The sequence below is a fragment of the Ruegeria sp. CG4 genome, assembly GCF_056537185.1.
This window is the reverse complement of sequence record NZ_JBQFRB010000001.1, coordinates 679,036-733,880: the sequence shown is the minus strand read 5'-3', so window position 1 is coordinate 733,880 and position 54,845 is coordinate 679,036. Positions and strand designations below refer to the sequence as shown.

General features: G+C 60.1%; 59 protein-coding genes (1 of these 59 running past the window's edge). 28 read left to right on the top strand and 31 right to left on the bottom strand.

All coding sequences use genetic code 11. From position 1 onward, the window contains the following. From ACR0J2_RS03610 to ACR0J2_RS03595, 4 genes are all read left to right on the top strand, one after another. Positions 1 to 465 carry the 3' portion of a M20 aminoacylase family protein gene (locus ACR0J2_RS03610; protein WP_480811690.1) on the top strand. It extends 699 nt beyond the left edge of the window, so the window shows 465 of its 1,164 coding nt (coding positions 700-1,164); its start codon lies beyond the left edge, outside the window; it ends in the stop codon at positions 463 to 465. Positions 466 to 477: 12 nt separating this feature from the next. Next, positions 478 to 1,446, top strand: a complete 969-nt coding sequence (speB, locus tag ACR0J2_RS03605; RefSeq protein ID WP_170610578.1) for an agmatinase — start codon at positions 478 to 480, stop codon at positions 1,444 to 1,446. A gap of 64 nt (positions 1,447 to 1,510) precedes the next feature. After that, a complete protein-coding gene (speB, locus tag ACR0J2_RS03600; RefSeq protein WP_480811689.1) occupies positions 1,511 to 2,458 on the top strand; it encodes an agmatinase in 948 nt (315 codons plus the stop codon). Between the two features lie 63 nt (positions 2,459 to 2,521). Next, positions 2,522 to 2,929, top strand: a complete 408-nt coding sequence (locus ACR0J2_RS03595) for a DUF1499 domain-containing protein (protein ID WP_480811688.1) — start codon at positions 2,522 to 2,524, stop codon at positions 2,927 to 2,929. On the opposite strand, the gene ACR0J2_RS03590 is transcribed toward ACR0J2_RS03595, so the two are convergent. Then, the gene (locus ACR0J2_RS03590; RefSeq protein ID WP_321252546.1) at positions 2,870 to 3,157 is read right to left on the bottom strand and encodes a hypothetical protein; all 288 of its coding nucleotides are present in this window, start codon (positions 3,155 to 3,157) and stop codon (positions 2,870 to 2,872) included. The genes ACR0J2_RS03595 and ACR0J2_RS03590 overlap by 60 nt on opposite strands. A gap of 63 nt (positions 3,158 to 3,220) precedes the next feature. Between ACR0J2_RS03590 and prfA the strand changes: the two genes are divergently transcribed. The 3 genes from prfA (at position 3,221) to ACR0J2_RS03575 (ending at position 5,945) form a co-directional block, all read left to right on the top strand. After that, positions 3,221 to 4,276: a peptide chain release factor 1 gene (prfA, locus tag ACR0J2_RS03585; protein WP_480812024.1), complete on the top strand. Its 1,056-nt coding sequence runs from the start codon at positions 3,221 to 3,223 to the stop codon at positions 4,274 to 4,276. Then, positions 4,273 to 5,118 carry a peptide chain release factor N(5)-glutamine methyltransferase gene (prmC, locus tag ACR0J2_RS03580; RefSeq protein ID WP_480811687.1) on the top strand — a complete coding sequence of 282 codons (846 nt, stop codon included), beginning with the start codon at positions 4,273 to 4,275 and terminating at the stop codon, positions 5,116 to 5,118. Before prfA ends, prmC begins: the two co-directional genes overlap by 4 nt. Positions 5,119 to 5,357: 239 nt before the next feature. Then, positions 5,358 to 5,945 (top strand): DUF4167 domain-containing protein, encoded by a 588-nt coding sequence (locus ACR0J2_RS03575; RefSeq protein ID WP_480811686.1) that lies wholly within the window; start codon positions 5,358 to 5,360, stop codon positions 5,943 to 5,945. A 52-nt stretch (positions 5,946 to 5,997) separates the two neighbouring features. On the opposite strand, the gene rsmA is transcribed toward ACR0J2_RS03575, so the two are convergent. The 5 genes from rsmA to lptG form a co-directional block, all read right to left on the bottom strand. Next, positions 5,998 to 6,840: a 16S rRNA (adenine(1518)-N(6)/adenine(1519)-N(6))-dimethyltransferase RsmA gene (rsmA, locus tag ACR0J2_RS03570; RefSeq protein ID WP_480811685.1), complete on the bottom strand. Its 843-nt coding sequence runs from the start codon at positions 6,838 to 6,840 to the stop codon at positions 5,998 to 6,000. Between the two features lie 84 nt (positions 6,841 to 6,924). Next, the gene (gene pdxA / locus ACR0J2_RS03565; protein ID WP_480811684.1) at positions 6,925 to 7,890 is read right to left on the bottom strand and encodes a 4-hydroxythreonine-4-phosphate dehydrogenase PdxA; all 966 of its coding nucleotides are present in this window, start codon (positions 7,888 to 7,890) and stop codon (positions 6,925 to 6,927) included. Then, positions 7,887 to 9,140 (bottom strand): peptidylprolyl isomerase, encoded by a 1,254-nt coding sequence (locus ACR0J2_RS03560; RefSeq protein WP_480811683.1) that lies wholly within the window; start codon positions 9,138 to 9,140, stop codon positions 7,887 to 7,889. Before ACR0J2_RS03560 ends, pdxA begins: the two co-directional genes overlap by 4 nt. Next, complete coding sequence (locus tag ACR0J2_RS03555) at positions 9,131 to 11,293, bottom strand: LPS-assembly protein LptD (RefSeq protein WP_480811682.1); 2,163 nt, start codon at positions 11,291 to 11,293, stop codon at positions 9,131 to 9,133. The genes ACR0J2_RS03560 and ACR0J2_RS03555 overlap by 10 nt, the downstream gene beginning before the upstream one ends. Beyond that, positions 11,293 to 12,393 carry an LPS export ABC transporter permease LptG gene (gene lptG, locus ACR0J2_RS03550; RefSeq protein WP_170677721.1) on the bottom strand — a complete coding sequence of 367 codons (1,101 nt, stop codon included), beginning with the start codon at positions 12,391 to 12,393 and terminating at the stop codon, positions 11,293 to 11,295. The genes ACR0J2_RS03555 and lptG overlap by 1 nt, the downstream gene beginning before the upstream one ends. 229 nt (positions 12,394 to 12,622) lie before the next feature. Here lptG and ACR0J2_RS03545 point away from each other — a divergent pair, with 229 nt between their 5' ends. From ACR0J2_RS03545 to ACR0J2_RS03535, 3 genes are read left to right on the top strand one after another with little or no spacing between them, the layout of a single operon-like run. After that, the gene (locus ACR0J2_RS03545) at positions 12,623 to 14,089 is read left to right on the top strand and encodes a leucyl aminopeptidase (protein WP_480811681.1); all 1,467 of its coding nucleotides are present in this window, start codon (positions 12,623 to 12,625) and stop codon (positions 14,087 to 14,089) included. 4 nt (positions 14,090 to 14,093) lie between these two features. Continuing rightward, positions 14,094 to 14,552 (top strand): DNA polymerase III subunit chi, encoded by a 459-nt coding sequence (locus ACR0J2_RS03540; protein ID WP_480811680.1) that lies wholly within the window; start codon positions 14,094 to 14,096, stop codon positions 14,550 to 14,552. Positions 14,553 to 14,581: 29 nt separating this feature from the next. Beyond that, complete coding sequence (locus ACR0J2_RS03535; RefSeq protein WP_480811679.1) at positions 14,582 to 15,628, top strand: aldo/keto reductase; 1,047 nt, start codon at positions 14,582 to 14,584, stop codon at positions 15,626 to 15,628. Between the two features lie 64 nt (positions 15,629 to 15,692). Here ACR0J2_RS03535 and ACR0J2_RS03530 read toward each other — a convergent pair whose 3' ends face one another. After that, positions 15,693 to 16,679: a GlxA family transcriptional regulator gene (locus ACR0J2_RS03530; RefSeq protein ID WP_480811678.1), complete on the bottom strand. Its 987-nt coding sequence runs from the start codon at positions 16,677 to 16,679 to the stop codon at positions 15,693 to 15,695. A gap of 131 nt (positions 16,680 to 16,810) precedes the next feature. On the opposite strand from ACR0J2_RS03530, the gene bcoG reads away from it, so the two are divergent. The 3 genes from bcoG to ACR0J2_RS03515 all read left to right on the top strand — a co-directional run bounded on the left by bcoG (position 16,811) and on the right by ACR0J2_RS03515 (position 20,035). After that, the gene (gene bcoG, locus ACR0J2_RS03525) at positions 16,811 to 17,728 is read left to right on the top strand and encodes a 3-dehydrocarnitine:acetyl-CoA trimethylamine transferase BcoG (RefSeq protein ID WP_170619157.1); all 918 of its coding nucleotides are present in this window, start codon (positions 16,811 to 16,813) and stop codon (positions 17,726 to 17,728) included. 88 nt (positions 17,729 to 17,816) lie between these two features. Next, on the top strand, positions 17,817 to 19,280 hold the full coding sequence (locus ACR0J2_RS03520) for a carnitine 3-dehydrogenase (RefSeq protein ID WP_170610626.1): 1,464 nt from the start codon (positions 17,817 to 17,819) through the stop codon (positions 19,278 to 19,280). After that, positions 19,277 to 20,035, top strand: a complete 759-nt coding sequence (locus tag ACR0J2_RS03515; RefSeq protein WP_170610629.1) for an SDR family oxidoreductase — start codon at positions 19,277 to 19,279, stop codon at positions 20,033 to 20,035. The genes ACR0J2_RS03520 and ACR0J2_RS03515 overlap by 4 nt, the downstream gene beginning before the upstream one ends. Before the next feature lie 3 nt (positions 20,036 to 20,038). Here ACR0J2_RS03515 and ACR0J2_RS03510 read toward each other — a convergent pair whose 3' ends face one another. Together ACR0J2_RS03510 and ACR0J2_RS03505 are read right to left on the bottom strand one after the other, a co-directional pair. Next, positions 20,039 to 20,221, bottom strand: a complete 183-nt coding sequence (locus ACR0J2_RS03510) for a hypothetical protein (protein ID WP_170610632.1) — start codon at positions 20,219 to 20,221, stop codon at positions 20,039 to 20,041. An 80-nt stretch (positions 20,222 to 20,301) separates the two neighbouring features. Then, positions 20,302 to 21,180 (bottom strand): helix-turn-helix domain-containing protein, encoded by an 879-nt coding sequence (locus ACR0J2_RS03505; protein WP_480811677.1) that lies wholly within the window; start codon positions 21,178 to 21,180, stop codon positions 20,302 to 20,304. Positions 21,181 to 21,287: 107 nt separating this feature from the next. Here ACR0J2_RS03505 and ACR0J2_RS03500 point away from each other — a divergent pair, with 107 nt between their 5' ends. Genes ACR0J2_RS03500 through ACR0J2_RS03490 form a run of 3 tightly spaced genes read left to right on the top strand, consistent with a single transcriptional unit; the run spans position 21,288 to position 23,301 of the window. After that, complete coding sequence (locus ACR0J2_RS03500) at positions 21,288 to 21,491, top strand: DUF2061 domain-containing protein (RefSeq protein WP_170610965.1); 204 nt, start codon at positions 21,288 to 21,290, stop codon at positions 21,489 to 21,491. Continuing rightward, positions 21,484 to 22,377: a fatty acid desaturase gene (locus ACR0J2_RS03495; protein ID WP_480811676.1), complete on the top strand. Its 894-nt coding sequence runs from the start codon at positions 21,484 to 21,486 to the stop codon at positions 22,375 to 22,377. Before ACR0J2_RS03500 ends, ACR0J2_RS03495 begins: the two co-directional genes overlap by 8 nt. A 21-nt stretch (positions 22,378 to 22,398) precedes the next feature. Further along, positions 22,399 to 23,301, top strand: coding sequence for an EamA family transporter (locus ACR0J2_RS03490; protein ID WP_480811675.1), 903 nt, complete (start codon positions 22,399 to 22,401; stop codon positions 23,299 to 23,301). Here ACR0J2_RS03490 and ACR0J2_RS03485 read toward each other — a convergent pair. The 3 genes from ACR0J2_RS03485 to ACR0J2_RS03475 form a co-directional block, all read right to left on the bottom strand. Continuing rightward, entirely contained in the window at positions 23,298 to 24,647 is a 1,350-nt protein-coding gene (locus ACR0J2_RS03485; protein ID WP_480811674.1) for a DEAD/DEAH box helicase, read from the bottom strand. The two genes, ACR0J2_RS03490 and ACR0J2_RS03485, sit on opposite strands and share 4 nt — an antisense overlap. A gap of 184 nt (positions 24,648 to 24,831) precedes the next feature. Next, positions 24,832 to 25,770: a glycosyltransferase family 2 protein gene (locus ACR0J2_RS03480; protein ID WP_480811673.1), complete on the bottom strand. Its 939-nt coding sequence runs from the start codon at positions 25,768 to 25,770 to the stop codon at positions 24,832 to 24,834. 49 nt (positions 25,771 to 25,819) lie between these two features. Then, positions 25,820 to 27,427 (bottom strand): peptide chain release factor 3, encoded by a 1,608-nt coding sequence (locus ACR0J2_RS03475; RefSeq protein WP_480811672.1) that lies wholly within the window; start codon positions 27,425 to 27,427, stop codon positions 25,820 to 25,822. 109 nt (positions 27,428 to 27,536) lie between these two features. Here ACR0J2_RS03475 and ACR0J2_RS03470 point away from each other — a divergent pair, with 109 nt between their 5' ends. The 8 genes from ACR0J2_RS03470 (at position 27,537) to ACR0J2_RS03435 (ending at position 34,967) form a co-directional block, all read left to right on the top strand. Next, complete coding sequence (locus ACR0J2_RS03470) at positions 27,537 to 27,899, top strand: SnoaL-like domain-containing protein (RefSeq protein WP_480811671.1); 363 nt, start codon at positions 27,537 to 27,539, stop codon at positions 27,897 to 27,899. A 73-nt stretch (positions 27,900 to 27,972) separates the two neighbouring features. Beyond that, positions 27,973 to 28,752, top strand: coding sequence for an SDR family oxidoreductase (locus ACR0J2_RS03465; RefSeq protein ID WP_480812023.1), 780 nt, complete (start codon positions 27,973 to 27,975; stop codon positions 28,750 to 28,752). A gap of 2 nt (positions 28,753 to 28,754) precedes the next feature. Further along, positions 28,755 to 29,867: a hypothetical protein gene (locus ACR0J2_RS03460; RefSeq protein WP_480811670.1), complete on the top strand. Its 1,113-nt coding sequence runs from the start codon at positions 28,755 to 28,757 to the stop codon at positions 29,865 to 29,867. 106 nt (positions 29,868 to 29,973) lie between these two features. Further along, positions 29,974 to 31,020 carry a methyltransferase domain-containing protein gene (locus ACR0J2_RS03455; RefSeq protein ID WP_480812022.1) on the top strand — a complete coding sequence of 349 codons (1,047 nt, stop codon included), beginning with the start codon at positions 29,974 to 29,976 and terminating at the stop codon, positions 31,018 to 31,020. Positions 31,021 to 31,100: 80 nt separating this feature from the next. Next, on the top strand, positions 31,101 to 32,189 hold the full coding sequence (locus tag ACR0J2_RS03450; RefSeq protein ID WP_480811669.1) for an ABC transporter ATP-binding protein: 1,089 nt from the start codon (positions 31,101 to 31,103) through the stop codon (positions 32,187 to 32,189). 121 nt (positions 32,190 to 32,310) lie between these two features. Beyond that, complete coding sequence (gene surE, locus ACR0J2_RS03445; RefSeq protein WP_480811668.1) at positions 32,311 to 33,093, top strand: 5'/3'-nucleotidase SurE; 783 nt, start codon at positions 32,311 to 32,313, stop codon at positions 33,091 to 33,093. Further along, positions 33,090 to 33,740, top strand: a complete 651-nt coding sequence (locus ACR0J2_RS03440) for a protein-L-isoaspartate(D-aspartate) O-methyltransferase (RefSeq protein ID WP_170610670.1) — start codon at positions 33,090 to 33,092, stop codon at positions 33,738 to 33,740. Before surE ends, ACR0J2_RS03440 begins: the two co-directional genes overlap by 4 nt. 63 nt (positions 33,741 to 33,803) lie before the next feature. Continuing rightward, positions 33,804 to 34,967, top strand: a complete 1,164-nt coding sequence (locus ACR0J2_RS03435; protein ID WP_480811667.1) for a peptidoglycan DD-metalloendopeptidase family protein — start codon at positions 33,804 to 33,806, stop codon at positions 34,965 to 34,967. 61 nt (positions 34,968 to 35,028) lie between these two features. Here the strand turns inward: ACR0J2_RS03435 and ACR0J2_RS03430 are convergent, their stop codons facing one another. Together ACR0J2_RS03430 and ACR0J2_RS03425 are read right to left on the bottom strand one after the other, a co-directional pair. Continuing rightward, positions 35,029 to 35,700 (bottom strand): helix-turn-helix transcriptional regulator, encoded by a 672-nt coding sequence (locus tag ACR0J2_RS03430; RefSeq protein ID WP_480811666.1) that lies wholly within the window; start codon positions 35,698 to 35,700, stop codon positions 35,029 to 35,031. A 21-nt stretch (positions 35,701 to 35,721) separates the two neighbouring features. Further along, a complete protein-coding gene (locus tag ACR0J2_RS03425; protein WP_170610676.1) occupies positions 35,722 to 36,027 on the bottom strand; it encodes a hypothetical protein in 306 nt (101 codons plus the stop codon). Positions 36,028 to 36,246: 219 nt separating this feature from the next. Here ACR0J2_RS03425 and ACR0J2_RS03420 point away from each other — a divergent pair, with 219 nt between their 5' ends. The 4 genes from ACR0J2_RS03420 to ACR0J2_RS03405 all read left to right on the top strand — a co-directional run bounded on the left by ACR0J2_RS03420 (position 36,247) and on the right by ACR0J2_RS03405 (position 38,759). Then, complete coding sequence (locus tag ACR0J2_RS03420) at positions 36,247 to 36,462, top strand: twin-arginine translocase TatA/TatE family subunit (protein ID WP_170610679.1); 216 nt, start codon at positions 36,247 to 36,249, stop codon at positions 36,460 to 36,462. 6 nt (positions 36,463 to 36,468) lie between these two features. Further along, entirely contained in the window at positions 36,469 to 36,927 is a 459-nt protein-coding gene (gene tatB, locus ACR0J2_RS03415; RefSeq protein ID WP_170610681.1) for a Sec-independent protein translocase protein TatB, read from the top strand. Next, a complete protein-coding gene (tatC, locus tag ACR0J2_RS03410) occupies positions 36,924 to 37,799 on the top strand; it encodes a twin-arginine translocase subunit TatC (protein ID WP_170677401.1) in 876 nt (291 codons plus the stop codon). Before tatB ends, tatC begins: the two co-directional genes overlap by 4 nt. A gap of 117 nt (positions 37,800 to 37,916) precedes the next feature. Next, positions 37,917 to 38,759, top strand: a complete 843-nt coding sequence (locus ACR0J2_RS03405; RefSeq protein WP_480811665.1) for an ATP-binding protein — start codon at positions 37,917 to 37,919, stop codon at positions 38,757 to 38,759. 61 nt (positions 38,760 to 38,820) lie between these two features. Here ACR0J2_RS03405 and ACR0J2_RS03400 read toward each other — a convergent pair whose 3' ends face one another. From ACR0J2_RS03400 to ACR0J2_RS03320, 17 genes are all read right to left on the bottom strand, one after another. Then, complete coding sequence (locus tag ACR0J2_RS03400; RefSeq protein WP_480811664.1) at positions 38,821 to 39,465, bottom strand: SDR family NAD(P)-dependent oxidoreductase; 645 nt, start codon at positions 39,463 to 39,465, stop codon at positions 38,821 to 38,823. Positions 39,466 to 39,507: 42 nt separating this feature from the next. Further along, a complete protein-coding gene (locus ACR0J2_RS03395; protein ID WP_170610692.1) occupies positions 39,508 to 39,756 on the bottom strand; it encodes a hypothetical protein in 249 nt (82 codons plus the stop codon). A gap of 245 nt (positions 39,757 to 40,001) precedes the next feature. Then, positions 40,002 to 41,525: an amidophosphoribosyltransferase gene (purF, locus tag ACR0J2_RS03390; protein WP_170610695.1), complete on the bottom strand. Its 1,524-nt coding sequence runs from the start codon at positions 41,523 to 41,525 to the stop codon at positions 40,002 to 40,004. A 649-nt stretch (positions 41,526 to 42,174) separates the two neighbouring features. Continuing rightward, entirely contained in the window at positions 42,175 to 42,744 is a 570-nt protein-coding gene (locus tag ACR0J2_RS03385; RefSeq protein WP_170610697.1) for a CvpA family protein, read from the bottom strand. 40 nt (positions 42,745 to 42,784) lie between these two features. Further along, a complete protein-coding gene (gene radA, locus ACR0J2_RS03380) occupies positions 42,785 to 44,149 on the bottom strand; it encodes a DNA repair protein RadA (protein ID WP_170677391.1) in 1,365 nt (454 codons plus the stop codon). Between the two features lie 133 nt (positions 44,150 to 44,282). Next, complete coding sequence (locus tag ACR0J2_RS03375; protein ID WP_480811663.1) at positions 44,283 to 45,065, bottom strand: DNA repair protein; 783 nt, start codon at positions 45,063 to 45,065, stop codon at positions 44,283 to 44,285. Between the two features lie 153 nt (positions 45,066 to 45,218). Then, positions 45,219 to 45,671, bottom strand: a complete 453-nt coding sequence (locus ACR0J2_RS03370; protein ID WP_480811662.1) for a paraquat-inducible protein A — start codon at positions 45,669 to 45,671, stop codon at positions 45,219 to 45,221. Positions 45,672 to 45,675: 4 nt separating this feature from the next. Next, positions 45,676 to 46,185 carry a HEPN domain-containing protein gene (locus ACR0J2_RS03365; RefSeq protein WP_480811661.1) on the bottom strand — a complete coding sequence of 170 codons (510 nt, stop codon included), beginning with the start codon at positions 46,183 to 46,185 and terminating at the stop codon, positions 45,676 to 45,678. A gap of 38 nt (positions 46,186 to 46,223) precedes the next feature. Next, complete coding sequence (locus tag ACR0J2_RS03360) at positions 46,224 to 46,970, bottom strand: ABC transporter ATP-binding protein (RefSeq protein ID WP_170610710.1); 747 nt, start codon at positions 46,968 to 46,970, stop codon at positions 46,224 to 46,226. Beyond that, entirely contained in the window at positions 46,967 to 47,749 is a 783-nt protein-coding gene (locus tag ACR0J2_RS03355) for an MlaE family ABC transporter permease (protein WP_170610714.1), read from the bottom strand. The genes ACR0J2_RS03360 and ACR0J2_RS03355 overlap by 4 nt, the downstream gene beginning before the upstream one ends. Beyond that, positions 47,746 to 48,780 carry an alanine racemase gene (alr, locus tag ACR0J2_RS03350; RefSeq protein WP_480811660.1) on the bottom strand — a complete coding sequence of 345 codons (1,035 nt, stop codon included), beginning with the start codon at positions 48,778 to 48,780 and terminating at the stop codon, positions 47,746 to 47,748. Before alr ends, ACR0J2_RS03355 begins: the two co-directional genes overlap by 4 nt. Before the next feature lie 46 nt (positions 48,781 to 48,826). After that, entirely contained in the window at positions 48,827 to 49,765 is a 939-nt protein-coding gene (locus tag ACR0J2_RS03345; RefSeq protein WP_480811659.1) for an isopenicillin N synthase family dioxygenase, read from the bottom strand. 174 nt (positions 49,766 to 49,939) lie between these two features. Beyond that, on the bottom strand, positions 49,940 to 51,430 hold the full coding sequence (locus ACR0J2_RS03340) for a replicative DNA helicase (protein WP_170610722.1): 1,491 nt from the start codon (positions 51,428 to 51,430) through the stop codon (positions 49,940 to 49,942). Between the two features lie 200 nt (positions 51,431 to 51,630). Then, positions 51,631 to 52,308, bottom strand: a complete 678-nt coding sequence (locus tag ACR0J2_RS03335; RefSeq protein WP_170610725.1) for an orotate phosphoribosyltransferase — start codon at positions 52,306 to 52,308, stop codon at positions 51,631 to 51,633. Between the two features lie 401 nt (positions 52,309 to 52,709). Next, complete coding sequence (locus tag ACR0J2_RS03330) at positions 52,710 to 53,201, bottom strand: CinA family protein (protein ID WP_480811658.1); 492 nt, start codon at positions 53,199 to 53,201, stop codon at positions 52,710 to 52,712. Continuing rightward, positions 53,198 to 53,695: a phosphatidylglycerophosphatase A family protein gene (locus tag ACR0J2_RS03325; protein WP_480811657.1), complete on the bottom strand. Its 498-nt coding sequence runs from the start codon at positions 53,693 to 53,695 to the stop codon at positions 53,198 to 53,200. Before ACR0J2_RS03325 ends, ACR0J2_RS03330 begins: the two co-directional genes overlap by 4 nt. Further along, complete coding sequence (locus ACR0J2_RS03320) at positions 53,692 to 54,822, bottom strand: bifunctional 2-C-methyl-D-erythritol 4-phosphate cytidylyltransferase/2-C-methyl-D-erythritol 2,4-cyclodiphosphate synthase (RefSeq protein WP_480811656.1); 1,131 nt, start codon at positions 54,820 to 54,822, stop codon at positions 53,692 to 53,694. The genes ACR0J2_RS03325 and ACR0J2_RS03320 overlap by 4 nt, the downstream gene beginning before the upstream one ends. Positions 54,823 to 54,845: the final 23 nt, after the last annotated feature.

The following is a 54,845-nucleotide window of genomic DNA, read 5'->3' as shown; positions in this document are numbered from 1 at the left end:
GTTTCGGTCACGCAGATTCATACCGGAACCGTGAACAACGTGATTCCCGACACGGCCTATATAAACGGCACCGTGCGCACCTTTGATCCCAATGTGCAGAAGATGGTGATGGAGCGGATGGAGCAGATCGTGCAGGGGCAGGCGGTATCCTACGGTGTCGAAGCGCGGCTGGACTATGACGTCAGTTACCCAGCCACGGTTAACGATGACGCCAAGGCGGTATTTGCGGCTGAAGTCGCCCGCGAGGTTTCCGGCGATGACCGGGTCACGGCCAATAGCGGGCGCGAGATGGGGGCCGAGGATTTTTCCTATATGCTGCAGGCACGCCCCGGCGCATATCTGTTTCTGGGACAGGGTGAAGGTGCAGGACTGCATCACCCGAAATACAACTTCAACGACGACATCGCACCGGTCGGGGCCTCATTCTTTGCCCGGATCGTGGAAAAGGCGCAGCCGCTGGGCTGACAGGGAGAAGATATGGCACTGGAAGACGCAAAAAACCAGGTGGATGAGGCGTTCACCAATCCCGACCTCAAGGGGTTGTCCTACGAGAACACGTTCGGGGGCGCGACCTCGTTCCTGCGGCGGCTGTATACCAAGGACCTGAGCGGAGTTGATATCGCCGTGACAGGCGTACCTTTTGATCAGGCCGTCACCAACCGCCCCGGCACCCGTCTGGGCCCCCGCGCGATCCGCGAAGCCAGCGCCCTGCAATCGCCCGATGCGCCTTATGGCTGGCCCTTTGATGCGCTCAGCGAACTGGCCATCGTCGACTATGGCGACATGGCCTATGACTATGCCAACATCCCGGCCTTTCCCGACACGTTGACCGATCATATCCGCACCATTCTGGAGGCGAATGTCGCCTCGGTCACGCTGGGCGGGGACCATTACATCAGTTTTCCAATTCTGAAGGCCTATGCCGAGAAATACGGGCCGATATCGCTGCTGCAATTCGATGCGCACACGGACACCTGGGCCGACGACGACATGTCCCGCGTGGACCACGGCACGATGTTCTACAAGGCGGTGAAGTCCGGGATCGTGGACCCGAAACGCTCGGTTCAGGTGGGGATTCGCACACACAACGAGGATACGCTGGGCGTCAACATCATCGACGCGCGCGAAGTGTATGAGTCCGGCCCTGCCGCCGTGGCGCAGAAGATCAAGGGTATTCTGGGCGACAGTCCCGTTTACCTGAGCTTTGACATTGATGGGCTGGACCCTGCCTTTGCCCCCGGCACCGGGACGCCTGTCTGGGGCGGGCTGACCTCGATCCAGACGCAGATCATTCTGCGCGACATCGCCGGGATCAACATCAAGGGCGGCGATGTGGTCGAGGTTTCGCCTCCGTTCGACACCTCCGGCGCCACCGCGATTGCCGGTGCGCATGTGGCGACGCAGATCATTTGTCTGCTGGGCTGGAACAAGCTGGCTCCGGTTTAACATTTGGTTAGGCATACTTCCGGTATTTGCTTGATTGAATGACCGGGCAGAAGGGACAACAGGCATGGCAGATTTCAACCAACCGATCAGCGGCAATGATCTGGCCCGGTTTTCCGGGCCGAACACGTTCATGCGCCTGCCGCAGGCGGCCTCGCTTGAAGGGCTGGATGTGGCGGTTTTGGGTATTCCGATGGATATCGGCACCTCGTGGCGGTCCGGTACGCGGTTCGGGCCGAAACAGATCCGAAGTGAAAGCGCGATGATCCGGCCCTATAACATGGCGACATTCGCCGCGCCGTTTTACAGTTTGCAGATTGCCGACATCGGCGATCTGGCGATCAATACGTTTTCGCTGGCTGACAGTCTGACGATCATCAAGGACAGCTATGACGGCATTCTGGCGCAGAACGTGACCCCGGTGGCGATGGGGGGCGATCATTCGATCACCCTGCCGATCCTGCGCGCGATTGCGGCAAAGCACGGTTCGGTCGCCCTGGTGCATGTGGATGCCCATGCGGACGTGAATGACGAAATGTTTGGCGAGCGTGAGACCCATGGCACCGTCTTCCGCCGCGCCTACGAAGAGGGGCTGATCATTCCCGACAAGACCTTTCAGATCGGAATTCGCGGGTCCGGCTACGCCGCCAGCGATTTCACTGAAGCGAAGGGATGGGGTTTCCGCCAATATCCGGCCTGGGAATTGTGGCAGCAGAACCTGACCGAGATCGGCTCGCTTATCCGCAAGTCTGTAGGGGATCATCCGGTTTACATCACCTACGACATTGACAGTCTGGACCCGGCCTATGCGCCCGGCACCGGGACACCCGAGATTGCGGGGCTAACCACACCGCAGGCGCTTCAACTGATCCATGCGCTTGGCGGCATGAATGTCGTGGGCTGCGATCTGGTCGAGGTTTCGCCGCCCTACGATCCGTCCGGCAACACGGCGCTGACAGCGGCGAACCTGTTGTTTGAATTGATCTGCATCCTGCCCGGTGTGACGTCACGATAACCGGGGGCGCATATTGCCCCGCATCGCGATCCGGCTAGGGTTTGTCAAAGGGTTGGGTTCGGGATGACAAAGATGGTGCTGTGGCTTTGTGTTGCGCTGTTGGTTGGACTGGCGGCTTTCATTCGGCTGGCTCCGTCCGATCCCATGACATGGCATGTCGCCCCGGTTGGTAACACGGACCGGGACATGAAAGGCGGCGTGTTGCGTGTGGTTGAAACCGGTCCGGACGGGTTGGCGCGTTTCGATACTATTGCAAGGGCCGCTCCACGGACAACGGTTTTGGCCGGGTCGGTTGGTGATGGAATGGTGACATATGTCACCCGAACACCGACATTAGGGTTTCCCGATTACACAACGGCACAGCAAGACGGAGACATCCTGCGCATTCACGGCAGATTGCGGTTCGGGCGTTCAGATTTTGGGGTAAACCGGGTTCGTGTCGACCGGTGGTTGGCTTTGTTGCAGCCCTGAGGACAGGCACCCCTCCTGCACCTCGCGCCACATGGGGACGTTCAGTGACATCTGGCATTGGGCCATGAACATGCGGCCATCGACCTGCAGGCAGATCATCTCTCCCAGTTCGACGCGGGTGCCGGATTTATCGGTGCAATAACAATCCTGAACCTTGCCGCCGGGGCCGACCACATCGGCCATGGCAGGTGCCGCGCAGAGGGCAAGAACAAGCACGATCCGTTTCATGAATAACAGCTTAGCACAAGGCTTGCCCTTGACCAAAGCCCCCGGATGATAGACACCCCGCGCATGATCCCCGAAGAACGCCTTGAACAGATAACTCAGCGATTCCAGTACCTCGAAGCGGCCATGGCAGATGGCGCGTCGGGCGGTGATATTGCGGCATTGGCCAAGGAATATTCTGACCTCAAGCCGGTGGTTGATCAGATCATGACCTGGCGACAGCTCGTGGCCGATCTGGCCGAGGCAAAGGTGATGCTGGCCGACCCCGACATGAAGGAACTGGCCGAGGAGGAAATCCCGGCGTTGCAGGCACGTATTCCCGACGCAGAGCACGCGTTACAACTGGCGTTGTTGCCGCGGGACGCAGCGGATGCGCGCCCGGCGATGTTGGAAATCCGCCCCGGTACAGGCGGGGATGAGGCCGCTTTGTTCGCCGGAGACCTGCTGCGCATGTATCAGCGCTATGCCGAAGCGCGGGGCTGGCAGTTCGAAATCATCGAGGAGCAAGCCTCCGATCTGGGCGGGATCAAGGAAGTGGTGGCCCATATCAAGGGTGACAACGTCTTTGCGCGCATGAAATACGAATCCGGCGTGCATCGGGTTCAGCGGGTTCCTGAAACCGAAAGCGGCGGACGTATTCACACGTCGGCGGCGACGGTGGCAGTTTTGCCCGAGGCTGAGGACGTGGATATTCAGATTGACGCGGGTGACATCCGCATCGACACGATGCGGTCTTCCGGTGCTGGTGGTCAGCACGTGAACACCACCGACTCGGCCGTACGGATCACCCACCTGCCCAGCGGCATCGTGGTAACCAGTTCCGAGAAATCCCAGCACCGCAACCGCGAGATTGCGATGCAGGTACTGAAAACGCGGCTTTACGATCTGGAGCGGCAGCGAATCGACAGCGAGCGTTCGGCGGATCGGGCCAGTCAGGTCGGCTCGGGCGACCGGTCCGAGCGGATCAGGACCTATAATTTCCCTCAAGGTCGCATGACGGATCACCGTATCAATCTGACTCTGTACAAGCTGGATCAGGTGATGCAAGGCGATCTGGACGAGGTGATCGATGCGCTGACCGCAGATGATCAGGCGCGGCTTCTGGCCGAGATGGCGCAATGACCGGGGCGCAGACTGCGGCGCAGGCGATGGTGGCGGCAACTGCCCGGCTGCGCGCGGCAGGTGTGGAAGATCCGGCTCGGGATGCGCGGCTGTTGCTTGCTCATGCGGCCCGGATCGAAGCCAGCCGGGTCACCCTGATCGCGCCCGAGGAGCTGTCGCCGGATATCGCTGAGCGCTACGACCAGCTGATCTCGCTTCGGGCCATACGCGTTCCGGTCTCGCACCTGTTGGGAGAGCGCGAGTTTTACGGCCGCCGGTTTCGCGTCAGCCGTGATGTTCTGGACCCGCGCCCCGAAACGGAAGTATTGATCGAAGCGGCCCTGAGCGAACCTTTTGACCGGGTGCTAGATCTGGGGGTCGGGTCCGGGTGCATTCTGATCACGCTGCTGGCCGAGCGGCGCAGCGCAACCGGGGTTGGTGTCGACCTCAGCGAAGCCGCCTGTTTGCAGGCCAGCGCCAATGCGGTGCAGCATCAGGTGCAGGCCCGCATCGATGTCTGGCAATCCGACTGGTTTGGTGCGGTTGATGGCATGTTTGACCTGATCGTTTCGAACCCGCCCTATATCTCGCTTTCCGAAATGGAGGAACTTTCCCCCGAAGTACGCGAACATGAACCGCGACTAGCGTTGACAGATGAGGGCGACGGGCTAGATGCTTATCGCCGGATCGCGTCATCAGCCCCGGATTTTCTGTCGCGGGGCGGGCGTCTTCTGGTCGAAATCGGACCGACGCAGGCCAACTATGTGTCCGCGTTGTTTGACGCCGCCGGACTGGCGGAAATCCGTGTCATTTCCGATCTGGACGGGCGGGATCGTGTAATTGTCGCGAGAATGCCGGGTTAGGCCCGAAAACTGAGGCTGAAATGCGCCTGCGAAAGTAAAAAAGCTGCGAAATATCCGATAAACCCCTTGTCTGCGCGGGCAGGACATGCTTACTCAGAGTAGTCAGCGAGGCTGGCGCTTTTGCAGCGCACCCCTGACGCCAAGCCCAAAAAAGTCGATGACGCGGTACGGGACAAGCCTCTGAGCAGCGTAAGGTACGGGTTGATCGACAGCGAATGACAAGGCTGACGTAAAATAAGATGAGATCTTCAAAATCCCGCTCGCGGGCCAAGAATAACCGCAATCGCCCTTCTGGTGGTAACGTCGTAAACCGGGTTTTCGACAGTTCAGGCCCCGAGGGCAAGGTGCGTGGCACGCCGCAACAAATCATTGATAAGTACAATCAGCTGGCGCGTGACGCTCAGTTGTCCAACGACCGCGTGGCGGCAGAAAACTTCCAGCAGCACGCCGAGCATTATCTGCGCATGCTGAGCGAAGCGCAGCGCGAGATTGATGCGCGCCGCGAGGAGCAGGAGCGCCAGAATCGCGAGCGCCAGGCCGAACGCGATCGCGAACGCGCCGAACGTCAGGAACGTGAAGCTGCCCGCCAGGCAGACCCGGCCGAGGCACCGCAGCCCGACGTGATGGATTTCGGTTCTGAGGAGGCAACGCCGGAATCGGGTCTGGTCGAGACGCCGGAAAGCAAAGAGGATGCGCCGGTCGCCGAAACGCCCGAGAAAAAGGAAAAACCCGCGCGCAAGCCCCGGGGCCGTAAGCCCAAGGCCGCGCCTGCAACAGCGGATGAAGCGCCTTCAAGTGAAGGCGACGCGCCGGAAGCGGCTGAGTAAGCGCTCGTATCGGTTGAGAAGAAGCCCCGGGTTACGTCCGGGGTTTTTTGTTTCAGCCTTTGGAAACTTCACGCGCCAGCGCGCAGAAGGCTCCCAGAGGGACCTGTTCGGCCCGTTCCGTGGGCTGGATGCCAGCAGCCAGCAGACGATCCTCGATATCCGGGGCCACGCCTTTCAGCGAGGCGCGCAGCATCTTACGGCGCTGGTTGAATGCGGCGGCGACCACGCGGGACAGTGTTGCGGCATTTGCCGGGAAACGCGGCTCGGGCAGAGCGGTCAGGTGGACCACTGCGCTTGAAACCTTGGGCGGCGGAGTAAACGCGCCGGGCGGCAGGGACATGGCGATACGTGCCTCGGCCCGCCACTGGGCCAGGATGGCGAGGCGGCCATAGGCCTTGCTTCCGGGTTGGGCGACGATACGCTCGGCCACTTCGCGCTGGAACATCAGGGTCAGGCTTTGCCAGAACGGCGGCCATTCCGGCGGCGTCAACCAGCGGACCAGCAGTTCGGTGCCGACATTGTAGGGCAGGTTGGCCGCGATGCGAATCGGCGGGGTCAGATGGGCCAGAGGGTCGATTTCCAGAGCGTCGCCATTGATCACCTCAAGCTTGCCGGGATAGGCGGCAGCGATGTCGTTCAGGGCGGCGATACAGCGCGTATCTTTTTCGACCGCGACGACCTTGCGCGCGCCTTCGGACAGCAGGCCACGGGTCAGTCCGCCGGGGCCCGGCCCGATTTCCAGCACATCGCATTGGGTCAGATCCCCGGCCTGACGGGCGATCTTTGCGGTCAGGTTCAGGTCGAGCAGAAAGTTCTGACCCAGCGACTTGCGGGCCGAGAGCTGATGTGACGCGATGACTTCGCGCAGAGGGGGGAGGGTGTCGATTGCGCTCATGATCCGATTACCGTGGCGCGGGTTGGTGGGTAAGCGCCAGAGGTTTTTTGCCTCCGGCGGGGATATTTTCGGCCAGGTGAAGGATCAAGGGGTTTGTGCCATCTGTTGGGCAAGTTTCAGGGCCTCGATCAGGCTTGTGGGATTGGCGATTCCTTTTCCGGCGATGTCCAGTGCGGTGCCGTGGTCAGGCGACGTGCGTATGAAGGGCAGGCCCAGCGTTACGTTTACGCCCTTGTCAAAATCCAGTGTCTTGATCGGGATCAGGGCTTGATCGTGATACATGGCGATTGCCGCATCGTATCGGGCGCGGGCGGCGGCGTGGAACATCGTGTCGGCCGGATGGGGGCCGGTGACGGTGTAGCCGTTGGTTGGCAGGCCTTTCAGAAGCGGCGCGATCCAGTCCAGTTCTTCCATTCCCATTTTGCCGCCTTCGCCAGCATGTGGATTGAGGCCCGCCACCGCGATACGGGGGTGTGCGATGCCGAATTGACGGCGCAGACCGTCAGCCGTGATGGCAATGGTGTCGCGCAACAAATCTGGCGTCAGTTCGGACGGCACGCGGGACAGCGGGATGTGGATCGTGGCGGGCACGACGCGCAGATTGGAACTGGCCAGCATCATCACCGCGCGTTCCTGACCGGCGAGGGCCGCCAGAAACTCGGTATGACCGGGGAAGGAAAACCCGGCCCCGTCGATCAGGGCCTTTTTGTGAATGGGCGCGGTGCACAGCGCCGAAGCCTCGCCCGAGCGCACGAGGTTGACGCCCAGTTCAATGGCATCGATGATCGACGGCGCATTGTCCGGATCGGGATGGCCCGGTCGGTTGGGCGCGGGAAATTCCATGTGCAGCACAGGCAGGGCCTCGGCGCTGACGGCTTGCGCCTGCGATGGTGCGCTTATTTTGTGGATCGGGGTGCCTTTGGGCAGGTGTGCGGCGTCGCCGATATAGAAAAACGGGCAGGCGCCGCGCAATTGGGACCATGCGCCAGCGGCGATTTCAGGGCTGATCCCGGCCGGTTCCCCGCAACTTAGCGCAATGGGGGCGGTCATTGCGAGATGATGGTCGCATCGGCCTTCATCTGTTCCAGAAGACTGTCGGCAAAGGCTTGCAGGCGCTGCTGGGTCAGGGCATTCGCAATGTCCTGGCGCGTCGTGTCCTCTCCCCGGTCTAGGGTGCGGGTGCACAGCATCAGGAACATCAGGGTCTGCCCGTTGTTGCGGGTGAGCGTTGTCGACACCTCGTTGTTGTCCAGCTTGGCCAGTTCCAGCGCAACATCTCGCGGGATTTCCGACGGGGCCGCGGAGACACGATCCAGTGCTGCAGCCGGCTGATCCTTCGCGATGCCATAAAGGTCGTCGCAGGTGTCGATCTCTTCCTTCAGCCTGTTGGCCCGGGCCAGGGTTTCCGCGCTGCGCCCGCCGGGCAGGTAATACGCGGCATAATCGATCTCGGAATAGCGGGGCGCGGCGGTCGAAACCTCGCGAACGCCGCGCATCTGGAACAGGGCGACAGCGTTGGGCAGCGACAACGGTGCGGTGATTTCGCCGTTCTTGAGGCCCAGAAGCACCGGTTGCAGGGCCGGTGGCAGGTCGGTCAGGCCCAGCCATTCCAGCCTGCCGCCATTATCACGGGTAGCGGCGGCTGAGTACTGTGTGGCAGCGGCAGAGAAAGCATCATAGCCTTCGAGTTTCGAGATTTCGTCAGCCAGGACCTGGGCCTGAGGCAGAGTTTGCGGGGTCACCGGGATGATGATTTCAGACAGCAGAACCTGCAGGCCGCCATTGCCGCCTTGTCCCAGTGCGCGGTTGATCTCGTCTTCCGAAGGGCGGGATTGGGACAGAAAGCGTGTGCTGATGAACTCGCGCCAAGCCAGCTGGTTGGCGACCAGATCCCGCACGGTTTCGCGATCGACCCCTTCATTTTTGAGGGCATTGAGGAATTCGTCGGACGACAGCTGACCGCGGGATGCGAATTCGTCGATACCGACCTCAATGTCTTCGGGTGTTGCCGAGATGCCGGCATCGCGCAGGGCCTGATTGCGCAGGCTGTCTTCAATCAAAGCTTCGCGCACCTCTTGGTCTGAACTGCCGGGAACGCCCAGAACGGTCAGCAATTGCTGGCGTTGCTGCAACTCGTACCATGTGATGATGTCCTGGTTGACGCGGATCGCCGGCGAGAACAGGCTTTGGGCCGAGATCTGCCCGGCTGCAAGTGCGATGACCGCGGCGGCAAATGCCGGAGTGGCCCGCCTGATCCAGCCGGAACGAATAAACCTTGAGAAACCTGATATCAGCTGCATGATCTTTTGTACTTCTTACCGCCGCCGTCGATGGCGTAACCTGTCAGGGCAACGGTAAACCCGAATTCCGTCGAAGGCTCAATACTTGATGTTGATGTGAAGCGTCGGCTGACGCTCATGTTAACCTGAACACATTCGTTCTGATAGGTCAGCCCAAACCCGTACCGGATGGGTTCGTCTTCGCTGAGGTCATAGCGTGCTTCGGCGCGAGTCAGCCAGTTTTCGTCTATTCTGTAGCGTCCGTTCACCCAGAATTCTGAGATTTCGTCATCCACGTTCTCGTCCGGGTCAGGCTCCTGCCAGACATAGCTGCCGACGATTGCATCGTCACCGCGCGCCCATTGACCACGCAGTTCGGCTTTTGCAAAACTGAAATCGCCGTTGATCAGGCCGCGCCCGCCAATGGACCAGCCCTTGACCGTGTCTACCTGCCCGGCAATCAGCAAATCGGAAGACGTGCCCTGAAGACCGGATGTCAGGTTGAAGGCCGGGTCGGCATCGGCGCGGAAAACCTGACCTATCGTTGCCAATGCACGTGAGCCATTGATGCCGTACCGGGCCCAGTTGACGCCGACAACGCCGGTCGGCCCGTCTTCACGGCGGTCGACTGCGGGAAAGCGGGACAGGGAAAGCAGATCACCCTGATCGAATTCCTGAAATGTGCTTTCGTCAATCGGCACGTCATTGGTCGACACATGGGTCCACCCGATCTGAGCGATGGGTTCCAGCACCTGCGAGGCACCGGATGCTTCGCGGCGCTGCATCGGATAGCGCAGCGTCATTGCCGCACGAGGCGTGAGCCGGTTGACGTTATCTGCGAAATTGCTGTCGTGCCGGATGTTGAACCTGTCCACCGACGCACCGAACTGAGCGTCAGCCCGTAATCCGGTGGCGAATATCCAGCTGCGCAGCCACTCGGCGTCAACGGTGGCGCGCGCCACATCGCGCCCGGTGACGTCGGCATCGCTGGTACGCTCGTATGCATGGCTGAGAAAAGACAGGCGGACTTCGCCTCCAACACTTTGGGGGAAGTATCGTTTCTGGTAGTTCAGGTCGAAAATCCGCGACGGGATTTCATCCTGATCTTCGCTGTCACGCAGCGTTTTGTAGTGGATCAGGCTGGTCCTGAAGGCCGTATCCCGTTTGATCCGCTCAAGCGCGACTTCGCTGCGCAGGCGGTCATAATTGGGCAGGCCGTAATCCGCCAGATAGCCGTCGTCAGACGTGGTGTTGATGCTGAACAGGAACCGGAAGTCGTTCTTCAAGAGAAAAAAGCCATTTGCGAACAGATAGCCGCGATCCTGGTTCGGCTGTATGTCGTCGCGCGTGTAGGCCCCTTCGATGTTTATGCGGCCTGTTTTGAACGCTTGCCGGTACCGGTAGCCCAGCGTTCGTGTGCCCGAAGACAGGTAAGGCGTCAGGGTCAGGTCCTTGTGGTCACCGAGCTTGAAGAAATACGGCACCTGAACGCCGGTCCCAAGCTGCGATGTGGTTCGAATGGACGGTACAAGAAACCCTGTCGCGCGTTCCAGTGTTGGATCCGGCAGGCGCAAATACGGAAAGTAGAAGACAGGGAAATCCAGCACACGGAACTGTGCGCCTTCGAAATACAACTGCCGCTCCAACTGGTCGTGCGTGACCTTGCGGGCGCGAATCTGCCACAGTGGCGCACGACCGTTGGCACAAACATGGCAGGACGTGGCCGAAACCTTGCTGAGCTGCGTGTATCGACCAGCGGCGCGGCGCGCCTCGACCGAGGCGATCTGGGTCTGTTGGTCGAACACCATACGCGCGCCGATCAGAAGGCCGTTCTGGATACCGTTGTCCAGTTCTGCCGAATCGGCAAGAATCGTGGTGCGGCCCTCCTGATCGATCCGGATCGGACCCTGCAGTTCGAGCGAACCGGTTTCACGATCATAAATGATGCTGCTGGCCGTCAGTTTGATGTCGCCCTGAAACGCCTCGACATTGCCTTCGGCGATCAGCTTGCGATCCGGAGTGATAAAGATTTTGTCTGCGACCAGAAGGGCCGCAAGGTCCTGCGATTCAGCCGCTTGTCCGGCACCTGGTACAGGCGCGGACTGCGCTGTGGCGATAGCTGGCGCGCTGTGGATCAGCGCACCGGACAGCAACAAGGGTAGCAAGTGCCGCATCAGCCGTCCTCCGCGTGCAGCAACAGGCCCAGCGACAAAAGCAGCGCCGCAAAGGGTGGCGCCCAGGCCGAGACGTAGACCGGCAATTGTCCGTTTTCCCCCAGGATTTGTGCAAAATTACGGATGAAATACATGGCAAAGCCCAGTAGTACGGCGGTCAGCACAGCGATGCCTGTGCCCCCGAAACGCACGTGGCGCATGGTAAAGGCGGCGCCGATCAGGACCATCGAGACCAGAAAGAAGGGCCGCGCGAGCTCGGATTGCAGCCAGACCTCATATTGCTTTGTCGAAAACCCGGCCTCTCCCAGATCGTTGATCAGTTGCGGCAGATCATAGACCGAGACCGAGTCCTGCTGGCCCAGCGAATCCAGGATGCGCTGCCGGGTCAGAGAGGTGGGCAGGTCCAGCCGGTCATGCGTCACTGCATTCAATTCGGGGTTTTCGTCATCTTTCAGGGACCAGATCTTGGCGTCCTGCAGGACCCATCTGCCATCTTCCAGCCGGGCTTCGTCAGCGACGATCTGCTGGGTCGGCTTGCCGTTTTGGCCAAAGGTGATGATCGTGACACCAGTCAGATGCAGGATGTCGTCATTCTCGGTGCCCTGCGCGTGAATGACCGATTGCCCGTCCTCCGCCCCTTGCCGCAGCCAAAGGCCATCACGGCTGATGGACAGGGTCGAACGGCCGTCGTTACGGTAGCTGTCCGCCAGACGCCGGTATTCTTCGGACGTTGCCGCAGCGATCGGGTTCAGCAGGGCCACGGCCAGAGCTCCGATAATCAGCGCCAGAACGACCGGCGCAGCCAGAGCGCGGATGCCGGACCGCCCGGTTGCACGGGTCACAACCAGTTCTGAACTGCGGGCCAGGCCAATGAACAGGGCAATGGTCGACAGAATAATCAGCAAAGGCAACATCTCGCTGATGGCAGCGGGAGTGTTCAGCAAAGTCAGCTGAAGCAGGCGCCCAAAAGACAGGTTGGAATCGTCAAAACGGCGGATCTGTTCGATCAGATCGATCAGAATCATCAGTGTCAGAAAAATGCCGCCAATGACCAGAAAACTTTGCAGGAATCTGCGGGCGAAATAGCGGTCGAGGATCACGACAACGCCCTCATCACCCCGAAAAAGCAAGGGGCCGGGCCGCATTTGCCGGAACGTGATTTTCTGCGCGACGGCTTGTGCCTGCCGTTAGGTGCCAAGTCTTGTCCCCCGATGCCTGTCGGTTCTTTTTGCGGGACTTTAATGCAAATGACGGCTGGGGAAAACTGCTATCTGGTCAAGCCGCGCGGTGCGGGCTAGGTCTTGGGGAACAGATTTTGAGGAGTTTGCAATGAGCAGTCTGGTTCCGGTCCGTTTTCAGGCCTTCGATGTCGATGCAATGGCGCAGGCCGAGGGGCGCGTGGCGATCATCATCACGTCAGAGGGGAAAATGGGCCCAGCCGCCCGCCGCGCCAATCGCCTGACACGCGGCGCGGTTGCGCGACTGGTTGAAAGCGAGAAGTTCGGCAAGGCCAAAACCGGGGACGTCATCTCGCTGGGCTGGCCGGGTGGGATGGCAGCGGAAGCGCTGGATGTTCTGGTTCTGCCGCGCCGGCCCGAGCGGGCCGAGGCGCGCAAGGCGGGTGCGGCACTGGCCAAGCTGGCAGGGGGCAAGGATCTGCTGGTGATGGCCGCCAATCAGCTGCGGTGCGAAGATCTGGCCATGGGTATCGCGTTGCGCAGTTACGATTTCGACGCGCACAAGACCAAGGACGCGGAAGAATCCGGCACTGTCACCATCAGCCACGGCAAGCATGACGAGGTCGAGGCCGCCTTTGCGCCGCTTTATGCCGTGGCCGACGGCGTGCGGATGACCCGTGACCTGACCAACGAACCTGCCAACGTATTGACCACAACCGAGTTCGCCGATCGTCTGAAAGAGATGGAGGCGCTGGGGCTCGAGGTCGAGGTTCTGGAAGAAGACAAGCTGGCCGAGTTGGGAATGCGCACATTGCTGAGCGTCGGACAGGGGTCCGACAGCCCCTCGAAAGTGGTTGTGATGCAGTGGAACGGGGGCGACAAGGACGATGCGCCGCTGGCGCTGGTCGGCAAGGGCGTCGTGTTCGACACCGGCGGCATTTCGTTGAAGCCCGCCGGTGGCATGGAAGACATGACGATGGACATGGGCGGCGCGGGCGTTGTGGCGGGCACCATGCGGGCGCTGGCAAAACGCAAGGCAAAGGCCAATGTCGTCGGGCTGGTGGGGCTGGTCGAAAACATGCCCTCGGGCAATGCCACGCGGCCCGGTGACGTGATCACCTCGATGAAGGGCGATACGGTCGAGATCATCAACACCGACGCCGAGGGGCGGTTGGTTCTGTGTGATGTCATGTGGTATGCGCAGGAACGGTTCCGGCCCGTTGGCATGGTCGATCTGGCCACGTTGACAGGTGCGATCATCATCGGTCTTGGACATGAAAATGCCGGTGTATTCTCGAACAACGACACGTTCTGCGATGCGTTCCTGAAATCTGCCGGGGCCGAAGATGAGGGCGCGTGGCGGCTGCCGCTGGGCGAGGCCTATGACAAACAGTTGAAATCACGCATTGCGGATATGAAAAACGTGGGCGGACGGCCTGCGGGTTCAATCACTGCGGCGCAGTTCCTGCAACGGTTTGTCAAGGAAGAGACGCCGTGGATTCATCTGGACATTGCCGGTGTTGCCTCGGTTTCAACCGAGACGTCTTACGCTCCCAAGGGGGCCACGGGCTGGGGCGTGCGCGCACTGAGCCGGTTCGTGCAGGACAATTTCGAGTAATCGGATGGGGGCTGTCTATTTCTATCACCTGACCCGGCAGCCTTTGGAGCAGACCCTGTCGGTGCTGCTTGACAAGGCGCGGCAGGCTGGTTGGCGGGTTGCCGTGCGGGGGACCGATCCCGCGCGGATGGACTGGCTGGATGAAAAACTGTGGCTTGGCCCCGAGGAGGGGTTCCTGCCGCATGGTCGGGAAGGCGGGCCGCATGACGCGGCACAGCCCATCCTGCTGACCACCACGGCGGATGCCGCAAATGACCCATCCTGTGTGATGGCGGTGGATGGCGCGCCGGTCGAGGCCGACGAGGTTGCCGAGTTGGAACGGGTGTGCATCCTGTTCGATGGCAACGACGAACAGGCCGTTCAGCACGCACGGGGGCAGTGGAAAGCGCTGACCGCAGCAGGATGCTCGGCGCAATACTGGTCCGAGGCGTCGGGGCGGTGGGAAAAGAAGGCCGAGGCCTGATTTTCGAAAACAAGTCAGGAGAGTGACGGATGAAAACCAAGCCTCTGGGCCGTACGGGCATCATGGTGTCGGACCTGTGTCTGGGCACGATGACGTTTGGCACGCAAACTTCAGAACCCGAGGCGCATGCGCAGATCGACCTGGCGTTGGATGCCGGGGTCAACTTTGTGGATGCGGCCGAGATGTATCCGGTGAACCCGGTCTCGAAGGAAACGGTCGGGCGGACCGAGGAAATTCTGGGCAACTGGAATGCCGCAAACCGGTCACGACGGGGCGACTATGTGTTGGCCACCAAGCATTCCGGCGCGGGGTTTGCCCACGCCCGCGACGGCGCGCCAATCACCGGGCAGACCATCCCCGAGGCCATCGAAGGCTCGCTGCGGCGGTTGCAAACGGATTGCATTGATCTCTACCAATTTCACTGGCCCAATCGCGGCAGCTACATGTTTCGGCAGAATTGGGATTATGCGCCATCGGGGAAGAATACCGGAGAAGTTCTGGAGAATATGCAGGAGTGCCTTTTGGCGCTGCAGGCGCAGGTGGACAAGGGCAATATCCGCGCATTCGGCCTGTCGAACGAAAGCGCCTGGGGCACGGCACAGTGGCTGCGGCTGGCCGAACAGACAGGCGCGCCACGGGTCGCGTCTGTACAAAACGAGTATTCGCTGCTCTGCCGCCACTTCGACACCGACCTGGGCGAGTTGAGCGTACACGAGGATGTGGGGCTGATGGCATTTTCCCCTTTGGCCGCAGGGTTCCTGACTGGCAAGTACCAGAATGGGGCCGTGCCGGCCGGATCGCGCATGTCGCTGGTGCCCGCAATGGGGGGACGCAAGTCCGCGCGTGTCTTTGATGCCGTGGCGGCCTACCTCGAGATCGCGGACCGCCACGGGTTGGACCCGGTTCACATGGCGCTGGCCTGGTGCCGGACCCGACCTTTCATGATGTCAGCCATCTTCGGGGCCACGAGCGTCGTGCAGTTGGAGCATATTCTGCGCGGTGCCGATCTTGAATTGTCGACGGACGTTCTGGCCGAGATAAATCAAGCGCACCGGGCCCATCCGATGCCGTTCTAGGGGCGCAGCCCTCGTCGCCAGCAGTGTCTTCCTCGAGGTCTTTCTGAACAATTGACCGGTTTGGTCAGTGATGCGTGGGCTGGGTCCGGTCTTGTCTCAGGTCACGGGCCGAGAGGCCGTGGGCCGTACGGAAGGCGCGGGCAAAGCTGGATTGTGAGGCGAATCCGGTGGCCAGGGCCACATCCATCAGTGGCATGTCTGTGTCGGTGACAAGGCGGCGCGCCTCGGCCAGGCGCAATTGCAGGTAGTGGTCCTGCGGCGTGGTGTTCAGACGCAGTCGGAACTGTTGTTGCAGGGTGCGGGGGCTGGTGCCCAGACGGTCGGCGATATAGGCCAGCGGCAGTGGTTCGTCGAGCGAGGATTCCATCAGCGAATTGGCGCGGGCGGTCAGGGCAGAATGGCGATGCGGTGCGCCGGTGCGACTTTGGGGTTTCGAAGGTTGCGGCGCGCCTTCGTAGAGGAACAGGCCCGATACCCGCGCGGCGAAGCCCGCGCCGTGGCGGGCGGCTATGATGTGAAGCATCATCTCGACCGCGGGAATCGCACCACCCGAAGTCAGGCGGCCTTCTGACACGGTAAAACGGTCCGGGCGGACGTCGACTTCGGGGAACCGTGCGGCGAAACTGCTGAGGTCTTCCCAGTGCGTTGTGGCAGGGTGGCCGTTGAGCAGACCGGCTTCGGCCAGCAGCCACGGTCCGCCATCGATACCGGCCATAGTGGCGCCGGTGCCGGCAATGCGGCGCAGGCCCGCCAGTAGGCTGGGCGTGGCATGGCGGGCGAGCTGGAACCCGGCGACGACAATCATCAACTCGCAGCTTTGCAGCCGGGCCAGGGGGACCCCGGGCACCTGCAGGGCGCTGGTCAGCATTGCAGGTTCAGCCGTTGCGGTGACGTAATCCCAGTCAAAGGCCGGGCGGTCTGCCAGACGGTTGGCTGCGCGCATTGGATCAACGGCCGATGCGAAGCTGAGCGTGTTGCAATCGTCCAGCACCAGTACCGCCGTTTTCAGGGCGCGTTGTTCGGGCTGAAGTATGTTTTTTGCGGATTTCATCAAGTTCGATTCGCATTCTGGCAAGTGTTTTCCCAAGGCTGCGTCAGAGTCGGCGGCAACGCAAATCAGAATCCGGGGAAAAGCCTGGGGAAAACCCAAGGTGAATCCGGGTATAACTTGGGGAAAACGCAATGCCTCTGGAAATGAACCGCGAAGTCTTCATCACCTGTGCTGTCACCGGATCGGGCGGGACGCAGGATCGCAGCCCGCATGTGCCGCGCTCGCCCAAGCAGATCGCCGAAAGTGCGATTGCCGCGGCCAAGGCTGGCGCAGCGGTGGTGCATTGCCACGTACGCGACCCGGAAACCGGCGCACCGTCGCGGGACCTGGCCCTCTATCGCGAGGTCACCGACCGCATTCGCGATGCCGAGGTTGATGCGGTCCTGAACCTGACCGCTGGCATGGGCGGAGACATCGTTTTTGGCGGGATTGAGAACCCGTTCCCTGTCAATGAAGCCGCAACGGACATGATCGGTGCGTCCGAGCGTGTGGCGCATGTTGCAGAGTGTCTGCCGGAAATCTGCACGCTGGACTGCGGCACCATGAACTTTGCCGAAGCCGATTACGTCATGACAAACACGCCCGGTGCGTTGCGCGCGATGGGCAAGATGATGACGGACCTGGGCGTGAAGCCGGAAATCGAGGCGTTTGACACCGGCCATCTGTGGTTTGCCAAGCAACTGGTCAAGGAAGGTATTCTGGAACCCAACGCCCTGGTCCAGCTGTGCATGGGCGTACCGTGGGGCGCGCCGGATGATCTGAACACGTTCATGGCGATGGTGAACAATGTGCCGGATGACTGGACCTTCAGCGCGTTCTCGCTGGGACGGAACGAGATGCCGTTTGTTGCCGCCTCGGTTCTGGCGGGCGGCAATGTGCGCGTCGGGCTGGAAGACAATCTGTGGCTGGAGAAAGGCGTGCTTGCCGAGAACTGGCAGTTGGTGGAGCGCGCGGGCAACATCATCGAAAACATGGGTGCACGGGTGATCGGACCGCAGGAAGTGCGTGAAAAGCTGGGGCTGGTTAAACGGGCTCCGGTAGCGAAGTGAGAACGGAGCGATACTTGGGGGCCCAGCCCCCAAACCCCCGGAGTATTTTGAAAAAGATGAAATATGCGCGTTCAACTGGCAGGATGACATGAAAACAGCGGCGATCATTGGTGGTGGTGTAATCGGCGGCGGATGGGCCGCACGGTTTCTGCTGAATGGCTGGGATGTTCGGGTGTTCGACCCGGACCCGGAAGCCGAGCGCAAAATTGGCGAAGTGCTGGACAATGCACGTCGCTCGTTGCCGGGACTCAGCGATGTGCCTTTGCCGGCCGAAGGGGCGCTGAGCTTTCATGAGGATATGGCCGATGCCGTCAGGGGTGCGGACTGGATTCAAGAAAGCGTGCCCGAGCGGCTAGAGCTGAAATTGAAGGTTTACAAGGGGTTGCAGGAGGCGTGTGATCCGGGTGCGATCATTGGGTCCTCGACCAGCGGCTTCAAGCCTTCGGAGTTGCAGGAAGGCGCACTGCGCCCCGAGCAGATCGTCGTGACGCACCCGTTTAATCCGGTGTATCTGCTGCCGTTGATCGAACTGGTGCCGACCGAGAAGAACGCGCCCGAGCTTGTTGCAAAGGCCAAGGAAATGCTGACGTCGGTCGGCTTCTTCCCGCTGCATGTCAAGAAAGAGATCGACGCGCATATAGCAGACCGGTTTCTCGAGGCCGTCTGGCGTGAGGCGCTGTGGCTGGTCAAGGATGGCATTGCGACCACGGAAGAGATCGATGAGGCGATCCGTATGGGCTTTGGCATCCGCTGGGCGCAGATGGGGCTGTTCGAAACCTATCGCGTGGCCGGGGGCGAGGCCGGGATGCGGCATTTCATGGCGCAGTTTGGACCAGCCCTGCAATGGCCCTGGACCAAGCTGATGGACGTGCCGGAATTTACCGATGAACTGGTCGACATGATCGCCGAACAGTCCGATGCGCAATCCGGGATGCACTCAATCCGAGAACTGGAGCGTATCCGCGACAACAACCTTGTCGGGATGATGCGGGCGCTGAAGCTGCAGAATTACGGGGCTGGTGCAGTGCTGAACCAGCATGACGCAATGCTGCGGCCCGGCGCGCTGCCGACGCTGGATCAGGCGGATCTCAGCCAGCCGATCCTGACCCTGTCGCGGGCGGTGCCGCTGGACTGGACCGATTACAACGGTCACATGAACGAGGCCAAATACCTCGAGGCTTTTGCTGCGGCGACCGACCGGTTCATGGAGATCATTGGCTGTGACGCGGATTACATCGCCTCGGGCGGCAGCTATTTCACCGCTGAGAACCACCTTCGCTATATCGACGAAGTCCATGCGGGCGCAAAGATTGAAGTGCGCACGCAGATGCTGTTGGGTCAGGGCAAGAAGCTGCACGTTTTCCACAGCATGTACGAGGGCGACAAGCTGCTGGCAACGGGTGAGAGCTTTTTGCTGCATGTCAGTCTGGAAACCCGCCGCCCCAGCGCGCCTTCGGCCGAAATTGAGGATGCGATGGCGCGAATTGCCGCCGCGCAGGCTGATCTGCCATACCCCGAAGGTGCGGGTGTGGCCATTCGGAAACCGTCATGACCCGGCGGGTTCTGGTCACGGCCGGCGCCGCGGGCGTCGGTCGTGCCATGGCCGATGCGTTTGACGCGGCAGGCTATGAGGTCTGGGTGACGGATATCGATCAGGCGGCGCTGCAGGCCTTGCCGGATCACTGGACGGCGCATTGGACGGATGTGACCAGCGAGAACGACATGAGCGCCGTCTTTCAGGCGGCCGGTGCAGCAGGCGGTCTGGACGTGCTGTGCGCCAATGCGGGGATCGCAGGGCCGACTGACGCGATCGAGGATATCGATCTGGCCGCGTGGCGGTCCTGTGTCGCGGTCAATCTGGACGGCGCATTTCTGGCAGCCAAACATGCGGTCCCGATGATGAAATCGGCGCGGGCGGGAAGCATAATCCTGACGTCTTCGACGGCCGGACAATATGGGTATCCGTTTCGGGCACCTTACTCAGCGGCGAAATGGGCCGTTATCGGGTTGATGAAGACGCTGGCGATGGAGTTGGGGCCACATGGTATTCGCGCCAATGCAATCTGCCCGGGCGCTGTCGAAGGCCCTCGAATGGAGGGCGTTTTGCAGCGTGAGGCCGCGGCCAAAGGAATGACGCGCGACCAGGTTTACCAGGGCTATGCCGCGGGCACCTCGATGGGCCGATTCGTCGAGGCGCAGGATATCGCCAATATGGCGGTCTTTCTCGCCTCGGATGCGGCAAGGCTGGTGTCGGGGCAGGTGATTGCCGTGGATGGTCACACCGTCAACCCCGACCCCAAAGTCTAAGCGTCAGGCCTGATTTGGGCCACGCAACTGACGAATAGCGCTGCGCACGGCCTGCCAGTCCTGAGCTTCCTGTGTGTTACCGGAAGCTTCGCACTCGCGCATTTTCTGAGCGGCTTCCGCCTCGGCTCGGTCGCCGTGAGCGGTATAGAGGGCGCGTGCGTATTCTGCCGTTTTCAGTGCGTCCATTCTTGTAGTCCTCCGTCTTGTGGTCGGATGTCCCAAACGTTCGCGCGAAGGCACCATAGCACAGGAACTATCAAGCCGCATCACTGCGTCTGAGACGGATCTGAGATCGCTGACCTGAATTGCCGCAGATGATCCGGAAAATCGCGGGCGGTCAGGTCCGCCTCGCGGATCAGGGTATCGAAATGGCGGGTGAAAACCTCGACCCGGTCACGGTCGCGGAAAGCCATGTAATGGCTGCCGGCGTAGAAAACGCACAGAAGGGGGCCGAATATCGTGACTGGTGCGGAATAGAGCCGTTTGGCATCAAACAGATAGATGCGCAATCGTGGATAAAGCAATTCGCAGAGTTCCAGCAGGTGATCGATCTGATCCAGTCGGGCCCGCAAAGGCAGATCCTGATAGTAGCCCGTGCCATGGGCAAAACTGTGGATTTCATAAAGCGGCATCGCGATCTCATAGTCCGATTGCGCACTGCGCATCCACGCCAGCCGGTCGGCAGACGCACCGATCGCCTGATCGGCCGTACGACCCAGATGGGGGGCGTATTCCCATTCCAGAACGGCGCGGGTTTTCAGCATGTCGGGCAGGGTGGCCGGGACATAGCGAATCTTGTATCCCGCCGCCTCCTGATGCCACTCAAAGATACGCTCATCAACCAGGGCGCGGGGGGCTTCGGCCATGGTCAGGGAGCTGGCCAGCAGCTCTGCCGCGCTTTCGGGGCGGTTGGAGAGGCTGAGCAGCCAGTCCGCCGAAACACCAAGCGCCGAAGCGCAACTGCCAACGACATGTGCGTTTGGTAACCGGGCGCCCGCGTCAGCCAAAAGCTGTGAAACTGTGGATCGGTCCACACCGATTCCCCGGGCCAGTGCGCTTTGACTGACACCGCGCTCTTCCATGGCGCGGGCCAGACGCAGACGAAACTGCGCAGCGCGATCTCGTTTGTCGATTTTTTCTTGCATGTGATAATAAATATCACGTTTGATGAGTTTTGTTAATCATATTCAGAATTCTCACGCCCCTCTGTTGCCGATAAATCTTGAAGCATAACAAGACTATGGGTGACGGAATGGAGACACGGCGCAGATCAGTCGTGAAGGCTGTGGTTTGGAATGCGATGGGGCTGGCAATGATGACGCTGGTCGGGCTGATCGCAACCGGATCGGCGGCAGTTGGCGGTACGCTGGCAATCATCAACACAGCCATCGGACTGACCCTGTATGTGATTTACGAACGTGTCTGGGCCGGCATCACATGGGGGCGTGATGTCTGAGCGTTCCGGTCCCGAGTGGCGCACTTTCGCATTGATTCTTGCCTGTTACGGGGCGTGGTTGCTGACAGTCTTCTTCATGGCGTCCTGGAGCCTTTGGCTGGCCATCCCGGCAATGGGGGTCATAGCGGCACTGCATTCTTCCCTGACTCACGAGGCTTTGCATGGCCATCCCTTTCGAACCAAATGGGTGAACGAGGCGCTAATGGCGCTGCCGCTGACATTGTTCATTCCCTATAACCGGTTCCGGGATATGCATCTTGCGCATCATCGTGATGCAGCACTGACCGACCCCTATGATGACCCCGAAACCAACTATCTGGACCCCAAGGTATGGGAGTCTTTGGCCGGCTGGCAAAAGCTGGTTTACAGCGCCAATAACACGCTTTTGGGCCGCATGGTTCTGGGGCCGCTTATTGGCCAGACCGCGTTCTTTCGCGATGAGTTGCGCGGGGCGCTGCGTGGCGATCCGGCCATTCCGCTGGCATGGGCATTGCATCTGCCCGGGGTGGCCGTGGTGTTGTGGATTGCTGCTGCGTCGGCCATGCCAGTTTGGGCGTTTGTCATTTCCGCATATATCGGGCTGGCACTGGTAAAGATCCGCACTTTTCTGGAGCATCGCGCGCATGAGAAATCGCGGGCCCGAACCGTTATCGTCGAAGATCGAGGTCCGCTGGCTTTTCTGTTTCTGAACAACAACCTGCACGTCGTTCATCATATGAATCCGGGCACGCCTTGGTATCAGCTGCCTGCGCTTTACCGGAACAACAAGGAACGGTATCTGGCCTGCAACGAGGCGTATGTCTATCGTTCTTACGGACAAATCTTCCGTCAGCATTTCTGGAGCGCCAAAGATCCGGTGGCGCATCCTCTCTGGCCAAAGGGTTGATTTAAGGACAAAAGGGAAGCCATGAGCCTATGGATTCCCGTCACTGTTGCGGCCGCTGCGTTTCAGACCGTGCGGTTCATGCTGCAAAAATCGCTGAGCCGCGTGCAACTGAGTGCGGCAGGCGCCACATTCGCGCGGTTTGCCTATTCGATGCCGCTGGCCGTCATCGGCCTGATCGTTGCCATGCAATCGACCGGTTTTGCACTGCCACATTTATCCGCGAAGTTCTGGATGTTTGCGGTTCTTGGCGGGACCACTCAGATTCTGGCGACGATCTGCGTCGTAGCTCTGTTCAAACAGCGCAATTTTGCTGTGGGTATCACCTTTAAGAAAACCGAAGTGATTCAGACGGCTATCGTCGGTTTCCTGATCCTCGGCGATCAGGTTTCATCAGGGGCATTAATTGCCATCCTGCTGGGTTTGGCGGCGGTGTTCTTGTTGTCCAAAACACCGGGCGGCGACGGAGAGTGGTGGCGCCACCTGACCAACAAGGCGTCCCAACTGGGGTTGGGATCCGGCGTGCTTTTTGCCTTTTCGTCAGTCAGTTATCGCGGTGCATCGATGCAATTGGGCGATCTGGATGCGTGGTTCCGCGCGCTGGTCACGCTGGCCGCCGTGATCATGTTTCAGTTCCTCAGCATGGGACTGTGGCTGCTATGGCGTGACCGGGCCGAATTGCGGGCCGTTTGGGACACCCGGCGAACCGGTGTTTTTGTCGGGCTGACCAGCTTGTGTGGTTCGTTCTGCTGGTTCTTTGCGTTCACGCTGCAAAATGCGGCCTACGTCAAAGCGTTGGGGCAGGTGGAATTGATCCTCAGCCTGCTGGCTTCGTTGCTGTTTTTCCGCGAAACCATCACCCGGCGTGAGATCGCCGGGATGTCTTTGCTTGGAATATCAATTCTGGCGTTGGTGCTGGCGATCTAGCCCGTGCGACGCTCATCAAAGCTGAGGGCGATAAAGCTTGGCAGGTGATCGCCCATGCCCACGACTGATGGGCCGTTGTCCTCGTGACGGTTGCGCCCGCGGGGTTTGGGTTCTTTTTCCCGCTTGCCTTCACTTTTTCGGCCTTCGGAAGATCTGGATTTCTTCTCGGGCTTCGGGGTGTCCGGTTTGGGTTCATCCTTGACCGGGTTGTCGATGCGCGGAATATCCTTCTGGATCAGTTTTTCAATCGCATCCAGTGCCTTTTCATCGCGGCCCGAGCAGATCGTGATGGCCTTGCCCTCACGCCCGGCGCGGCCTGTGCGGCCAATGCGGTGGACGTAATCCTCGGCATGGCCCGGTACGTCGAAATTGAACACATGGCTGACCGATGGAATATCCAAGCCGCGTGCCGCCACGTCCGAGGCGACCAGCAGGCGCAGAGAGCCGTCGCGGAAACCGTCCAGTGTTTTCATCCGTTGCGACTGGTCCAGATCGCCATGGATGGCGGCGGCATTGTAGCCGTATTTCTTTAGCGATTTCGCGCAGATATCCACATCTGTCTTGCGGTTACAGAAGATGATCGCGTTGGTGCATTTGTCGCCTTCGGAGTCGATCAGCGCGCGCAGAACCTTGCGTTTGTTGCTGGCTTCACGGTCGCGGCGACCACCTTTGAACATGACCACGCTCTGCTCGATGGTCTCGGACGCAGTGGCCTGACGGGCAACCTCAATCCGTGCGGGGGCAGACAGGAAAGTGTCGGTAATCCGTTCGATCTCGGACGCCATGGTGGCCGAGAAGAACAGGGTCTGCCGGGTGAACGGCGTCAGCGAGAAGATGCGTTCGATATCGGGGATGAATCCCATGTCCAGCATCCGGTCGGCTTCGTCTACCACCATGATCTGCACCCCGGTCAGCAACAGCTTGCCGCGTTCGAAATGGTCCAGCAGGCGGCCCGGCGTGGCGATCAGAACATCGACCCCCCGGTCAATCAGCGCTTCCTGCTCCTTGAAGCTGACACCGCCGATTAGCAGCGCCTTAGTCAGTTTCAGGTGCTTGGAATAGGTGTCGAAGTTTTCCGCCACCTGAGCGGCCAGTTCCCGGGTCGGGCACAGCACCAGCGAGCGCGGCATACGTGCACGCGCGCGGCCACGAGCCAGCAGGGTGATCATCGGCAGGGTAAAGCTGGCGGTTTTGCCAGTACCGGTCTGGGCGATCCCCAACACATCGCGGCCCTCAAGCGCAGGTGGAATCGCGCCTTCCTGGATCGGAGTGGGTGTTTCGTATCCGGCTTCCTCAATAGCCTTGAGGACCTTCGGGTTCAGGTTCAGTTCGTTAAACTTTGTCATATATGTCCGGTTCATGCGGACACTTGACCTGGCCCGCGCGTCTGTAAAATGCCGGGCCCGGATGGCCATGCGCCCGATGCGCATTTCGGCTTGGGCGGGACATAACAAAATCGTAACACCAGGTCAAATGAAGAGCGGTTAATCTGGAGGCGCCAAAGGCGTGTATTCAGTTTTCCGCAACAATTCAATTGGTTCCGGGAAAGTGTTTCGCGACTTTTGCGTCCAGATCAAGGGGACGATGCCGGATCATGCCGTGATCTTCCAGCCGGGTGCGTGTCGCGGGGTCTGCGCCGCTCATCTCGTCAAAAAAACGGCGCAGCCCATCCACGCCATCTTCTGCTTCGATCATGCCCAGAAGTTCATTCATGTTCACGCCGCCACGTTCGCGCGCGACATTCGGCGACATGCCGGGCTGATAGGATCCGCGTGCGATCCGGAACGGATAGTGGGCCAGCCAGTGTTCCCAATCGGGCGCATGGCGGTGGCAAAGGTCCATGCCGTCCAGTTCCACGCAATCGCGCAGAATTTCCCCGTTTTGAAACAGGTTGTGGATGCGAAAGTTGATCTTCGACATGCCGGTACGAACGAACAGCTTGCCCTGGATGTGGCTGAGGAAACCGCCCAGAACAAAAGCGCCGTAGGTGGGATAAAGGGTTTGCACCAGCGTGTCGCGGCCCCGGCCTTTGGGAATAAAGGCCTTGTACAGATCTTTGCCGGTCGCCAGCGCCTCGATCGGGCGGGTGCGGGCGGCGGGAATGTCATCTGGAACCTGCGCCAGCAGGTCTGGAACCGGGCGTTTCGGCCAAAGGAACTCGTCCAGGTCGATATGGGCCAGCCAGTTCAGGTCTGTCTTGCGGTACGTGTAGGTGGCGTTTGCTGTCTGGCGCACCTGGTGTTTGTCCGGGCGGTCCCGCTTTCGCCTTTCCCAGAATGCGGCGTTACAGACCCACACGTCTATCTTTGGATGGGCCCGGAGGGCTTCGAAAGCCTGCGGATTGGGTTCGTCCAGAAAAAGGTACATCCGGTCAAGCCCCAGATCGAGGTGATAGGCCGCAAATCCGAGGATATCCGGAGCCGGACCCCGAATTGTGGACACAATGCCCCAGGTTGGTTTTCTTGCCATGCCGTGCCCGGTTTCGCCTTCTTGCCTGCAGGTTAGAGCAGGCAAGGGCTCAGGTCATCATCTCTTTGGTCGCCGTCAGGTTCAGCGTCGGATAGTCGCGGACGACCCGGTCGATGTCCCATTGCAAGCGGGTCAGATAGACAATGTCACCATCGTGGTCATGGGCGATGTGCTGCTTGTTGGCATTCACGAACTTTTCAACTTCGGGCTTGTCGCCGCTGACCCAGCGGGCACTGGTGAACTGCGACGCCTCGAAACGCACAGGCAGGCCATATTCCATCTCGATTCGGCTGGCGAGGACTTCGAATTGCAGCGCGCCAACGACGCCTACGATGAAACCTGAGCCGATCGAGGGTTTGAACACCTTGGCCGCGCCTTCTTCGGCAAACTGCATCAGAGCCTTTTCAAGGTGCTTCGCCTTCATCGGGTCGCCTGCGCGAACACCTTGTAACAACTCCGGAGCGAACGATGGGATGCCGGTCACGCGCAGCGCTTCGCCTTCTGTAAGCGTGTCGCCGATGCGAAGTTGGCCGTGGTTCGGAATGCCGATGATGTCCCCAGCCCAGGCTTCTTCCGCCAATTCGCGGTCGGAGGCCAGGAACAGGACGGGGTTCGAGATCGCCATCGGTTTTTTCGATCGCACATGCGTCAGCTTCATGCCGCGCTTGAAATGGCCAGAAGCCATGCGCACGAACGCCACACGGTCGCGGTGCTTTGGGTCCATATTGGCCTGCACCTTGAAAACGAAGCCTGCGACCTTCTTTTCGTCGGGTGCGATCTGGCGCGGTTCAGCGGACTGAACCTGCGGCTGCGGTCCGTAAGCGCCGATGCCCTCCATCAGTTCCTTAACGCCGAACGAGTTGATCGCCGAGCCGAACCAAATCGGGGTCATGTGGCCTTCCAGTACCGCCTGCGGGTCCAGGGCGGGCAGCAGTTCGCGCGCCATTTCGACCTCCTCCAGCAGCTTTTCCAGCAAGTGTTCGGGCACATGCTCGGCCAGTTTGGGGTCGTCCAACCCGTTGATCTCAATGCTTTCGGCCACCTTGTTGCGGTCGGCCCGGTCCATCAGTTCCAGCCGGTCGCGCAGCATGTCGTAGCAGCCGATAAAGTCGCGCCCGACACCGATAGGCCACGCGGCGGGCGTGACGTCGATGGCCAGCATTTCCTGAATTTCGTCGATAATCTCGAACGTATCGCGGCTTTCGCGGTCCATCTTGTTACAGTAGGTCAGGATTGGCAGATCGCGCAGGCGACAGACCTCGAACAGTTTCTGCGTCTGGCTTTCCACGCCCTTTGCGCCGTCGATGACCATCACGGCGGCGTCCACGGCTGTCAGGGTGCGATAGGTATCCTCTGAGAAGTCCGAGTGACCGGGCGTGTCGACCAGATTGAACCGAAAGTTCCCATAATCGAACGACATTGCCGAGGCGGAAACCGAGATACCACGATCCTTCTCCATCTGCATGAAGTCCGAACGCGTCCGCCGCGCCTCACCCTTGGCGCGCACCTGGCCAGCCATCTGAATTGCACCCCCATACAACAGGAACTTTTCAGTCAGCGTTGTTTTGCCCGCATCCGGGTGCGAGATGATGGCAAATGTCCGGCGCCGGGCAATCTCGGGCGGCAATACGGGTTGGTTCGAGGCGGTATCAAGCATGAGCGCGCGTATAGGCGTGGAATCCTGCCGAGGCAAGACAAAGGGGCTGGTTCGAATCATACCGTTGTGGCAACAAGAACATATAGTGAACAAATTGCGGAGAAGATCGATGAATTTGAAAGAGATTGCCGACGAACTGGTTGCCGGTTGCCGCGAAAACCGGGCCAAGGAGAATTTGGAGAAGCTCTATGCGCAGGATGCTGTTTCGGTCGAAGCGCATGAAATGGAAGGCATGGACCGTGAAACCCATGGCCGCGATGCGATCCGGGGCAAGCATGAATGGTGGGAAAGCGCGCATGAGGTGTCTGGCGCATCCGTCAGCGATCCGTTCCCGCACGGCGACGACCGTTTTGCCGTGATCTTTGAAGTGCAGGGCACCGTCAAGGAAAGCGGTGAAAGCTTCGACATGAAAGAGGTAGGCATCTATCACGTCGCCAATGGAAAGATCGTGCGCGAAGAGTTCTTTTACTGACGCGCTTTGACTTCTGGTCTTCCCTGTCTGGCCGGTGCTAGACATGCAGGCAACAACAGATGGGGAGGATCGGATGGATCTGGGAATACGTGGAAAACGCGCACTTGTCTGTGCCAGCAGCAAGGGTTTGGGTCTTGGCTGTGCCGAAGCCCTGGCCGCAGCCGGTGTCGATCTGGTGATGAACGCACGCGGGGTGGACGCTTTGGAAGCCGAAGCCGCCCGGTTGAGGACGGAACATGGCGTCGACGTGCAGACGGTGGCCTGCGACGTGACCTCGGTCGAGGGGCAAAGCCAGGTGATAGACGCCGCGCAGGGTGTTGATATTCTTGTGACAAATGCCGGTGGACCACCGCCCGGATTGTGGTCTGACTGGGATCGGGATGATTTTATCAAGGCGCTGGACGGCAACATGCTGACGCCGATTGCGTTCATGAAGGCACTGCTGCCGGGAATGATGGACAAGGGCTGGGGCCGGGTGGTGAATATCACCTCGCAATCGGTGCGCGCGCCGATCCCGGCGCTGGGTTTGTCGAACGCGGCGCGGACCGGACTGACGGGCTATGTAGCCGGGACGTCCCGACAGGTGGCCCCGAGCGGGGTTACCATCAACAATCTGCTGCCGGGTATTCACGCCACGGATCGCGCGGTGTCGCTGGACGGCGGCGTGGCGACGCAGAAGGGGATTTCAATGGATGAGGCGCGCGCGGAACGCGAGGCGACCATTCCTGCCCGGCGATATGGCACGCGGCAGGAATTCGGCGCGGCATGTGCATTTTTGTGCTCGCAACATGCCGGGTTCATCGTTGGACAGAACATCCTGCTGGATGGCGGCGGCACCAATCTGACGATGTGAGCATGGCGCAGGGGTTTTCACTTAAGGACCAATTGTTCAACGCGGAAAAAACCAGCTATCTTGCGGGTTTATTCTCTGCTTCTGATGCTGGTTTTGACGCACCTGCCTTTCAGGCGCGTGTCATGCAGCGGTTGCCAGAACTTGAGTTGAAAGAGCGGATGGCCTGGATTGCCGAGTGCCTGCAACATGCAGCTCCCGGTGAATTGCCTGATGTGGCCCCGGTGATCCTGCGTGCGCTGCCGCCGCCTCTGGATCCGGACAAGACCGATGATGATTTCGGAGATTTCATCTTTGCGCCATTGGGCGATTGGGTGGTGTCGGCAGGGCTGAACCACCCCGATCTGGCACTGGATATACTTGAGGAACTGACGCAGCGGTTCTCGATGGAATGGGCGATCAGACCGTTTTTGAATGCCCACCCGGATCTTGTGATCGAAAGGATGCAGGATTGGTGCGTGCATTCCAGCTATCACGTGCGTCGTCTGGTCAGTGAAGGCACGCGGCCTCGATTACCTTGGGGGCAGGCGGTGGGGTTGGAGTTGAGCGATCCGGTGCCACTGCTTGACAGATTGCACGGCGACAACACGCGATATGTCACGCGGTCTGTGGCGAACCATCTGAACGATATCACCAAAACGGACCCGGATCTGGCTCTGGATCGATTGCAGATCTGGCAGGCGGACAGCCGACAGAACGCTGACGAGCTAAGCTGGATGACCTCTCATGCCCTGCGCGGGCTGGTGAAATCGGGCCATGCAAGGGCGATGAAGATGCTGGGTTATGATCCCGATGCCGAACTGATCGTTGCGGTTGACCTGCATGGGGATTCCCGGATTGGTGAGGCGCTGGAGTTTTCAGTTGATCTGAGAGGTTCAGGCGATCAGCCAGTATTGGTTGATTATATCATTCATTTTCAGAGGCCTGGCGGAAAGGTTTCACCCAAGGTTCACAAGCTGAAGCAGTCCGTTCTGCGCGATGGCACACTGAGACTGGCCAAGAAACACAAGCTAAAAGGCGATGCCACCACCTTTCGGTTGGTGCCGGGCATGCACCGGTTGGAGATTCAGGTGAATGGTAAAATACGCGCCGGTGTGGATTTCGAACTGCTTGGCTGAGACGGCAAGAAGCTCTCACGCTTTTGTCAGAATGGCGGTCGCCTGATTGCGCGCCAGCCGGTCTTGCACTAGCTGCTGAACAGTGGCTGAGGAAAGGATTCCGGTGATGAAGCATGAGGCGGTGCAGAACTATTATGGCGAAGTCCTGCAAGGCAGTTCGGATTTGCAGACCAACGCATGCTGCACGCCCGATGACATGCCGGATCATCTGAAGAAGATTCTGTCCCGGGTGCATGACGAGGTGCTGACACGGTACTACGGCTGCGGCTTGATTGCGCCGCTGGACCTGGAAGGAATGTCGATCCTCGATCTGGGGTGCGGTGCGGGCCGTGACGTTTATGCGTTGTCCGCCATGGTCGGCGAAAAGGGCCGCGTCGTTGGCGTGGACATGACACCGGAACAGCTGGACGTCGCGCGGGCGCATCAGGACTATCACGCGAATGCGTTCGGATATGCCGCCAGCAATGTGGAATTCCATCACGGCTACATCGAAAAGCTGGACGAACTGAATCTTGAGCCCGGATCGTTCGACATCATCGTGTCCAACTGCGTTATTAATCTGGCCACCGACAAGGATGCTGTTCTGCGTGGCGCGCATCGGCTGCTGAAAGAGGGCGGCGAGATGTATTTCTCGGACGTGTACGCTGACCGCCGTGTTCCTGCCGCCATGGCTGAGGATGAGGTTCTGTATGGCGAGTGCCTGTCCGGGGCATTGTACTGGAACGACTTCCTGTCAATGTCGCGCAAGGCAGGGTTTGGTGATCCGCGCCGGGTGACGCATCGTCCGCTGACCATTGAAAATCCGGTTCTGGAAGAGCGCGTCGCGCCGCTGAAATTTCTTTCGGCCACCTACCGGTTGTTCAAGCTGCCTGATCTGGAACCTGCCTGCGAGGATTACGGTCAGGCCGTGATCTACAAGGGCACCATTCCCAACGCGCCGCATCTGTTTGAGCTGGACGACCACCATGCCATAGAAACCGGCAAGGTTTTCCCGGTTTGCGGCAACACCTGGATGATGCTGAACGACACGCGCTTTGCACGGCATTTCCAGTTCATTGGTGATTTCTCGAACCACTATGGCATCTTCGAAGGTTGCGGGGGCGAAAGTCCGTTCGAAGCCACAGGAGAAGCCGCCTCTGGTGGATGCTGCTGATCCCTTGCGCCTGAGGGGCGGGATTGTTATCCCCGCCCAAGCCCGATGAATTTGATCGGGAAAGGCAACGGGGTTCATCGGTGACAGTAGAGAAAACTCCTCCTCCTCGTCTGGAGATTCGCAATCTGGTCGCGCGCTATGACGGTCAGGTCGTGGTGGATAACGTCTCGCTGACGGTGCAGGCAGGGCAGGTAACATGTCTGCTGGGACCGTCCGGCTGTGGTAAGTCCACCACGCTGCGCATGATTGCCGGGGTCGAGATGCAGGACTCGGGCGAGATCTACGTCGATGGCAAGCTGATCTGCGACACGGTTTTCCGTGTCCCGCCGGAACGGCGCGAGATCGGGTTGATGTTCCAGGATTTTGCCCTGTTTCCCCATCTGAGCGTGGCGGACAACGTTGCGTTCGGTCTGAAAGGCCGGAAAGAGGAAAAACGCGCCCGGGTCGAGGAACTGCTGACCAAGGTCGATCTGATGCGGTTCATCGATGGGTATCCGCATCACCTGTCAGGTGGTGAGCAGCAACGCGTGGCGCTGGCCCGCGCGCTGGCACCGCGCCCGCGCATCATGTTGATGGACGAGCCTTTTTCGGGCCTCGACAATCGTTTGCGCGATGGCATCCGAGATGAGACGCTGGCCATCCTCAAGGAAGAAGACGCGGCGGTGGTGCTTGTAACGCACGAGCCCGAAGAGGCGATGCGTATGGCCGATGAGATTGCCCTGATGCGCCGCGGCAAGATCATACAACAGGGCGCGCCGTATAACGTGTATACGCGTCCGGCAGACAAGGCGGCTGTTGCTTTTTTCAGCGATGTCAACGTGTTGCGTTCGCAGGTGAACGGAGCTTTGGCGGAAACGCCTTTCGGGCAGTTTCTGGCGCCGGGTGTCCCGGATGGCACCGATGTCGAGATAGTGTTTCGACCACAGCATGTGCGACTGGACTTCGACCGGGGCGGCAAGGGGCCGCTGCCGACGCACACGGATGGGGTTGCTGCGCGTGGGGTGGTGCAGCGCGCGCGCTTTCTGGGCAATGAAAGCCTTGTCGAGTTTGAGATGGATCATGATGGCTCGACCCTAAAAGCCACTGTTCCGAATGTTTTTGTACCCAGCCCGGGTCGGGTCATGTGGCTGACGGTTCGCCGCAACCGGTGTTTCGTATTCCCGGTCTGAGGGGCTATGGCTCAGTTTAGTGCCAAGTGGTGCGTGAAAGCCGCAGATTGCGGACGTGCATTGCTTGCCGCAGCGTGGGGCTGGGTCTATCAAGGGCGAAACGCGGGGGTAATTCGGGCACATGCGTATTCTTCTGACCAACGATGACGGCATCAATGCGCCGGGATTGATCACGCTTGAGGCGATTGCAGCCGAACTGGCAGGGCCAGGCGGAGAGGTCTGGGTCGTTGCCCCGGCCTTCGAACAGTCCGGCGTTGGTCATTGCATCAGCTATACCCATCCCATGATGATCGCCAAAATGGGCGAGCGTCGCTTTGCCGCCGAAGGCTCGCCCGCTGACTGCGTTCTTGCGGGCCTGCATGATGTGATGAAGAACCAGCAGCCCGATCTGGTTTTGTCCGGCGTCAACCGGGGCAACAACTCGGCCGAGAACACGCTGTATTCCGGGACCATCGGCGGCGCGATGGAGGCGGCATTACAGGGCGTGCCTGCGATTGCCATGTCGCAATATTTTGGCCCCCGGAATCTGGGCCTCGAGGATCCGTTCGAGGCCGCTGGCCGGTTCGGCGCGGATCTTGTCCGGCGCATTCTGGATGCGACACCGCAAGAGCAGGGCGATTACCGGTTGTTCTACAACGTGAATTTCCCACCAGTGCCTGCGAATGAGGTGTTGGGCACCCGTGTCGCATCACAGGGGTATCGCCGGGACACATGCTTTTCGGTAGAACCCCACAGTTCGCCCTCGGGGCGGCGGTTCTTGTGGATCAAGGGCGGGTATCAGCATAACCCGACCGCTCCGGGGACCGACGCGGCGGTCAATCTGGAAGGCTACATCTCGGTCACGCCGATGCGGGCGGACCTGACGGCGCATGATACGCTGGAGGCGCTGAAGGCGATCGAATGAGTGGACTGAACCCTGAAACAACCATGCAGTTTCTGTTCGCCCTGCGTAAACGCGGGGTGACGGATGCGCGCGTTCTGGCGGCGATGGAACAGATCGACCGGGGCCGCTTCGTCAAGGGCCTGTTCGCGGAACGCGCCTATGAGGATACACCCCTGCCGATTGCATGTGGTCAGACGATCAGCCAGCCGTCGGTCGTGGGGCTTATGACGCAGGCGCTCGAGGTTCGACCAAGGGACACGGTTCTGGAGATCGGAACCGGCTCGGGCTACCAGGCGGCGATCCTGGCAAAGCTGGCGCGCCGGGTCTACACGGTTGAACGCCACAAGCGCCTGGTGCGCGAAACCGGTGAGTTGTTTCGTGAACTGGGCCTGACAAATGTGACGGCCATGCTGTCGGATGGATCGTATGGTTTGCCCGAACAGGCCCCGTTCGATCGGATCATTGTGACCGCCGCTGCGGAAGACCCGCCCGGGCCGCTCTTGGCGCAGCTTAAAATCGGCGGTATTATGGTGTTGCCGGTGGGCCAGTCGGATGCGGTTCAGACTTTGATCCGGGTCAGGCGGACCGAAACCGGGCTGGACTATGATGAATTGTTGCCTGTCCGTTTTGTGCCCTTGCTGGAAGGGCTTGGGAAGGATGGGGCGTAGTTGATATTTCCGAACTATGCGCCGGAACCCCGGAAAACAGGGGCAGGCGTTGAGGACAGCATGATGAGAGCAGTTTCCAAATCAGCAATGCGCCGTTGCGCCCTTGGAGCGACGGCATTGGTAATTCTTGCCGGGTGCGAGGGGCCATTGGACTATGACCTGCGGGGCAATGTAGGCGGATTTTCGACCGCCGATGCGGCGCTGGCGGCCACGGGCAATCGTCCGGCTCCTGACGCGCGTGGGGTCATCACCTATCCCAACTATCAGGTCGCGGTGGCCCGCGGCGGCGATACCGTCAATGACGTGGCCGCACGTGTTGGGCTGCCTCCGGCGGAACTAGCCCGGTTCAACGGTTTGAATGTCACTGACCCTCTGCGCGATGGCGAAGTTCTGGCGCTGCCGCGTTCGGTCGGCGGCGGCAGCAACGTCGATATTGCAGCCCTGGCCGGGTCCGCCATTGATGAGGCTCCCGAGAGCGGGGGTGTTCAGACCACGACATTGGAGCCGGCAAAGCCTGTATCACCCACACCTGCACCGGTGGGGCCCGAACCGGTTCGGCACAAGGTCAAGCGTGGGGAAACGGCCTATACCATTTCGCGTTTGTATCAGGTGCCGGTGGAGTCCCTGGCGGAGTGGAACGGTCTTGGGTCCGATTTCACTGTGCGCGAGGGCCAGTACCTGCTGATCCCGGTCAAGGATCAGCCAGCGCCACGCAGGTCCGCGGCAGCGGCCACTACTGCAACGAATGTCACGCAGCCGGGGCAGGGATCTCCGACGCCGACACCCCCCAGTGCCACGCAGCCCTTGCCGGACGAAGAGGTTGCGCCATTGGCCGAAGCGCCTGATGTGACGGCGGAAGCGCCGACAAACATCAGCACCGCCGCCTTGTCCTTGCCGGTCAGCGGGACGATCATCCGCACGTTCGACAAGAACAAAAACAAGGGGATCGACATCGCCTCGAGTGCGGGGGCGCCGGTCAAGGCAGCTGATGCCGGGACTGTGGCTGCTGTGACGGAGGACGCAAATCAGGTTCCGATCGTACTGGTGAAGCACAGCAATGATCTGGTCACGATTTATGCCAATGTTGCCGACGTTGCCGTCAAGAAAGGCGACAGGGTCCGGAGAGGACAGCAAATCGCGGCCCTGCGGGGCGGTGACGAGGCCTATGTGCATTTCGAGGTGCGGCAGGGGTTCGAAGCCGTCGATCCCGAACCTTATCTCAAGTGACGGAAATGGCCCGTTCCGGGCCATGCCTCCGGCGGGAGTATTTTGAAAAAGATGAAGCCTGTTAGCTGTGCGGGTCGTAGTCGCTGAGCCTTTTGCCGGGTTCGTCGGGGAAGATCTCGGGCATTGGTGTGACTGCCTCGGTCAGATCGATACGGAAGACGCGGAAACCGTCTCGCAGCTCGCACCAGGCAGTGAGGGTCCATACTCGGCCCCAGTATTCCATGTGCAGCGGGCGGATCACGCGATCGGTCAGGACGCCGTCGATGCGGCGGTAGGACAGGCGCAGTTTCTGGCGGGATTTGATTGCGGCGCGGATCGGGGCCATATGCGCCAGTCCGCGCGCGGCGTCGGCAAAGGGGTAGACGGCGAACTTCCAGCTGTCGGCTTCGGCCACGACCTGAGTGGGCAGCACGGCGTCGATTTTGTCGGCCAGTGATTCAGCAGCGGATTTAAGGTCGGGATCAGCCGCCTCGGCCACAATCGCCATGCCGAGGTTCAGCGCCTCGAGTTCAGCGGGCGTCAGGTTCAACGGTGGCAGGGTGATCTGCTCGCGCACCATATAGCCGACGCCGCGTTCGCCCTCGACCGGAACGCCCGAGGCGACCAGCGTGTCCATGTCGCGATAAATGGTGCGGACCGACACCTCGAGCCGGTCCGCAATGTCCTGCGCGCGGTGCAGTTTGCCGTCGCGCAGGATCTGGATGATGTCGAACAGGCGGTCAGAGCGGCGCATGACGCACCGTCCTGACCTGCCTCAGGCGGTCATGTTCCATAACACATTCTCGTGGCGCATCTGGATGCTTTCGGGGTTGATGGCAGCCATCAGGCCCGCGCAAAAATCCTGCTGCGGGAACTGCGCTGCGGCATCCTTGGCCGCCTTCATGTCTGTCCAGATCACGTAATCCGTCCAGCGGCCATCCTCACCCTGGCTCAGTTGGCGATGGGCAAATCCGGGGGCCGCGCGGACAAATGCCTCGGACGCCTGGCTGAGTTTCACGAACTCTTCCGGGGTGGTTCCGTTAGCAAGGGTAAAGGTGACGATTTCAGCAACATGGGTCATTTGATTCTCCGTTGACCAGGTTTCAATGCCCTCTGCCTAGCCCTTTGCAACTGACATAAACCTGTCAGTTAAGAATTGCGAGTCCGCAAAAAACGCGCCACCGGTTCACATTTATGCGCGGAATTGACCTGCCTCACTTTTGCAGAGCGCTTTGCAGGCGTAGACACGGACCCAGTTCACATTTCCGGCGCGTGGCGCCGACGTAAGAGGAGAAAAGACATGCTCAACAATATCGGTCTTCCCGGCCTTCTGCTGATTGCCGTCGTGGTGCTGGTGCTGTTTGGCCGCGGCAAAATCAGCTCGCTTATGGGCGAAGTGGGCAAAGGCATCACCGCGTTCAAGAAAGGCGTCAAGGACGGAACGGAAGAGATTGAACAGGACGCGTCCGAGCTGGCCAAGGATGTCACGCCCGAGACCGAGAAAGACAAGGTCTAAGCGCGGATGTTTGATCTGGGCTGGACCGAGCTTCTTGTCATCGGCATCGTTGCGCTGATCGTGGTGGGGCCCAAAGACCTGCCGGTTCTGTTTCGCAATGTCGGTCGATTCGTCGGCAAGGCGCGCGGAATGGCGCGTGAGTTTTCCAGCGCCATGAACGAAGCGGCGGACCAGGCAGGTGTGAACGAGATCAAGAAGGGTCTGAATGCCGCTGCCAATCCTGTCAACACCGCCATGGACGGGGTAAAGCAGGCCGCGCAGGATATGGCCAAAAGCATGGATCCGACCAAGTTCGACCCGGACAGCGAAACCGGCAAACTGGCCGCGGAACGGGCGGAACAGGCCAAGAAGATCCAGGCCGCAACGGCTCGCGCCGCCGCCGACCGCAAGGCGAAAGAAGCCGCAGACGCGTTGGCCAAGGCAGAAGAGGCCGAAGCGGCGCTGAACACTGAAAGCAAGACATGACCAAGACCGACGAGATCGAAGATACCTCGGCCCCATTGATCGAGCATCTGGCGGAGCTGCGCACACGGTTGATCCATTGCGTGGTGGCGTTTCTGATCGGTATGATCATCTGCTTTACGGTGGCCACGCCGATCTTCAACTTTCTGACGCAGCCACTGTGCGAGGTACTGACCGAGCGTGGACAGGATTGCGGGCTGATTTTCATATCGCCGCAGGAAGGGTTCTTTGTCGCCATCAAGGTCTCGTTGCTGGGCGGTTTCATGCTGGCTTTTCCCTATATCGGGATGCAGATGTGGCGGTTCGTGGCGCCCGGCCTTTATCGGTCGGAAAAGAACGCCTTTCTGCCATTCATGCTGGCGTCGCCCTTCATGTTTCTGCTGGGGGCAAGCTTTGCCTTCTACGTGGTCACGCCTTTGGCCTATGACTTTTTCCTGGGCTTCCAGCAATTCGGAGCGGAAGGCGAAGCGGTGGCCGACGGAACAAACGCAGCGCCGCTGAGTGTGGTGTTCCAGGGCTCAGCGCAGGAATACCTGAACCTGACGATCAAGTTCATCGTGGCCTTTGGCCTGTGCTTCCAGTTGCCGGTTTTGTTGACCCTGATGGGCAAGGCCGGGCTGGTCAGCGCCGAAGGGCTGGGAGCGGTACGCAAATACGCGGTCGTTGGCATTCTGGTGCTGGCCGCCATCGTGACACCGCCGGACGTGATCACCCAGATCATCCTGTTCGTCGTGGTCTACGGGCTGTACGAGATTTCGATATTCCTGGTGGCTCGGGTCGAGAAAAAGCGCGAAGAGCAATTGCGTGCCGATGGCTACTATGACGACGAAGAAGAAGCAGACGAAGAGATCGTACAGGAAGAAGACGCTAGGTAAATCTGCTGAATGAAATGGATAAGGCGCGCCGGTTTCTGGCGCGCCTTTTTCGTGCCCGGCCCTTGTTGCGTCCGGGCGAACATGGTTTGACACAGGCAGAGATGACCGGAGGAGCCGATGGACGACCTAGCCCTGAACCGTATCGCCGACGCGCTGGAGCGTATGGTACCTGCACCGCTGGCCGCGCCCGATTTCGCCGTGGCATCGGCATTTGTCTGGCATGTTGAGCCGGATCGCCTGACGCCGGTCGAGCAGGTCAACAGGGTCGATCTGGATCTGCTGGTGGGGATCAACCGCTCTCGCGACACGCTTCTGGACAACACGCGCCGTTTCGCTGCCGGGTTCAAGGCCAACAACGCCTTGCTGTGGGGCGCGCGGGGAATGGGGAAATCCAGCCTCGTCAAAGCTGTGCATGGCACCTTGCAGCATGAGCATCCAGACCTCAAGCTGGTGGAATTGCAGCGCGAGGACATGGGCTCGGTCGCGCGTCTTCTGAACCATCTGCGGGCCGCGCCTTACCGGTTCATTCTGTTCTGCGACGACCTGTCGTTCAGCCATGATGACCAACACTACAAGTCGCTGAAGGCGGTGCTGGATGGTGGTATCGAGGGCCGCCCCGAGAACGTGGTGTTCTATGCCACCTCGAACCGTCGCCATTTGATGCCACGTGACATGATCGAGAACGAACGCTCAAGCGCCATCAACCCTTCCGAAGCGGTCGAGGAAAAGGTTTCCCTGTCGGACCGGTTCGGCCTGTGGCTGGGTTTCCATCCCTGCGATCAGGATGAGTATCTGGCGATGATCGACCGTTACTGCGCCGCTTACGGCGTTTCGGTCGATGCTCATACCCTTCGGGCCGAAGCCATTGAATGGCAGGCCACGCGTGGCGCAAGGTCCGGTCGCGTGGCCTGGCAGTTCTTCGTCGATCTGGCCGGGCGCAACGGCGTTCATATCGCCTGACCCGCTCGCTTCATCTGGCCAAAAATATCCCCGCCGGAGGCATGGCCCGTCAGGGCCATTCCTATAGCAGCGCCAGAATACGCGCGGCCTCGTCCGCTGTGCTGGTCAAGGCTTCGCGGTCTTCACCGGGATGGAAGCGGGCGCGCACGGCGGTTGGCATTGGCGCAGGTTCCACGATAGAAACCCGCGGTCCTGTCCGCTCGGTCTCGGCCGCCCAGCTGCGGGCCAGCGCCATTTGCGCGGCCTTGGTTGCGCCGTAGATGCCGTAGAACTTCTCGCCCGCCTTGGGGTCGTCAAAGAACACGGCGTGGCCGGTTTCGCCCAGCAGTGGCGCGATATACGGGATCAGCACCGAGGTTGCGTTGGCGTTGGTATTCACCGCCTTGGTCCATTCCTTGGGGTCGATGAAATGCGCAGGTGTCAGGGCCGAGGTGTGGATTGCGGTGTGCAGCCAAAGATCGACCTTGCCCCAGCGGTCGTGAATGCCCCGGCACAGGGTCGCCATGGCGTTAGGATCGGCAATATCCATCGGCGCCAGAGTGGCGCTGCCGCCCTTGGCCTTGATGCGGTCGTCCAGTTCCTCAAGCCCGCCCGTGGTGCGGGCAACGGCAACAATGTGGTGTTCGGGTGCCAACGCTTCGGCCAGAGCGGCACCCAGCCCGCGCGAGGCCCCGGTGATGAGGGCGATTTTGGTCTGATCAGTCATGGTTGCGGTTTGGACCCGTGCGCGCAGGGCGTCAAGTCGCGATCACGAGCCGGGAATGGCAATCCGGTGCGTTTGGCCGCTTTGTCGCAGCATGACGCCGTCTTCATCAATCGCAACAATAGTGCCCGAAGCCACTCGGCTGCCGGTCTTGACTTCTTTTACGCGGCCCGAAGACATCCGCATCAATGCGCGCATATTCGTAGAGGGGCCAAAGACCCCAAGGAGGGAAACAGACCCCTTTTTCAGCGCACCTTTCTGGGTGGCTGCGGCCTTCACTTTGGAGTTCGACATAAGTTCTGGCCGGGCAGGGCCCGGTCCCTGTTATCGGGTGGTGGTTGGCTTGCGCCTACCAAATGCGTTCGACGAACAAAAGCCCGGTCGTACGTGGCGACACGGGCAAGTGATCACGCTGGCAGGAACTGGTTGGATTCACGCAGCGTTCGCCGCCGGGTTGTGAGCGGAAACCCACTCATACATAGCATTCGGGCGGTGGGTTGGTTCGAATCGTGCGGCCGGATCGCTTCAGTTGGCGCCGTTCAGCCAGACGCGAGCTTGGCTGCGTTCCACGACCCGCCGACAACCATCATGTCCTGTTTCTTCTGGCTGACCCGGCTGCTGTTTTCGAGGCTTTCAAGATATTCCTCGCTGACACTTCCGGTTGGGTAATTGCCGTCAAAACACGAGCAGTCGAATTGCTTGATCTCGGGGTTGCCTTCTTTTGCGGCCCAGATCAGGTCATCCAGTTCCTGATAGAACAGGGCGTCCGCGCCCAGTTCCTGGCGGATTTCCTCGATTGTTTTGCCGTTGGCGATCAGTTCATGCTTGGTGGGCATGTCAATGCCGTAGACATTCGGGTATTTGACCGGGGGCGAGGCGCTGGCGACGTACACCTTTTTGGCGCCGGCCTCGCGGCACATCTGGACGATTTTCTTGATCGTGTTGCCGCGCACGATCGAATCGTCGATCAGCAGAACGTTCTGGTCCTCGAACTCAAGCGGAATGGCATTCAGCTTGCGGCGCACGGATTTCTGTCGTTCCTGCTGGCCAGGCATGATGAATGTGCGCCCGACGTAGCGGTTTTTGACCAGACCTTCGCGATAGGGGATGCCGGTGATCTTGGCGGCCTCGAGCGCGACGGGGCGTGCGCTGTCCGGCACGGGGATGATGCGATCAATCTCAAGCCCCGCCGCCTCGATCTGGCGGGCCAGCGTTTGGCCCATGCGCATCTGTGTTTTGTAGACCGAGACGCCGTCCAATAGCGAATCCGGCCGCGCAAGGTAGACGTATTCGAAGATACAGGGGGTCAGTTGGCCCTCAACCGCCTGGAACGCGTGCATGTTTCCTTCCAGATCGATCAGGATCGCCTCACCGGGTTTCACGTCACGCAGCTTGTCAAAGCCGTTGATGCCGAATGCCACGTCTTCGGACGCAAAGGCATAGTCGTCGCCATCTCCGTCCACATCGCGTTTGGCAACGGACAAGGGGCGGATTCCATAGGGATCGCGGAACGCCAGCATGCCGACGCCGGCAACCAGACAGATCACCGAATAGGCGCCCTGAACCCGCTCCATCGTCATCTTTACGCCGGCAAAGATATTCCGAATGGGCTCGGCATTGCCGTTGACCTTGATGGCATCGGCCACTTTGTCGGCCAGAACGTTCAGCAGGATTTCCGAGTCGGATGTGGTGCGCAGGTGGCGGCTGTATTTGCCGGTGACCTTCTCGCGCTGTTCTGCGGTGTTGGTGATGTTGCCGTTATGAACAAGATAGATGCCGTAAGGCGCGTTCACGAAGAACGGTTGCGCCTCGGCCGCGCTGAGCGAACCTGCCGTGGGATAGCGGACATGACCAATACCGGTTTTCCCCAGAAGGGTTTCGGCGTCTTGCGCGTTGAAGACGTCCTTGACCAGCCCGTTCGCCTTCTTTTCACGAAAGTACTCACCGTTATATGTGACGATGCCCGAGGCGTCCTGACCCCGGTGCTGCAGCATCAGCAGCCCGTCATAGATTTCCGCAAAGACATCATGTGTCCTGCTTGCGATCCCCAAAATCCCACACATGTACGGGCTCCAATTCCTATGACGTTCTTGTGGTGAGTGTTCTCAATGGCCGGAACCGGAGTATTTGCCGGATGGTATTCGTACCCGTTGTCGCCAGTCTTCAGACCGGCAAAGTCGCGCCATCGCAAAAAGGGCAAGCGCGAAAGAAAACAGATACAGCAAGACCGGCAGCTCCGATTCCATGTCGGTTCGGTTCCACATAATACCTAACGGCGCGTGTGTCATCTAACGATCACAATCGCGATTTGCCGCAGGCCAATATTTGTCTGAATTCACGCGGAAGATGACATTTTTACCGACTTATGCTGTCATGCGAACAATGCCGACCGTTAAGGCGGTTTGTTACCGGACTGGATGTTACCTATGTGGCAGCATAAGCCAAAGGCCAAGGAAGCGGCCGCAGCAAAGCGCCGATGTCACCGATGCCGGGGCATGGGACGTGCGCCATGCCAGATCTGCAACGGTGCCGGAGAAGTGGTCAAAAGCCGCGATATCCTTGGCAAACCGATCTCAAGCAGATGCGACGGATGTTTTGGGTTGAAAACGATCCGATGTACGGTCTGCGGCGGCGAGGGGTTTGTCTGAGACCCGCAAACAAAAAGGCCCGGGCATTGCCGGGCCTGTCTGCAAACTCAACTGATAAGGCGTATCAACCTTCCGAGTTGCCCGCGGTGCAGCTGGCGACCAGTTCTTCATACTGGGTCGTAACCCAACCTAAGGCCGCTTCGGGGTTTTGCTCTTCGATCTTGCCACTGAACTGTTCGAAGACTTTGGCCGAACGGCTTTCGTCAACGATGGTATAGCTTTGGCCGGTCATCACCGTGTCGTAGACAAAGAAGGCGATGGCCACCAACAGAATGCCCCGCGCGATGCCGAAGAAAAAACCGAGTGCCTGATCCAGGCCGCCAAGCGCCGAGCGCTGGACCAGCGATGAAAACAGCGGCGTGAAGATGCTGACCACGATCAGTGCGATGGCAAAGACACCCGCAAAGCCGGTGATCACCGACAATTCGCAGCTGTCGCGCAGGAAGTCTCCGACGACCGGGATTTCCTTGACCAGCGGAACGGCCTGTGGTGCGAAGATAAAGGCCAGAACTGCGGCGGCGACCCAACCTGCGATGGCCATAACCTCGCGCATGAATCCGCGCGAATAGGCCAGAATGCCCGACAGCACGACGATCAGGGCGACTACCCCGTCAATTATTGTAAAACCTTCCATGGCCCTCGCCTGTTCGTTTTCTGCCCCTCGGGGCGCGACTTTAACCTGCTCCGAAGGTTTCGCCAACAAACCCGACCAAATCAGAGGGTCGGGTGAGTGTCAGACCTGCCACAGTGCCGGTTTTGCCACCTGCCGGAGCAATTGCCGCCGTGAAACCAAGTTTTTGCGCTTCTTTCAACCTGTTTTCGGTCTGCGGGGCCGGTCTAAGTGCCCCGGAAAGAGAGATTTCTCCGAAAACGACCGTGTCGGCGGGCAGGGCCGTGTCCTCACGCGCGCTGAGCAGTGCTGCGGCCACAGCCAGATCGGCAGCGGGTTCGCTAACTTTCAGCCCGCCTGCCACGTTCAGGTAGACATCGAGACCGGCAAAGGGGATACCACATCGGGCTTCGAGTACGGCGAGGATCATCGCAAGCCTTCCGCTGTCCCACCCGACGACAGTGCGGCGGGGCTGGGAATGCGGCGACGGTGCGACGAGGGCCTGCAACTCCACCAGCACGGGCCGGGTGCCCTCGATCCCGGCAAAGACGGCCGAGCCTGGGCTGGGTGTGCCACGTTCCGACAGGAACAGGGCCGAGGGGTTCGTGACCTGTGCCAGCCCTTTGCCGGTCATTTCGAACACTCCGATTTCGTCGGCGGGGCCAAAGCGGTTCTTGACCGCGCGCAGGATGCGGAACTGATGGCCACGCTCGCCTTCGAAATACAGCACCGTGTCGACCATATGCTCGACCACGCGGGGACCGGCGATCTGGCCTTCCTTGGTGACATGGCCAACCATGATGATCGAGACCCCGTGGCGCTTTGCAAAGGTCGTCAGCTCGTGAGCCGCTGCGCGAACCTGAGACACTGAACCGGGGGCGCTGTCGACATTGTCGGCCCACATGGTCTGAATCGAGTCGATGATCGCGAGGCCCGGTTTTTCCGTTTCCAGCGTTGTCAGAATATCGCGCAGGTTGGTTTCAGCGGCGAGTTGCACGGGGGCGTCTTCCAGACCCAGACGGCGCGCGCGCATGCGGACCTGCGCGCTGGCTTCTTCGCCCGAGACATAGATCGTCTTGACGCCTGCCCGGGCAAATCTGGCCGCTGCCTGCAACAGCAGGGTGGATTTGCCGATGCCGGGGTCGCCACCGACCAACAGGGCCGAGGCCGGCACAAGACCGCCGCCTAACACCCGGTCCAGTTCCTCGACGCCGCAAAGGGTGCGCGGCGGGGGTGTTTCCTCGGTCGACAGGTCGGACAGCGCTACGGCCTGTCCACGCTTGCCGCCCAGCGATTTCTTCGCCGGGCCGGCGGAAAGGGGGGTTTCCTGAGTGATGGTGTTCCATTCACCGCAGGCGTCACATCGTCCGGACCAGCGGGAATGCGACGCGCCGCAGGCGTTGCAGGAGAAAGAAGTCGTTTTAGCCATGGCGCAATTCGTGCCCGAGCCGGGGCGGTTCTTCAAGCCCTTGCGGGGCTTTCTTCACCGCCGGTGGCGGCCACGACCTCGGGCCCTGCGGGCCGTCGGCCATGGCGGGCGCTGGCGCGCCGGGGTGGGTGGCTTATTCGGCGGCCCGGGGCGGTGACATGGCAATGACGCTTGCGGCGCTGGGGTCACTTCCGTCGGGCGGTGTTTGCAATTGGGTCGAAAGTTCAGGCAGAAGCTCGAACAGTTCATCGCGAAGGCGCGCAAGCTGGGATTTGGCGATGGATTCCTCGATCTCGATATCGCGGGTCCACTGGCGCAGCTCGTGCTGAACGGTCTGGGCATCTTCGATTCGTTGACGGAACAGCTCAATCTCTTCTTGACGTTGTTTCAGGAAGGTGCGGGCGCGGGCCACTTTGTCCGCGCCATAGGTCTGTGCCAGTTCGTGGCTGACCTGGCTCATCTGTGCGGCCAGTTCCAGAACCTCAGGTTCGAGCGACTGAAGGTCCGGGTGATCGCGCAGAAAGGCTAGGCGTTCCTTCACCGCGTCGAATTCGGAGGCAAGCGCGAAGGCTCCGCTGCGGTCGGCGGCATGGGCCACCTGATAGGCATCGACCACATCCTGCATGTTCACGGAAAACTTTCGATGCGTCTTTTCCAGCGCCATCATTCTGGCGTTTGAGGGCAGGTAGAAGGCCAGCATGAGAATCAGTGCAGTCAGGCCGAGCTGGACAAACATGCCCGCATCTATTGTGCCCGATCCGGCAATTCCGGCCTGCACCGACAACCAGGGCCAGACACCGGCGGCCGATAGAGTGGTGGCCAAAACCGCTGCGAGGGCCGACGCGCAGATCAGGAAAAAAGTCAGTCGTAGAAAGGCATTCTGACATTGCAATGTGATAGTATGGATGGCGTCCATGACGTCCCAACTCCTTCTCGCAAACCGGCACTGGCCGGGTCCGGGCGGCGGGGTTCGTCAAACACACAACGTGATCCGCAATGGACCGGCAAGGTACAAAAACAAAACTGCTCGAATTAGGAAGATGATACTCAGTATAATGATTTCAATCAATTAGACCTGAGGATTTCGTGAACTGCATGTCATTTCCGTAACGTGGCCCACGGCGATTGACGCCAGAATACAGCCCGTGAACAGATAAAGACCCCACGCCGTTTCGATGGTCGCGTAGGAGATACCCTTGGCCAGCGTGATGTAAAGCGCGATGAGGAAAATGTCGGCCATGGCCAGCTTGCCGAGGATATTGAGCGCGGGCTGAACGCGGGCATCCAGCAGGTCCCATTGGACCAGCGCGGTGCCGATGGTTTTGACGTAGGGCGCGAAGAGGGCGAAGACGGTGACGATCAGAGCGAGGAAGACGTCGGATCTCCAGAGGGATTGCAGGCCGGTGATGACGCTGATTTCGCTGAGGCCGAAGATCGGCAGTAGACCGGCTCGCATCAGCGGGGCGAACCATGCGATGGGGTAGAGGATCAGGAGGGATAGGGTGGCGAGGCGGAGGGTCATCGCACTAGTCGCGATGCCACGTTTTTTTTTCTTCACGCAACCTGAGCTGAAGGGCTTGGATAACGATCATAAGTGCCTCAATGTCGGGTGCGGCATGGCTTCCGAGGTATGGATACCGAGAAACGTATGGGCGGTCGTACACCCGATCAAGCAGATCTACGTGTATTCCCAGTGTCCGGTACAATTTGGCAAGTTCATTCGCTTCTAGGTGCTCGTCTACCTCAACTAGCTCTTCCGGCAGTTCGACGTTTTGAAGAAGAGCTGAAATCTCGGCCTCAAGGTTAGGGTCGTCAAGGATTTCAAAGAGCTTAGATATACTGTGTGTTTTGCTGTTATCGATGCCGCGACACGCTATCAACCCCTTGAGGCTAGTTTCGAGAGAAACGCCCACTAATTGCGAAAGGGGGCGTAGAATTAGTAGTTTGTCCCAATAGAAGCGATGCCGATTTGCGAACTCTGCTTCCCAAATAATCTTCGCTGCTTGTAAGTATTTCTCAGAAATTTGAGCGAACAAGTGGGGGCTCATTGACTCCCGTTCGTCTAAGAACTTTGTCACCGCACCGCCTCAATCGGCCCTTCCGCGCTCCCGCTGATGAACTGCTCTACATAAGGATCACCCGAGGCGTCCATCTGGCCGACCGGGCCGGTCCACTGGATCACACCTCCGTGCAGCATGGCCACGTTGTCAGCAATTGCGCGGACGGAGCTCATGTCGTGGGTGATGGTCATCGCGGTAGCGCCCATCTCGGTCACGATCTCGCGGATCAGATCGTTGATGACGCCGGACATGATCGGGTCCAACCCCGTTGTGGGCTCGTCGAAAAAGATGATTTCGGGCTCGGCAGCAATGGCGCGCGCGAGGCCCACGCGTTTTTGCATGCCGCCCGACAGTTCGGCCGGAAAGCGGTCGGCGACGTTGGATTTCAGGCCCACGCGGCGCAGTTTCTCGATGGCGATTTCGCGCGCCTCATCAGCAGGGCGTTTCAGCGAACCGCGCAGCAGGCGGAAGGCGACGTTTTGCCAGACAGGCAGGGAGTCGAACAGCGCAGCCCCCTGAAACAGCATCCCAAAGCGCGCAAGAAACGCATCTCGGTCACCCTTAGTGGCGTCTTTGCCATCGACATAGATCATGCCACTGTCGGGCTTGATCAGGCCGAGGATGCATTTCAGCGCCACGGACTTGCCGGTGCCCGAACCGCCGATGATGACCATCGAGGTGCCTTTGGGGATCTCAAGGTTCATGCCCTGCAGCACTTGATTGTCGCCAAAGGCTTTCTGTACGTTCTCCATCCGGATCATAGCGAGAAGAACACCCCTGTCAGAACAAAGTTTGCGGCGAGGATCAGCACAGCGGCGGCCTCGACCGAGCCCTTGGTGGCGCGGCCCACGCCCTGCGCGCCGCGGCCCGAATTCATGCCGTAGTAACATCCCATGATGGCTGCGATCATGCCGAAGGCTGCACCTTTGACCAGCGACGAAACGATATCGCGGGTTTCCAGGAAATCCACGGTGTTTTTCAGATAGGCCGCCGGGTTGAAGCCCAGGTTTTGCGTGGCGACCGTATAGCCGCCCATGATGCCGATTACGTCGCCAACCGCGACCAGAGCAGGCACGGTGATCAGCGCCGCCAACACACGTGGTGCGGTGAGGTATTTCATCGGGTGCGTGGACAGCGTGACCAGCGCGTCGATCTGCTCGGTCACTTTCATTGTCGCGATCTCGGCGGCGATGGACGAAGTTACGCGCGCGGCGATCATCAGGCCAACCAGCACCGGACCAAGCTCGCGTACCATGCCGATCGCAACGATCTGGGGCACGACGGCTTCGGCATTGAAACGCGCGCCGCCCGCGTAGATCTGCAGCGCCAGCGCGCCGCCGGTGAAAATCGCGGTCAGGCCGACGACGGGCAGCGACAGCCAGCCGATATTCAGCAGCGCGATGCCGAATTCGCGCGGGTAAAACGGCGGGCGAAAGATATGAGAGACCGCATCCAACGCGAACAGTCCGACACGGCCGAATGCCGCCAGCATGGTCAGGACGACGCGTCCAAGACCACCCAGAAGGGAAAGGGGGTTCATTCCACGTAGCCCTTGGAGTATCGGTTGCCCAGTGAGGTCAGGATTTCATAGCCAATGGTACCTGCGGCCTCGGCCAGATCATCCACGGTTTGATGTCCGTTCAGAATGCGCAGACGCTCGGGCGCATGCGGCAGGTCGGTGACATCGACGGTGATGAGATCCATCGAGATGCGGCCGACCACGGGGCATGGCTGATTGCCAGAGAACATGTCTATGCCGCCACCGATGGCGCGGTGCAGCCCGTCGGCATAGCCAGCCGCGACGGTTGCAATCCGTGACGGTCGGCGCGCGGCCCAGCTGTTGCCATAGCCAACGGTTTCACCCACGGCCAGATCCCTGATCTGCACAACAGGCAGATCGGCTGTCACGACGGGTTTTGCGGCGGCGAACGGCAGACCGCCATATAGTCCGACGCCCGGGCGACAGAAGTCGAAATGGAATTCGGGTCCCAGCAAGATGCCGCCGGTGGCCGCCAACGATCTGGGAGCGGCAACCCCGTCTGTCATCTCGCGGAAGGTGCGCAACTGTTGTTGGTTCATAGGGTGATCGGGCTCGTCCGAACAAGCCAGATGTGACATCACCACGACCGGGTTCAGCGCCTCGGCCTGCGGGCGCAGTGCGGCCCAGTCGGAAGGTTCCAATCCCAGACGGTTCATGCCGCTGTCGAGCTGAATGCCAAAGCCGTGATCCGGCAGTGCCTCGCGATGGCGCTGAAACTGCTGGGGCGAGTTGATCAATGGTGTCAGATCGTGATCCCGCAGCAGATCGGCGTCGCCTTCCATATGGCCGGAGAACACGCCGATCATCGGACCGGGGCCGACCGCCTGCCGGACAACGGCGCCTTCTTCGGCGACGGCGACAAAGAACTTCCGGACGCCTTCTTCGGCCAGCGTCGCCGAGACAGGCCCGGCACCCAGGCCATAGGCATCCGCCTTGACCACGGCGCCGGTTTCGACATCCGTTTTTGCGTCGAGCGCCCGCCAATTGCTGGCGAGCGCCTGAAGATTGATCGTCAAACGTGCAGTACTCATGGAACTGTTCATGACATTGGATCGCGGCAGGTCAAGAGGGAATGCTTCAATTCCCCTCGGGTTTATGGGCCTCATAAGCAGCTTCAAGCTCAGATCGCAGGAAATCGGCAAACAACAAAGGCTTGAACCCGGGGGCGCCGGTGCCGGGCAGAGGTTCGACAATTGTGCTCACATGCGGGTCAAAGAAGAACGGCACGCTGTATCGTTCACGACCCGAACGGTTGATGACGCGATGCGGTGTGGACAACAGGCGGCCATTCGACATCCGATGCAGCATATCCCCGACATTGACGACAAATGCCCCGGGGCGTGTGGGGACATCGACCCAATTTCCGGCAGGGGTTCTGACCTGCAATCCACCCACCTGATCCTGCGCCAGCAAGGTCAGGCAACCAAAATCGGTATGGGGTGCCGAGCCGAACAGATCACCAGGGCTGGCTTCAGATTGCGGTGGATAGTGCAGCAACCGCAGCCAGATGGTCGGAGTGTCGAAGGCCGAAAGAACAGAAAAATCGGTGGCACTACTGGCCTTCAGGGCAATTCTCATCAACCTGCGCCCCAGATCGGACATGGCGCGGGCATAGGCCTCCAGCGTGGTCCGAAAACCCGCCAGATCCGGCCACCGGTTCGGGCCTGACAGGTAGATACCGGGATCGGCCTTTGTGTCTTCGCGCATCATCATGAAGCTTGCCGACTGATTGGGTTTGGTCACATCGGCCAGGGTCGAGTTTACATCCGTTGACGTATCGATGGCGATATAGCCGCGGTGGGTTCGGTCAACGGCGATCGCAAGCTTTTTGTCAAGCGGCAGCGCGTGAAACTGTCTTGAGACCTCGAAGACATCGCTGATCAGACCGGCATCTATGCCGTGATCCTCGATATAGCCGAAGCCTGTTGTTCCATAAGCAGCCCGAAAATCGGCTGCGATTTCATCCTCGGGGCGCGCGCCCAGACGGATGACGGGGATTTCAGTGAATTCTGTCATTGTTCTTTCGCTTTGTTGAGGAAGATTGCAGGGGCAGAAAATGCCCCCGATCTATCCGGCAAAGCGTTTGCGGCGGTGCCCGAAGTGGCGTTCAAGCACCACGCGACGGGGTTTATGAGCAAGACAAAACAGCATGGCCCGATCCGTGCATATCAGTTTGCCCAGGTCAAGGGATCAATACCCTTCGATCTGTCCGCCCTGTTGCCAGGGTTTGACCAGATTTCCGAAACGGGTGAACTGGGCCTCGAAGGACAGCTCGACCGTGCCGATGGGGCCGTGACGCTGCTTGCCGACGATGACTTCGGCCTTGCCGTGCAGGCGTTCCATGGCCTGCTTCCACTCTTCCATCTTTTCCAACTCGTGATCGCCGGGCTTTTCGCGTTCCTTGTAGTATTCCTCGCGGAACACGAACATCACCACGTCCGCATCCTGTTCGATCGATCCCGATTCCCGCAGATCGGACAGTTGTGGGCGCTTGTCGTCGCGGTTTTCGACCTGACGGGAAAGCTGAGACAGCGCGATCACCGGGATGTTCAGTTCCTTCGCGATGGCTTTCATGCCCATCGAAATCTCGGCGATCTCGTTGACGCGGTTGTCGGACATGCCGCGGCAAAGTTGCAGATAGTCGATCACCAGCAGGTCCAGCCCATGGGTGCGTTTCAGCCGCCGTGCGCGGGCGGCCAGCTGTGAAATCGGCAGGGCGGGCGTGTCGTCGATGAACAGGGGGCACGCCTCAAGCTCCTTGGCGGCATCGACGAAGCGGCGGAACTCGGCTTCGGTCATGTCACCTTGGCGGATCTTGTGCGAGGAAATCTCGGACGCTTCGGCCAGAACCCGACCCGCAAGCTGCTCGGCGCTCATCTCCAACGAGAAGAAGCCGACCACTCCACCGTCAACCGCGCCCTCGCTGCCGTCCGACTTCAAGCCACGCTTGTACGCTTTGGCCACATTGAAGGCCACGTTGGTCGCCAGCGATGTTTTTCCCATCGACGGGCGGCCCGCCAAAATGATCAGGTCCGATGGGTGCAGGCCCCCCAGTTGCTTGTCCAGATCGGCCAGACCGGTGGAAATCCCCGCCATGCCGCCACCGCGCTGGTACGCCTCGTTGGTGACATTGACGGCTTCTGTGACCGCCTTGAGGAAGGATTGAAAACCCTGTTCGGTCTGGCCCTGCTCGGACAACTGGTAAAGCTGCTGCTCGGCCTCGACGATCTGTTCTTTTGGTTCGCTGGACACATCGACTCGCGCCGCCTTGTCCGAGATGTCCCGGCCCAGACGGATTAGCTCGCGCCGGATGGCGAGGTCATAGATCATTTGCGCGTAGTCATGCACCGCGAAGGCGCTGATCGAGGCGCCGGCCAGTTTGACCAGATAGGCCGGCCCGCCAAGTTCCTTCAGGCCTTCATCCTCGGCCATGAAAGATTTCAGCGTCACAGGCGAGGCCAGCGCATTCTTGGCGATGCGCGCGGCCGCGACTTCGTAGATGCGGGCGTGGACCGGATCATAGAAATGCTCGGCCCCGATGATCGAGGCTACCCGGTCATAAAGGTCGTTATTGGTCAGGATCGCGCCCAGAAGCTGCTGCTCGGCCTCGATGGAGTGCGGCATTGTTTCGGCGTTCTGAATTTGCGCCGCTGCCTGCTCGATACTGCTGATCTCGTTCATTGCTGTTCTCTTGCCCCTTGGACAGAGGCCATAACGCAGCGCCCTGAGTCGGCGCAAATTGTATGTTTTCTGGGGATAGCCTGTGCATATCTTCCCGCCCCATCATATTGCAGGATGGGGCGGGCATCCGTCAACATGTTGTGGATGGAGTGTCGGGCGTATTCGGCAATGTTTCCGATTGGGAAACGGTTTGCGTCACGTCAGCCCTTATTCGCTTCCTGCCAGCCGCGCGGGTCGTTCAGGAATGCCTCGACCCCATCAAGTGTTTCCTGATCAAACGCTTTTTGCGCCTTGGCCTCGGCCAGAACATCCCACCAGGTACACAGGCTGTGCAGTCGCACCCCATGATCACCCAGGGTTTTTTCGGTTTCGGGGAAGATGCCGTAGTAGAAGATAACGGCAGTATGCCCGCAGGTCGCGCCGGTTTCGCGGATCGCGTCGACGAAGGACAGTTTCGAGCCGCCATCGGTGGTAAGGTCTTCGACCAACAGAACGCGTTCGCCTTCGCTCATGGCGCCTTCGATCCGGGCGTTGCGGCCATACCCTTTGGGTTTCTTGCGCACATAGGTCATCGGCAGAGCCATACGTTCCGCCACCATCGCGGCAAAAGGGATTCCCGCGGTTTCGCCGCCTGCAATGTTGTCGAATGCTTCAAAGCCCGCATCGCGCATCACGGTGACGGTCAGGAAATCCATCAAGGTCGAACGGATGCGCGGGTACGAGATCAGCTTGCGGCAATCGATATAGGTCGGGCTGGGCAAGCCGCTGGCCAGAGTGAACGGCTCGCGTGCGTTGAAATGCACGGCCTTGATCTCCAGCAGCATCCGCGCGGTCAGGCGGGCGATTTCGGTGCTGTCGGGAAATGAACTGGGGATCATGGCGGAACCTCGGGGCTGAAATGACGTTGCGGGCTGATAGCCCGTCCAAAGGGGCGCTGTCGAGAGGGGTTGGCCCAAAAGAAAAGCGGACCCTGAATAAGGTCCGCTTTTGCCCTTGCGGGCTGCTGGACGGGCCTAGGTGGGCTAGGCCTGCCCGGATCAGGGCATTTACGCGAAAGGGACTTCGCTGTGCAACCGGCAATTTGCCGACCGCATAGTGTCAGTCATGCCTGTGCGATAACCGAAACAGTATGCCCGCAGTCAGGTGTGCCGGCCTGAGGAAACACGTTACAGATCAGCACTTTGTGAGCAATGTGGCAGAAGAAAAAGGGGGAACCGGCTGCCTGCGCCGCGGATGATGTTACTTGGCATCACGTGATTGTGCGTTGAGTGGTCTTAGGTCACAGGCCGTGAGTTTTGGCGCCTTTCTGGAGGTGCCGATACAACAGATCAAGGGCGTGGTCCCGTGCGGCAATGCGCACCTTGTCCCGGCCCAGGGCACCAAACTCGACGGTTTCGGTTATGGTGTCCTGGCCTTCGGCCGCCAGACCGAAGCACACACGACCTTCCGGCTTGAATTCAGACCCACCCGGACCGGCAATTCCGGTGACAGAAACAGTCAGCTGAGCGCCCGAATGCTTCAGCGCGCCCTCGGCCATTTCCCGGGCGACCTGCTCTGATACCGCTCCGTGGGCTTCCAGCGTGTCAGCCTGCACGCCAAGCATCTGCTGTTTGGCGGTATTGGTGTAGGTGACAAAGCCGCGTTCCACCACGGCAGAACTGCCGGGAATATCTGTCAGCGCGGCGGCAACAAGGCCGCCAGTGCAGCTTTCGGCTGTGGCGATCATCACCCCCTTTGCCTTGGCCCGATTCAGGATGTCGGTGACGCTCACAGGCCCAATACCCCATGCGAAAAGCCGGCCAGCAGCGCGACGCAGATGGCTGAAAACACACCGGCGATCACGTCATCCAGCATCACGCCCATTGGGTCGCCACGCCGGTCGGCCCAGCCGACAGGGCCGGGCTTGGTGATGTCGAACAGGCGAAACAGCACGAAACCCGCAACCCAACCGGGCCAGAGCGCGGTGATTTCCAGCCCGTGCGCCCAGGCCGGGTATGAAATTGCCCAGAGGGCGAGGAACTGCCCTGCAACCTCGTCAATCACGATTTCCGACGGATCGTGGTCATCCTGACCTGCGGTCATGACCTTTGTGGCCCAGAGCCCTGCGACAAAGACGATCAGAGTAGCCAGGGCCAGCAAGGGGAAGCCACCCAGCGTGTGCAATACCCAGACCATCGGCAGCGCGGCCAGTGATCCCCAGGTGCCGGGGGCGGGGCGCAGATAGCCTACGCCGCCAACGGTTCCAATCAGACGAGCCGCGTTCATGACTTCACCAGACAGGCCGTGGCCAGTGACGCGATGCCCTCACTGCGGCCGGTAAAGCCCAGACGTTCGGACGTGGTCGCCTTGACCGAGACCTGATCGGCCCGCAATCCCATGATGTTCGACATTTCTTCGCGCATCGCGGACGCGTGAGGGCCGATCTTGGGATATTCGCAAACAAGTGTGCAATCGACATTCGAGATGCGGTAGCCCATCTGTTCGGCCAGTTCGACCGCGTGCCGCAGAAATATCGCGCTGGCGGCCCCTTTCCATTGCGGATCCGATGGTGGGAAATGCTGACCGATATCCCCCTGTGCAAGTGCACCATAGATTGCGTCGGTTACGGCGTGCATCCCGACATCGGCATCTGAATGTCCCTGAAGCCCGCGATCATGCGGCACTTTTACACCGCACAGGATCACATGATCTCCATCGCCAAATCGGTGAACGTCGTACCCGTTGCCCAGCCTTACTTCCATGTTCGTTCCCATGATACGTTCCGCCCGGGCAAAATCCTCGGGTCGGGTGATTTTGATGTTGTCTGCGTCGCCGGGCACGATAGCCACGCCTATACCTGCCGCGCGGGCGACTTCAACGTCGTCCATGGCACCGCCGGGGTGTGCGGCATGGGCTGCAACGATGGCGTCATAGTGAAATCCCTGAGGGGTCTGGGCCGCATACAATCCAGTGCGATCCTGTGTGCCCGTGACAGCGAAGCCGTCCCCCGTCCAGAGCGCGTCGGTCACCGCCACCCCCGGTGCCGCGGCGATGTTGTCGTTCAGTGCCGCCAGTACGTCGAGGATGGTGGCGCGGCTGACACAAGGCCGGGCAACATCGTGGATCAGGACGTGTGTTACAGTCTTGTCCGCCAGTGCCTGCAAGCCATTACGGACAGACCCGGCGCGGTCTGCTCCTCCCGTCGCCACAATCAGATCGGTACCGCCAAATTCGGCTCGAGCGGCTTGGTCGTCGGGGGAAAGGACCAGGACGATGTGATCAACCAGTCCCCGGAACCTGTCGATTGTCCAGTCGGCCACGCGACGTCCGGCCAAGTTGTGCCATTGTTTTGGCGTTCCGCCACCCGCGCGCATTCCGCGTCCGGCGGCGACAATAATGGCGGCGGTGGTCATGAGGTCTGCTCTCCTGCGTTGGG

Bases quoted from the DNA above. Each gene is read 5' to 3' on its own strand.
- prmC (WP_480811687.1), top strand. From the start codon at position 4,273: ATGACCGGGGCGCAGACTGCGGCGCAGGCGATGGTGGCGGCAACTGCC.
- ACR0J2_RS03545 (WP_480811681.1), top strand. From the start codon at position 12,623: ATGAGCAGTCTGGTTCCGGTCCGTTTTCAGGCCTTCGATGTCGATGCA.
- ACR0J2_RS03465 (WP_480812023.1), top strand. From the start codon at position 27,973: ATGGATCTGGGAATACGTGGAAAACGCGCACTTGTCTGTGCCAGCAGC.
- speB (WP_170610578.1), top strand. From the start codon at position 478: ATGGCACTGGAAGACGCAAAAAACCAGGTGGATGAGGCGTTCACCAAT.
- ACR0J2_RS03485 (WP_480811674.1), bottom strand. From the start codon at position 24,647: ATGACAAAGTTTAACGAACTGAACCTGAACCCGAAGGTCCTCAAGGCT.
- ACR0J2_RS03520 (WP_170610626.1), top strand. From the start codon at position 17,817: ATGAAAACAGCGGCGATCATTGGTGGTGGTGTAATCGGCGGCGGATGG.
- ACR0J2_RS03335 (WP_170610725.1), bottom strand. From the start codon at position 52,308: ATGATCCCCAGTTCATTTCCCGACAGCACCGAAATCGCCCGCCTGACC.
- radA (WP_170677391.1), bottom strand. From the start codon at position 44,149: ATGGCTAAAACGACTTCTTTCTCCTGCAACGCCTGCGGCGCGTCGCAT.
- ACR0J2_RS03470 (WP_480811671.1), top strand. From the start codon at position 27,537: ATGAATTTGAAAGAGATTGCCGACGAACTGGTTGCCGGTTGCCGCGAA.
- ACR0J2_RS03375 (WP_480811663.1), bottom strand. From the start codon at position 45,065: ATGGACGCCATCCATACTATCACATTGCAATGTCAGAATGCCTTTCTA.
- ACR0J2_RS03460 (WP_480811670.1), top strand. From the start codon at position 28,755: ATGGCGCAGGGGTTTTCACTTAAGGACCAATTGTTCAACGCGGAAAAA.
- ACR0J2_RS03515 (WP_170610629.1), top strand. From the start codon at position 19,277: ATGACCCGGCGGGTTCTGGTCACGGCCGGCGCCGCGGGCGTCGGTCGT.
- ACR0J2_RS03385 (WP_170610697.1), bottom strand. From the start codon at position 42,744: ATGGAAGGTTTTACAATAATTGACGGGGTAGTCGCCCTGATCGTCGTG.
- alr (WP_480811660.1), bottom strand. From the start codon at position 48,780: ATGAGTACTGCACGTTTGACGATCAATCTTCAGGCGCTCGCCAGCAAT.
- ACR0J2_RS03575 (WP_480811686.1), top strand. From the start codon at position 5,358: ATGAGATCTTCAAAATCCCGCTCGCGGGCCAAGAATAACCGCAATCGC.
- ACR0J2_RS03320 (WP_480811656.1), bottom strand. From the start codon at position 54,822: ATGACCACCGCCGCCATTATTGTCGCCGCCGGACGCGGAATGCGCGCG.
- ACR0J2_RS03510 (WP_170610632.1), bottom strand. From the start codon at position 20,221: ATGGACGCACTGAAAACGGCAGAATACGCACGCGCCCTCTATACCGCT.
- ACR0J2_RS03325 (WP_480811657.1), bottom strand. From the start codon at position 53,695: ATGAACGCGGCTCGTCTGATTGGAACCGTTGGCGGCGTAGGCTATCTG.
- ACR0J2_RS03490 (WP_480811675.1), top strand. From the start codon at position 22,399: ATGAGCCTATGGATTCCCGTCACTGTTGCGGCCGCTGCGTTTCAGACC.
- ACR0J2_RS03500 (WP_170610965.1), top strand. From the start codon at position 21,288: ATGGAGACACGGCGCAGATCAGTCGTGAAGGCTGTGGTTTGGAATGCG.
- ACR0J2_RS03505 (WP_480811677.1), bottom strand. From the start codon at position 21,180: ATGCAAGAAAAAATCGACAAACGAGATCGCGCTGCGCAGTTTCGTCTG.
- ACR0J2_RS03590 (WP_321252546.1), bottom strand. From the start codon at position 3,157: ATGAAACGGATCGTGCTTGTTCTTGCCCTCTGCGCGGCACCTGCCATG.
- ACR0J2_RS03425 (WP_170610676.1), bottom strand. From the start codon at position 36,027: ATGACCCATGTTGCTGAAATCGTCACCTTTACCCTTGCTAACGGAACC.
- tatC (WP_170677401.1), top strand. From the start codon at position 36,924: ATGACCAAGACCGACGAGATCGAAGATACCTCGGCCCCATTGATCGAG.
- surE (WP_480811668.1), top strand. From the start codon at position 32,311: ATGCGTATTCTTCTGACCAACGATGACGGCATCAATGCGCCGGGATTG.
- ACR0J2_RS03455 (WP_480812022.1), top strand. From the start codon at position 29,974: ATGAAGCATGAGGCGGTGCAGAACTATTATGGCGAAGTCCTGCAAGGC.
- ACR0J2_RS03395 (WP_170610692.1), bottom strand. From the start codon at position 39,756: ATGTCGAACTCCAAAGTGAAGGCCGCAGCCACCCAGAAAGGTGCGCTG.
- ACR0J2_RS03475 (WP_480811672.1), bottom strand. From the start codon at position 27,427: ATGCTTGATACCGCCTCGAACCAACCCGTATTGCCGCCCGAGATTGCC.
- ACR0J2_RS03440 (WP_170610670.1), top strand. From the start codon at position 33,090: ATGAGTGGACTGAACCCTGAAACAACCATGCAGTTTCTGTTCGCCCTG.
- ACR0J2_RS03435 (WP_480811667.1), top strand. From the start codon at position 33,804: ATGAGAGCAGTTTCCAAATCAGCAATGCGCCGTTGCGCCCTTGGAGCG.
- ACR0J2_RS03345 (WP_480811659.1), bottom strand. From the start codon at position 49,765: ATGACAGAATTCACTGAAATCCCCGTCATCCGTCTGGGCGCGCGCCCC.
- bcoG (WP_170619157.1), top strand. From the start codon at position 16,811: ATGCCTCTGGAAATGAACCGCGAAGTCTTCATCACCTGTGCTGTCACC.
- ACR0J2_RS03535 (WP_480811679.1), top strand. From the start codon at position 14,582: ATGAAAACCAAGCCTCTGGGCCGTACGGGCATCATGGTGTCGGACCTG.
- pdxA (WP_480811684.1), bottom strand. From the start codon at position 7,890: ATGACCGCCCCCATTGCGCTAAGTTGCGGGGAACCGGCCGGGATCAGC.
- ACR0J2_RS03430 (WP_480811666.1), bottom strand. From the start codon at position 35,700: ATGCGCCGCTCTGACCGCCTGTTCGACATCATCCAGATCCTGCGCGAC.
- ACR0J2_RS03400 (WP_480811664.1), bottom strand. From the start codon at position 39,465: ATGACTGATCAGACCAAAATCGCCCTCATCACCGGGGCCTCGCGCGGG.
- ACR0J2_RS03370 (WP_480811662.1), bottom strand. From the start codon at position 45,671: ATGACCCTCCGCCTCGCCACCCTATCCCTCCTGATCCTCTACCCCATC.
- ACR0J2_RS03360 (WP_170610710.1), bottom strand. From the start codon at position 46,970: ATGATCCGGATGGAGAACGTACAGAAAGCCTTTGGCGACAATCAAGTG.
- ACR0J2_RS03420 (WP_170610679.1), top strand. From the start codon at position 36,247: ATGCTCAACAATATCGGTCTTCCCGGCCTTCTGCTGATTGCCGTCGTG.
- prfA (WP_480812024.1), top strand. From the start codon at position 3,221: ATGATCCCCGAAGAACGCCTTGAACAGATAACTCAGCGATTCCAGTAC.
- ACR0J2_RS03495 (WP_480811676.1), top strand. From the start codon at position 21,484: ATGTCTGAGCGTTCCGGTCCCGAGTGGCGCACTTTCGCATTGATTCTT.
- ACR0J2_RS03595 (WP_480811688.1), top strand. From the start codon at position 2,522: ATGACAAAGATGGTGCTGTGGCTTTGTGTTGCGCTGTTGGTTGGACTG.
- ACR0J2_RS03540 (WP_480811680.1), top strand. From the start codon at position 14,094: ATGGGGGCTGTCTATTTCTATCACCTGACCCGGCAGCCTTTGGAGCAG.
- ACR0J2_RS03405 (WP_480811665.1), top strand. From the start codon at position 37,917: ATGGACGACCTAGCCCTGAACCGTATCGCCGACGCGCTGGAGCGTATG.
- ACR0J2_RS03560 (WP_480811683.1), bottom strand. From the start codon at position 9,140: ATGCAGCTGATATCAGGTTTCTCAAGGTTTATTCGTTCCGGCTGGATC.
- ACR0J2_RS03340 (WP_170610722.1), bottom strand. From the start codon at position 51,430: ATGAACGAGATCAGCAGTATCGAGCAGGCAGCGGCGCAAATTCAGAAC.
- ACR0J2_RS03480 (WP_480811673.1), bottom strand. From the start codon at position 25,770: ATGGCAAGAAAACCAACCTGGGGCATTGTGTCCACAATTCGGGGTCCG.
- purF (WP_170610695.1), bottom strand. From the start codon at position 41,525: ATGTGTGGGATTTTGGGGATCGCAAGCAGGACACATGATGTCTTTGCG.
- tatB (WP_170610681.1), top strand. From the start codon at position 36,469: ATGTTTGATCTGGGCTGGACCGAGCTTCTTGTCATCGGCATCGTTGCG.
- rsmA (WP_480811685.1), bottom strand. From the start codon at position 6,840: ATGAGCGCAATCGACACCCTCCCCCCTCTGCGCGAAGTCATCGCGTCA.
- ACR0J2_RS03530 (WP_480811678.1), bottom strand. From the start codon at position 16,679: ATGAAATCCGCAAAAAACATACTTCAGCCCGAACAACGCGCCCTGAAA.
- ACR0J2_RS03555 (WP_480811682.1), bottom strand. From the start codon at position 11,293: ATGCGGCACTTGCTACCCTTGTTGCTGTCCGGTGCGCTGATCCACAGC.
- ACR0J2_RS03355 (WP_170610714.1), bottom strand. From the start codon at position 47,749: ATGAACCCCCTTTCCCTTCTGGGTGGTCTTGGACGCGTCGTCCTGACC.
- speB (WP_480811689.1), top strand. From the start codon at position 1,511: ATGGCAGATTTCAACCAACCGATCAGCGGCAATGATCTGGCCCGGTTT.